The organism is Pseudomonas sp. P9_31, from assembly GCF_034008235.1.
In the GTDB taxonomy this organism is placed as follows: domain Bacteria; phylum Pseudomonadota; class Gammaproteobacteria; order Pseudomonadales; family Pseudomonadaceae; genus Aquipseudomonas.
Map to the genome: position 1 here is coordinate 2,184,063 of NZ_CP125375.1, position 55,369 is coordinate 2,239,431.

At 59.0% G+C, this 55,369-nt stretch carries 53 protein-coding genes, 5 tRNA genes and 2 pseudogenes (1 of these 60 running past the window's edge); 37 read left to right on the top strand and 23 right to left on the bottom strand.

Annotated elements, in window-relative coordinates:
• The 5 genes and pseudogenes from QMK51_RS09775 to QMK51_RS09790 form a co-directional block, all read left to right on the top strand.
• Positions 1-790: the 3' portion of a sensor histidine kinase gene (locus tag QMK51_RS09775; RefSeq protein ID WP_320393893.1), read on the top strand. The gene continues 524 nt to the left of window position 1, outside the view; only the last 790 of its 1,314 coding nucleotides appear in the window; its start codon lies beyond the left edge, outside the window; it ends in the stop codon at positions 788-790.
• A gap of 275 nt (positions 791-1,065) precedes the next feature.
• Positions 1,066-2,382: a Na+/H+ antiporter family protein gene (locus QMK51_RS09780; protein WP_258700694.1), complete on the top strand. Its 1,317-nt coding sequence runs from the start codon at positions 1,066-1,068 to the stop codon at positions 2,380-2,382.
• Between the two features lie 171 nt (positions 2,383-2,553).
• A pseudogene (locus QMK51_RS28945) lies at positions 2,554-3,324 on the top strand (cache domain-containing protein); the annotation flags it as partial.
• A gap of 315 nt (positions 3,325-3,639) precedes the next feature.
• Positions 3,640-4,230: pseudogene (locus QMK51_RS28950) on the top strand (methyl-accepting chemotaxis protein); the annotation flags it as partial.
• Between the two features lie 95 nt (positions 4,231-4,325).
• Positions 4,326-4,484, top strand: a complete 159-nt coding sequence (locus QMK51_RS09790; RefSeq protein ID WP_320393895.1) for a metallothionein — start codon at positions 4,326-4,328, stop codon at positions 4,482-4,484.
• Between the two features lie 132 nt (positions 4,485-4,616).
• On the opposite strand, the gene QMK51_RS09795 is transcribed toward QMK51_RS09790, so the two are convergent.
• From QMK51_RS09795 to QMK51_RS09805, 3 genes are all read right to left on the bottom strand, one after another.
• On the bottom strand, positions 4,617-4,844 hold the full coding sequence (locus QMK51_RS09795) for a DUF6555 family protein (protein WP_258699927.1): 228 nt from the start codon (positions 4,842-4,844) through the stop codon (positions 4,617-4,619).
• Positions 4,845-4,976: 132 nt separating this feature from the next.
• Positions 4,977-6,011 carry a purine nucleoside permease gene (locus tag QMK51_RS09800; protein ID WP_320393896.1) on the bottom strand — a complete coding sequence of 345 codons (1,035 nt, stop codon included), beginning with the start codon at positions 6,009-6,011 and terminating at the stop codon, positions 4,977-4,979.
• A gap of 24 nt (positions 6,012-6,035) precedes the next feature.
• On the bottom strand, positions 6,036-6,992 hold the full coding sequence (locus tag QMK51_RS09805; RefSeq protein WP_320393897.1) for a nucleoside-specific channel-forming protein Tsx: 957 nt from the start codon (positions 6,990-6,992) through the stop codon (positions 6,036-6,038).
• Positions 6,993-7,301: 309 nt separating this feature from the next.
• Between QMK51_RS09805 and selD the strand changes: the two genes are divergently transcribed.
• Positions 7,302-8,336: a selenide, water dikinase SelD gene (gene selD, locus QMK51_RS09810; protein WP_320393898.1), complete on the top strand. Its 1,035-nt coding sequence runs from the start codon at positions 7,302-7,304 to the stop codon at positions 8,334-8,336.
• Positions 8,336-9,439 carry a tRNA 2-selenouridine(34) synthase MnmH gene (gene mnmH, locus QMK51_RS09815; RefSeq protein ID WP_320393899.1) on the top strand — a complete coding sequence of 368 codons (1,104 nt, stop codon included), beginning with the start codon at positions 8,336-8,338 and terminating at the stop codon, positions 9,437-9,439. The genes selD and mnmH overlap by 1 nt, the downstream gene beginning before the upstream one ends.
• A 208-nt stretch (positions 9,440-9,647) precedes the next feature.
• Here mnmH and QMK51_RS09820 read toward each other — a convergent pair whose 3' ends face one another.
• Positions 9,648-10,322, bottom strand: coding sequence for a histidine phosphatase family protein (locus QMK51_RS09820; protein ID WP_320393900.1), 675 nt, complete (start codon positions 10,320-10,322; stop codon positions 9,648-9,650).
• 307 nt (positions 10,323-10,629) lie between these two features.
• Here QMK51_RS09820 and QMK51_RS09825 point away from each other — a divergent pair, with 307 nt between their 5' ends.
• The 3 genes from QMK51_RS09825 (at position 10,630) to hemB (ending at position 13,399) form a co-directional block, all read left to right on the top strand.
• Positions 10,630-11,337 carry a glutathione binding-like protein gene (locus tag QMK51_RS09825; RefSeq protein WP_320393901.1) on the top strand — a complete coding sequence of 236 codons (708 nt, stop codon included), beginning with the start codon at positions 10,630-10,632 and terminating at the stop codon, positions 11,335-11,337.
• Between the two features lie 23 nt (positions 11,338-11,360).
• Positions 11,361-12,203, top strand: a complete 843-nt coding sequence (locus QMK51_RS09830) for a PhzF family phenazine biosynthesis protein (protein WP_320393902.1) — start codon at positions 11,361-11,363, stop codon at positions 12,201-12,203.
• Positions 12,204-12,424: 221 nt separating this feature from the next.
• On the top strand, positions 12,425-13,399 hold the full coding sequence (gene hemB / locus QMK51_RS09835; protein WP_258699935.1) for a porphobilinogen synthase: 975 nt from the start codon (positions 12,425-12,427) through the stop codon (positions 13,397-13,399).
• A 64-nt stretch (positions 13,400-13,463) separates the two neighbouring features.
• On the opposite strand, the gene QMK51_RS09840 is transcribed toward hemB, so the two are convergent.
• Positions 13,464-14,993, bottom strand: coding sequence for an FAD-dependent oxidoreductase (locus QMK51_RS09840; protein ID WP_320393903.1), 1,530 nt, complete (start codon positions 14,991-14,993; stop codon positions 13,464-13,466).
• A 184-nt stretch (positions 14,994-15,177) separates the two neighbouring features.
• Here QMK51_RS09840 and QMK51_RS09845 point away from each other — a divergent pair, with 184 nt between their 5' ends.
• Both QMK51_RS09845 and QMK51_RS09850 read left to right on the top strand, forming a co-directional pair.
• Positions 15,178-16,272: a DUF1615 domain-containing protein gene (locus QMK51_RS09845; protein WP_320393904.1), complete on the top strand. Its 1,095-nt coding sequence runs from the start codon at positions 15,178-15,180 to the stop codon at positions 16,270-16,272.
• Positions 16,273-16,486: 214 nt separating this feature from the next.
• On the top strand, positions 16,487-17,107 hold the full coding sequence (locus tag QMK51_RS09850; protein ID WP_258699938.1) for a glutathione S-transferase: 621 nt from the start codon (positions 16,487-16,489) through the stop codon (positions 17,105-17,107).
• A 22-nt stretch (positions 17,108-17,129) separates the two neighbouring features.
• Here the strand turns inward: QMK51_RS09850 and QMK51_RS09855 are convergent, their stop codons facing one another.
• Positions 17,130-17,570 (bottom strand): CBS domain-containing protein, encoded by a 441-nt coding sequence (locus QMK51_RS09855; protein ID WP_258699939.1) that lies wholly within the window; start codon positions 17,568-17,570, stop codon positions 17,130-17,132.
• A 379-nt stretch (positions 17,571-17,949) separates the two neighbouring features.
• Between QMK51_RS09855 and QMK51_RS09860 the strand changes: the two genes are divergently transcribed.
• Positions 17,950-20,310 carry a DNA polymerase II gene (locus QMK51_RS09860; protein WP_320394496.1) on the top strand — a complete coding sequence of 787 codons (2,361 nt, stop codon included), beginning with the start codon at positions 17,950-17,952 and terminating at the stop codon, positions 20,308-20,310.
• Here the strand turns inward: QMK51_RS09860 and QMK51_RS09865 are convergent.
• The 3 genes from QMK51_RS09865 to QMK51_RS09875 all read right to left on the bottom strand — a co-directional run bounded on the left by QMK51_RS09865 (position 20,275) and on the right by QMK51_RS09875 (position 22,856).
• Positions 20,275-20,745: a DUF1810 domain-containing protein gene (locus QMK51_RS09865; RefSeq protein WP_320393905.1), complete on the bottom strand. Its 471-nt coding sequence runs from the start codon at positions 20,743-20,745 to the stop codon at positions 20,275-20,277. The genes QMK51_RS09860 and QMK51_RS09865 overlap by 36 nt on opposite strands.
• Before the next feature lie 30 nt (positions 20,746-20,775).
• Entirely contained in the window at positions 20,776-21,597 is an 822-nt protein-coding gene (locus QMK51_RS09870) for an aldo/keto reductase (RefSeq protein ID WP_320393906.1), read from the bottom strand.
• A gap of 110 nt (positions 21,598-21,707) precedes the next feature.
• Positions 21,708-22,856: an aldose epimerase family protein gene (locus QMK51_RS09875; protein WP_320393907.1), complete on the bottom strand. Its 1,149-nt coding sequence runs from the start codon at positions 22,854-22,856 to the stop codon at positions 21,708-21,710.
• 249 nt (positions 22,857-23,105) lie between these two features.
• Here QMK51_RS09875 and QMK51_RS09880 point away from each other — a divergent pair, with 249 nt between their 5' ends.
• The gene (locus QMK51_RS09880) at positions 23,106-23,855 is read left to right on the top strand and encodes a hypothetical protein (RefSeq protein WP_320393908.1); all 750 of its coding nucleotides are present in this window, start codon (positions 23,106-23,108) and stop codon (positions 23,853-23,855) included.
• A gap of 250 nt (positions 23,856-24,105) precedes the next feature.
• Positions 24,106-24,891 (top strand): sulfite exporter TauE/SafE family protein, encoded by a 786-nt coding sequence (locus QMK51_RS09885; RefSeq protein WP_320393909.1) that lies wholly within the window; start codon positions 24,106-24,108, stop codon positions 24,889-24,891.
• On the opposite strand, the gene QMK51_RS09890 is transcribed toward QMK51_RS09885, so the two are convergent.
• Positions 24,873-25,268, bottom strand: coding sequence for a VOC family protein (locus QMK51_RS09890; RefSeq protein WP_320393910.1), 396 nt, complete (start codon positions 25,266-25,268; stop codon positions 24,873-24,875). The genes QMK51_RS09885 and QMK51_RS09890 overlap by 19 nt on opposite strands.
• A gap of 163 nt (positions 25,269-25,431) precedes the next feature.
• On the opposite strand from QMK51_RS09890, the gene QMK51_RS09895 reads away from it, so the two are divergent.
• Positions 25,432-25,968, top strand: a complete 537-nt coding sequence (locus tag QMK51_RS09895) for a DUF4174 domain-containing protein (RefSeq protein WP_320393911.1) — start codon at positions 25,432-25,434, stop codon at positions 25,966-25,968.
• 224 nt (positions 25,969-26,192) lie between these two features.
• Here QMK51_RS09895 and ampC read toward each other — a convergent pair whose 3' ends face one another.
• Positions 26,193-27,347 carry a class C beta-lactamase gene (gene ampC / locus QMK51_RS09900; protein ID WP_320393912.1) on the bottom strand — a complete coding sequence of 385 codons (1,155 nt, stop codon included), beginning with the start codon at positions 27,345-27,347 and terminating at the stop codon, positions 26,193-26,195.
• A gap of 160 nt (positions 27,348-27,507) precedes the next feature.
• Between ampC and QMK51_RS09905 the strand changes: the two genes are divergently transcribed.
• Entirely contained in the window at positions 27,508-28,380 is an 873-nt protein-coding gene (locus QMK51_RS09905) for a LysR substrate-binding domain-containing protein (protein ID WP_258699948.1), read from the top strand.
• Positions 28,381-28,502: 122 nt separating this feature from the next.
• Here QMK51_RS09905 and gudD read toward each other — a convergent pair whose 3' ends face one another.
• Together gudD and QMK51_RS09915 are read right to left on the bottom strand one after the other, a co-directional pair.
• Complete coding sequence (gene gudD / locus QMK51_RS09910) at positions 28,503-29,846, bottom strand: glucarate dehydratase (RefSeq protein WP_320393913.1); 1,344 nt, start codon at positions 29,844-29,846, stop codon at positions 28,503-28,505.
• Positions 29,847-29,870: 24 nt separating this feature from the next.
• Positions 29,871-31,217 carry an MFS transporter gene (locus tag QMK51_RS09915; RefSeq protein ID WP_320393914.1) on the bottom strand — a complete coding sequence of 449 codons (1,347 nt, stop codon included), beginning with the start codon at positions 31,215-31,217 and terminating at the stop codon, positions 29,871-29,873.
• Positions 31,218-31,498: 281 nt separating this feature from the next.
• On the opposite strand from QMK51_RS09915, the gene QMK51_RS09920 reads away from it, so the two are divergent.
• Positions 31,499-32,215, top strand: coding sequence for a FadR/GntR family transcriptional regulator (locus QMK51_RS09920; RefSeq protein ID WP_258699951.1), 717 nt, complete (start codon positions 31,499-31,501; stop codon positions 32,213-32,215).
• Between the two features lie 209 nt (positions 32,216-32,424).
• Here the strand turns inward: QMK51_RS09920 and yegQ are convergent, their stop codons facing one another.
• Positions 32,425-33,762, bottom strand: coding sequence for a tRNA 5-hydroxyuridine modification protein YegQ (yegQ, locus tag QMK51_RS09925; protein ID WP_408980575.1), 1,338 nt, complete (start codon positions 33,760-33,762; stop codon positions 32,425-32,427).
• A gap of 164 nt (positions 33,763-33,926) precedes the next feature.
• Between yegQ and QMK51_RS09930 the strand changes: the two genes are divergently transcribed.
• Complete coding sequence (locus QMK51_RS09930) at positions 33,927-34,988, top strand: AI-2E family transporter (protein WP_258699952.1); 1,062 nt, start codon at positions 33,927-33,929, stop codon at positions 34,986-34,988.
• Here QMK51_RS09930 and QMK51_RS09935 read toward each other — a convergent pair.
• The 3 genes from QMK51_RS09935 to QMK51_RS09945 all read right to left on the bottom strand — a co-directional run bounded on the left by QMK51_RS09935 (position 34,985) and on the right by QMK51_RS09945 (position 36,009).
• Positions 34,985-35,167: a hypothetical protein gene (locus QMK51_RS09935; protein WP_258699953.1), complete on the bottom strand. Its 183-nt coding sequence runs from the start codon at positions 35,165-35,167 to the stop codon at positions 34,985-34,987. The genes QMK51_RS09930 and QMK51_RS09935 overlap by 4 nt on opposite strands.
• A gap of 100 nt (positions 35,168-35,267) precedes the next feature.
• Positions 35,268-35,462: a hypothetical protein gene (locus QMK51_RS09940; RefSeq protein WP_320393915.1), complete on the bottom strand. Its 195-nt coding sequence runs from the start codon at positions 35,460-35,462 to the stop codon at positions 35,268-35,270.
• A 193-nt stretch (positions 35,463-35,655) separates the two neighbouring features.
• Positions 35,656-36,009 (bottom strand): hypothetical protein, encoded by a 354-nt coding sequence (locus QMK51_RS09945; RefSeq protein ID WP_320393916.1) that lies wholly within the window; start codon positions 36,007-36,009, stop codon positions 35,656-35,658.
• A gap of 254 nt (positions 36,010-36,263) precedes the next feature.
• On the opposite strand from QMK51_RS09945, the gene QMK51_RS09950 reads away from it, so the two are divergent.
• Positions 36,264-37,082: a shikimate 5-dehydrogenase gene (locus QMK51_RS09950; RefSeq protein ID WP_320393917.1), complete on the top strand. Its 819-nt coding sequence runs from the start codon at positions 36,264-36,266 to the stop codon at positions 37,080-37,082.
• Between the two features lie 157 nt (positions 37,083-37,239).
• On the opposite strand, the gene QMK51_RS09955 is transcribed toward QMK51_RS09950, so the two are convergent.
• Positions 37,240-37,887: a YceH family protein gene (locus tag QMK51_RS09955; protein WP_258699957.1), complete on the bottom strand. Its 648-nt coding sequence runs from the start codon at positions 37,885-37,887 to the stop codon at positions 37,240-37,242.
• Positions 37,888-38,015: 128 nt separating this feature from the next.
• Between QMK51_RS09955 and QMK51_RS09960 the strand changes: the two genes are divergently transcribed.
• Positions 38,016-38,525 (top strand): DUF1993 family protein, encoded by a 510-nt coding sequence (locus QMK51_RS09960; protein WP_007901777.1) that lies wholly within the window; start codon positions 38,016-38,018, stop codon positions 38,523-38,525.
• A 101-nt stretch (positions 38,526-38,626) separates the two neighbouring features.
• Here the strand turns inward: QMK51_RS09960 and sstT are convergent, their stop codons facing one another.
• On the bottom strand, positions 38,627-39,859 hold the full coding sequence (gene sstT / locus QMK51_RS09965) for a serine/threonine transporter SstT (protein WP_320393918.1): 1,233 nt from the start codon (positions 39,857-39,859) through the stop codon (positions 38,627-38,629).
• Positions 39,860-40,190: 331 nt separating this feature from the next.
• On the opposite strand from sstT, the gene QMK51_RS09970 reads away from it, so the two are divergent.
• The gene (locus tag QMK51_RS09970; protein ID WP_258699959.1) at positions 40,191-41,345 is read left to right on the top strand and encodes an MFS transporter; all 1,155 of its coding nucleotides are present in this window, start codon (positions 40,191-40,193) and stop codon (positions 41,343-41,345) included.
• A 4-nt stretch (positions 41,346-41,349) separates the two neighbouring features.
• On the opposite strand, the gene nhaR is transcribed toward QMK51_RS09970, so the two are convergent.
• Positions 41,350-42,249 carry a transcriptional activator NhaR gene (nhaR, locus tag QMK51_RS09975; RefSeq protein WP_320393919.1) on the bottom strand — a complete coding sequence of 300 codons (900 nt, stop codon included), beginning with the start codon at positions 42,247-42,249 and terminating at the stop codon, positions 41,350-41,352.
• A gap of 156 nt (positions 42,250-42,405) precedes the next feature.
• Between nhaR and QMK51_RS09980 the strand changes: the two genes are divergently transcribed.
• Positions 42,406-42,648: a hypothetical protein gene (locus QMK51_RS09980; RefSeq protein ID WP_320393920.1), complete on the top strand. Its 243-nt coding sequence runs from the start codon at positions 42,406-42,408 to the stop codon at positions 42,646-42,648.
• Between the two features lie 28 nt (positions 42,649-42,676).
• Positions 42,677-43,426 carry a TerC family protein gene (locus QMK51_RS09985; protein WP_320393921.1) on the top strand — a complete coding sequence of 250 codons (750 nt, stop codon included), beginning with the start codon at positions 42,677-42,679 and terminating at the stop codon, positions 43,424-43,426.
• 190 nt (positions 43,427-43,616) lie between these two features.
• Here QMK51_RS09985 and QMK51_RS09990 read toward each other — a convergent pair whose 3' ends face one another.
• Positions 43,617-43,787, bottom strand: coding sequence for a hypothetical protein (locus QMK51_RS09990; RefSeq protein ID WP_320393922.1), 171 nt, complete (start codon positions 43,785-43,787; stop codon positions 43,617-43,619).
• A gap of 171 nt (positions 43,788-43,958) precedes the next feature.
• Between QMK51_RS09990 and QMK51_RS09995 the strand changes: the two genes are divergently transcribed.
• The 3 genes from QMK51_RS09995 (at position 43,959) to QMK51_RS10005 (ending at position 45,231) form a co-directional block, all read left to right on the top strand.
• Complete coding sequence (locus QMK51_RS09995; RefSeq protein ID WP_320393923.1) at positions 43,959-44,687, top strand: peptidase C39 family protein; 729 nt, start codon at positions 43,959-43,961, stop codon at positions 44,685-44,687.
• A 93-nt stretch (positions 44,688-44,780) separates the two neighbouring features.
• Complete coding sequence (locus tag QMK51_RS10000) at positions 44,781-44,999, top strand: DUF6021 family protein (protein WP_320393924.1); 219 nt, start codon at positions 44,781-44,783, stop codon at positions 44,997-44,999.
• A 7-nt stretch (positions 45,000-45,006) separates the two neighbouring features.
• Positions 45,007-45,231, top strand: coding sequence for a hypothetical protein (locus tag QMK51_RS10005; protein WP_123496538.1), 225 nt, complete (start codon positions 45,007-45,009; stop codon positions 45,229-45,231).
• A 56-nt stretch (positions 45,232-45,287) separates the two neighbouring features.
• On the opposite strand, the gene pbpG is transcribed toward QMK51_RS10005, so the two are convergent.
• Entirely contained in the window at positions 45,288-46,226 is a 939-nt protein-coding gene (pbpG, locus tag QMK51_RS10010; protein ID WP_320393925.1) for a D-alanyl-D-alanine endopeptidase, read from the bottom strand.
• Between the two features lie 273 nt (positions 46,227-46,499).
• Positions 46,500-47,354: a bifunctional methylenetetrahydrofolate dehydrogenase/methenyltetrahydrofolate cyclohydrolase FolD gene (gene folD, locus QMK51_RS10015; protein WP_320393926.1), complete on the bottom strand. Its 855-nt coding sequence runs from the start codon at positions 47,352-47,354 to the stop codon at positions 46,500-46,502.
• A gap of 276 nt (positions 47,355-47,630) precedes the next feature.
• Between folD and QMK51_RS10020 the strand changes: the two genes are divergently transcribed.
• From QMK51_RS10020 to QMK51_RS10065, 10 genes are all read left to right on the top strand, one after another.
• Positions 47,631-47,707, top strand: a tRNA-Arg gene (locus QMK51_RS10020).
• 32 nt (positions 47,708-47,739) lie between these two features.
• Positions 47,740-47,815 (top strand) — tRNA-His (locus tag QMK51_RS10025).
• A gap of 58 nt (positions 47,816-47,873) precedes the next feature.
• A tRNA-Leu gene (locus QMK51_RS10030) sits at positions 47,874-47,958 on the top strand.
• Between the two features lie 77 nt (positions 47,959-48,035).
• A tRNA-His gene (locus tag QMK51_RS10035) sits at positions 48,036-48,111 on the top strand.
• A 392-nt stretch (positions 48,112-48,503) separates the two neighbouring features.
• Positions 48,504-49,814, top strand: a complete 1,311-nt coding sequence (gene tig, locus QMK51_RS10040; RefSeq protein WP_320393927.1) for a trigger factor — start codon at positions 48,504-48,506, stop codon at positions 49,812-49,814.
• Positions 49,815-49,907: 93 nt separating this feature from the next.
• Positions 49,908-50,543: an ATP-dependent Clp endopeptidase proteolytic subunit ClpP gene (gene clpP, locus QMK51_RS10045; protein WP_007901795.1), complete on the top strand. Its 636-nt coding sequence runs from the start codon at positions 49,908-49,910 to the stop codon at positions 50,541-50,543.
• A gap of 112 nt (positions 50,544-50,655) precedes the next feature.
• On the top strand, positions 50,656-51,939 hold the full coding sequence (clpX, locus tag QMK51_RS10050) for an ATP-dependent Clp protease ATP-binding subunit ClpX (protein ID WP_008048848.1): 1,284 nt from the start codon (positions 50,656-50,658) through the stop codon (positions 51,937-51,939).
• A 411-nt stretch (positions 51,940-52,350) separates the two neighbouring features.
• Positions 52,351-54,747: an endopeptidase La gene (gene lon, locus QMK51_RS10055; RefSeq protein ID WP_258699967.1), complete on the top strand. Its 2,397-nt coding sequence runs from the start codon at positions 52,351-52,353 to the stop codon at positions 54,745-54,747.
• Positions 54,748-54,897: 150 nt separating this feature from the next.
• Entirely contained in the window at positions 54,898-55,170 is a 273-nt protein-coding gene (locus tag QMK51_RS10060) for an HU family DNA-binding protein (RefSeq protein ID WP_002552737.1), read from the top strand.
• 53 nt (positions 55,171-55,223) lie between these two features.
• A tRNA-Asp gene (locus QMK51_RS10065) sits at positions 55,224-55,300 on the top strand.
• Positions 55,301-55,369: the final 69 nt, after the last annotated feature.

Genomic DNA, 55,369 nt, shown 5'->3' on the forward strand with positions numbered 1-55,369 from the left:
CGTGCGCCGCGCCTTGCGCCCGCTGGAAAAGGCCCGCGAACAAATAGCCCAATTGCAGCAGGGTCAGCGTTCGCAACTCGACGAAGCAGTGCCGGTGGAGCTGGAACCGCTGGTGGCGCAGATCAACCATTTGCTGGCCCACACCGAAGACAGCCTCAAGCGTTCGCGCAATGCGTTGGGCAACCTCGGTCATGCCTTGAAAACGCCGTTGGCGGTACTGCTGAGCCTGGCTTCAAGCGAGAAGCTCGATGCGCACCCGCAGCTGCGCAAAGTCATTCAGACGCAACTGGAACAGGTCCGGCAGCGACTCAATCGCGAACTCAACCGCGCCCGCTTGTCCGGTGATGCGCTGCCGGGGGCATTGTTCGATTGCGACGCCGAACTGCCGGGGCTGCTGGCCACGTTGAGCATGATTCACGGTGAACACCTCGACCTGAGCTACCGGGCGCCGGCCGGTTTGCAACTGCCGTGGGATCGCGAAGATTTGCTGGAGTTGCTGGGCAACCTGTTGGACAACGCCTGCAAATGGGCGGATGCCGATGTGCGCTTGAGTGTGGTCGAAACGGCAGAAAGGTTTGAGTTGAGCGTGGAAGACGATGGACCGGGGATTCCCGAAGACCAGCGCGAACAGGTGTTCAGTCGCGGTACCCGGCTCGACGAACAGACCGATGGGCATGGACTGGGGTTGGGCATCGTGCGCGACATCGTCGACACCTGGGGCGGGGTGTTGCAGTTGCAGGAGAGCGAGTGGGGCGGGTTGAAGGTGACGATCGAATTGCCAAAACGCTAACACCACTCTGAAGGACCCTGCAGAACCTGTGGGAGCGGGCTCGCTCCCACAGTGGGTCTTCAGTGGGCGCAGAATTTACGTCACACGCGAAAATGATCCATCAAGCTCTGTTGCTGATTCGCAATCCGTTACATATCGGCAATGGCCGTTCGCTTTGACAAGGGAACGATGCTGCGGCACAGTGCGCGCCCTCTAATAAAACCCTTCCTTTAATCCGCTGGCGGCTCATGCAGACTGCCGGCCGGACTCATTCCGTTTGCCTTGAGGTAACGATGATTAATGCAGTAATTGCCGCGGTTGGCATCATGCTGATACTCAGCCTGTCCCGCGTGCATGTGGTGATCGCGCTGATCGTTGGCGCGCTGGTGGGTGGCTTGACCGGTGGTCTGGGCATCGACGCGACGCTCAAAGCCTTCAACAACGGCCTCGGCGGCGGGGCGACGGTGGCGTTGTCCTACGCCTTGCTTGGCGCGTTCGCGGTGGCCATCGCCAAGTCTGGCCTGGCCCATGCGCTGGCCGACAAAGCCCTGGCCATGGTCGATCGCCAGCACGCCAACGGTGGCGGCAATGTCAAATGGCTGCTGATCGGCTTGCTGTGGGTGGTGGCCATCGCCTCGCAGAACATTTTGCCGATTCATATCGCCTTTATCCCGTTGCTGGTGCCGCCTCTTTTATATGTGCTGACCAAACTGCAACTGGACCGTCGCTTGATCGCCTGCGTCATCACCTTTGGGCTGATCACGCCGTACATGTTCCTGCCCGTGGGCTTCGGCAATATCTTCCTCAATGAAATCCTGCTGGCCAACGTCGCCCGTAGTGGCGTGGACATCAGCGGCATCAACGTCACCCATGCCATGGGCATTCCGGCGCTGGGCATGGTGTTTGGCCTCGGGGCAGCGTTCATCAGTTACCGCAAGAAGCGGGTTTACGACCTGGAAAAGATCGAGCAGGTCGAACAGGTCGCGGTGCAGTACAACCCGTTGAGCCTGATGGTCGCCGGGCTGGCCATTGCCGCCGCGTTCATCATTCAGCTGCTGCTGGACTCGATGATTATCGGGGCGCTGGTGGGTTTCCTGATCTTCTCGGCGTCGGGCATCGTCAAGTGGCGTGAAACCGATGACCTGTTCACCGAAGGCATGAAGATGATGGCGATGATCGGCTTCATCATGATCGCCGCGTCCGGGTTTGCCGAAGTGATGAAAGCCACCGGTCATGTGCAGACACTGGTGGAGTCCTCGGCCTCGTGGATCGACCACAGCAAAGGCATCGGTGCGCTGTTGATGCTGCTGGTGGGCTTGTTGGTGACCATGGGCATCGGCTCGTCGTTTTCCACGGTACCGATTCTGGCGGCGATTTTCGTGCCGTTGTGCGTACAGCTGGGCTTCAGCCCGATCGCCATCGTGTGCATCGTCGGCACTGCCGGCGCATTGGGCGATGCCGGCTCACCGGCGTCGGATTCGACCCTGGGCCCGACCTCCGGTCTGAACATCGACGGCCAGCATCACCACATCTGGGACACCGTGGTCCCGACTTTCCTGCACTACAACCTGCCGCTGCTGGCGTTCGGCTGGGTGGCGGCGATGGTGTTGTAAAGGCAGAAGATCAAAAGATCGCAGCCTTCGGCAGCTCCTACAGGGTGTACGCCATTCAAATGTAGGAGCTGCCGAAGGCTGCGATCTTTTTTTGGGTGTTCAACTTTTGGTTTCGCGTGCCGTTATAGCCTTTAACCACGCCAACAAAATCACAGAGTGAACGTCATGCGCATGAGCCTGAAGGCCAAAGTCCTGTCCCTTGCCGTCCTCCCGGTGCTGCTCTTTGCGCTGGTCATCAGCCTGACCACACTGTTCATTCTGCAAGAGCAAGCCAGCAAGGAAGTCGAGGAAACCCGTCAGCGCCTGCTCGGCGATGCCAAGGCGACCCTGCAAAGCTACGTCGCCGTGGCCATGACCACGATCAAACCGCTCTACGACGCGGCCGCCCCCGGCGATGACGCGGCGCGGGCCCAGGTGATCAAGTTGCTGTCGAGCATCACCTACGGCAAGGACGGCTACTTCTTCGGTTACGACTCCAACATCGTGCGCCTGTTCAAGGCCAACAGCCCTGAAGGCTTGGGCCAGAGCTTCAAGGACAATCGTGACCCGAACGGGGTCTACATCAACCGCGATCTGGTGAAAGTCGCCAAGGACGGTACCCACTACCTGCAATACAGCTCGACGATGCCCGGTAACACCCAAGTGCTGGTACCCAAGCTTGGCTACACCGAATACCTGCCCAAGTGGGACATGGCATTCGGCACCTCGATCAATCTCGACGGCATCGAGGCTCAAGTGGCGGTGGTCGAGGCCAAGGTCCAGGAACGCATGCAAGGCGTGGTGCTGAGCATTGTCGGGATTGCCGTAGTGGTGCTGCTGGTGATCGCCGCTGCCGGGATGCTGCTGGCCAATACCATCCTGCGTCCGCTGAACCTGATGAAGGCCAACCTCGATGACATCGCGGCGGGCGAGGGCGACCTGACCCGGCGCCTGACCATCACCAGCCAGGATGAACTCGGCGAACTGGCTGGCTCGTTCAACCGTTTTGTCGACAAGATCCACGGTTTGGTGCGTCAGATCACCGAAATGACCTCGCAACTGACCGGGTTGGTAAATCAGGTGTCCGATCAGGCTCAGCGCTCGGACCAGGCCATGGAACGTCAGCGACACGAGACCGATCAGGTGGCCACGGCGATCAATGAAATGTCGGCAGCAGCCCAGGAAGTGGCCAAGAGCGCGCAAAACGCGGCCGTCGCGGCCCAGCAGACCGACGAAGAGGGCCAGGCCGCCAAGCGCGTGGTAGCCGGCAGCATCGTGAAGATTCATGCGCTGGTGAACGACATTCGCAGCAGCGGCGTGTCCCTCGACAGCCTGCAGAAAGATGTGTCGTCAATTGTCAGCGTGCTCGGGGTGATCCGCTCGATTGCCGAACAGACCAACCTTCTGGCGCTCAACGCCGCCATTGAAGCGGCCCGCGCCGGTGAGGCCGGGCGTGGTTTTGCGGTAGTCGCCGACGAAGTTCGGGCGCTGGCCAGTCGCACACAGATCAGCACCCAGGAAATCCAGGGCATGATCGACCGCTTGCAGGCCGGCACCCAATCGGCGGTCGAGTCCATGCGCCGCTCCAGCGAGGCCGGCGACGGCACCTCGGCCCAGGCCAACGAGGCCGGGGCCTCTCTGGACGCCATGGCCCAGCTGATCGGCACCATCAACTCGATGAACGCCCAGATTGCCAGCGCCGCCGAAGAGCAAACCGCCGTGGCCGAAGAAATCAACCGCAGCGTGCACCAGATCGCCGTGGCGGTGGACAGCGTCGCCGACGAAACCCAGCTCGGCGCCCAGACCTCGCGCAGCCTGGCTGATCTTGGCCAGCGCCTGGGGCAACTGGTCGGGCAATTCCGCATTTGATGCTGTGAACAGGGCAGGGCTGACTGCAACTCCTACACTGGTAATACGGTGCGCATCCGTCGCACCCGGACGACCATCACCATGGAGTCAGACTCATGAACGACGGTACCTGCGACTGCCCCAAATGCTCATGCAAACTGGGTGAGCACCCCATCGTGCGTCACGGCAAGCACTATTGCTGTGAAGGCTGCGCCAAACATCACGAACACGGCGAAGCATGCTCCACCAAAGGCTGCAAGTGCGCTAAGCACTGACTATTCAGCCAAAAAAGTGGAGCCATTGGGAGTCTGTTAAGGGGCGGAACCTGTGGGAGCGAGCAAGCCCGCTCCCACAGGTATTGCGTTTAGCTGCCCAGCATTAGCTCAATGGCTCCTCCCTTTCAAAGCTCAACTCGCCGGTCGCCAGGTAACGTTCTCGACGCCGAATTTTTCCGCCAGCGGTTTACTGGTCTTTTGCACCTTCTCGCGGCCAAAGCGCGGGATCCGGCCGACTCCGGCGTCGCAACTGGCCCAGTGCCAAGCCTCTGCGTTGTCCATTTTCTCCAGGCGAATAATGAAAGACTTGGGTTTGCCGTGAAGGGTGTACTCAATGACGAAGAGTTTTGCGTTGTTCATAAAGCCTGTTTTCCTCCCTGTTGTAATAGAAGGATCGCGGGGCGCGCGAAAAATTCAGTCGGATTGTCAGTTGCCATAACCCAATCAAAGTGGGAGCAAGCTTGCTCCCACTTTGGGTTTTGTAGCGTCAGATCAGGCTTCAGGCACGCCTTTTTCCCAAACCGACCAGTTCTGCAAAATATCCTGCACCAGCGGATTTCCCGTGCGGTACAGGTTCTCCAGTGCCGGCACAAACCCGCCCTGATCGGCATATTTGAGCAAGTTATCCACCTCGCTCTGGCCCGGTGCCGGTCGGTCGAAGTCGGAACCGGCGCGCACCACCGCCAGACGCCGGACATCCACCAAGCCTTCGCGGCTAGCGCGCAGTAGCGCCTCGTAGGTGGAGTTGTCTTCCTGCTGAGTGGTGCAGTAGTCACCTTCGTTGTTGGTCAGCAGCCGGGTCCAGACTTCCGCCCGCTCACTCAACCGCGTTCCGGAAAACCAGGTATTACCCGCCAGCGTGTCGCACCGGGTCACTACCGGCGGCTGATTGGCCGGGGCCGACGGGTATTTCGAGCGCCACGCCGCCGACTCCTTGCTCTCGCTCAGCTCGACCTTGTGGCTCAGGGCGAAGGCCTTGGCCTGCAACTTCGGATTGAGTTCGAACACTTCAGTCTTGTAGTCCAGCGGCGGCTTTTCGTTCGGGCCTTTGGTGTTGATGCCCAGATAACCGGTCGGCCAGTCTTTCGGCGCGTCCCGGGAATCCAGTTCCCACTGGGTGCCGAACTCCACCAGATAGTGCGCCCACGCGGTGGTGCCGAGGGTGCCGTGCTTCGGGCTGATACCGGCAATCCCGGCGATCAGGAAGTAACTTTTACGCAGGTCGAATTTCGGCGACAGCGCCAGGGCCAGGGTCGAGGCGGCGGCGTTGGTCTGGCCCATGCCGGTGACCATCAGGCATACCTGTTGGGTGTTGCAGCGAATGTTCGGGTACTCGGCGGACAGGCCCGGTACGCGCACTTCTTGCTTGAGTTCCAGGCGATCGATCCAGTTCTGCGCCTCGGGGGCGAACATGGTGATCAGCATTACTTTCGGCTGGATCGGTGCTTCTACCGCCCAGGCAGAGGAAAAGAGCAGGGTGCTTACCGCAAAACCGACAGACAGGGAAAGACGCGTCATTGCCTTCATAAAATCTCCTGATTCAAATAAGCCTTAAAACTGATAGCCAACACCGGCGTAGTAGCCCCAGCCGTTGGAACGGGCGCGGAAGTTTCCGTCGCCGAAATTCAACTCACTGCCGTCCTCCCAGTTGCCGCCGTTGTGGAAGTAACGACCGACCAGGGTGAATCGCAAGTGGGTGAAGGCGTAGAGCAACACGTTGGTGGCCACGGTGGCGTTGGCGGTACGGGCCGGGTTGTCCTTGTGCAGGTCGGAGCCGAAGTCGAAGTTGGTGAAACCGATGTAGGTCAGCGAAGCGCCGTTGCTGAAACTGCTGATGGGCACGATGTATTTGAGCTGGGCGCGGTAGCCATCCCATGAGTACTCGTTGCTGGCGCCGTAGTTTTCCCACTGGTAACGACCATAGAAGTTGGCCGACAGATTGACCCGCGAATGGGTGTCGATGTCGGTGCCCAGGCCGCTGTACAGCGTGTTGGCGCGGTTGGCGCTGTTGCTGCCGTGGTCGTAGATCCAGTCGAACGCCACGTACCATTCCTTGAATGGCCCGACGGCCAGGCTGCGGCCGGCCAGGTAGTCGATGGAGATGCGCGGTTCGTGCTCCATGAATACCGGCGAGCCGTGGTCCCACACGCCTTTGTCATGGCTGTTGCCGATGTCGAAGATCTTCGGAATGTCGATGTAGCCGTACAACTCGAACGGTCCCTTGCGACCGAAGTACTCGTATTCCAGATAGATATCGTCGGCCGGTTGCGGGCCGAAGCTGATGTCTTTGCTGCCGATGACGGTCAGGTCCTGGTTGAACCAGTCCGACAGGTACGCGCCTTTTTTCGGCGGGTTGGCTTCAGGGCTGAGGGCTTCGCCCTGGGCGGATTCTTCGGCGGCGGCCGGTTGGGCCAAAACGTGGCTGCTGAGTAGTCCTGTAACGCTGGCCAGCAGCAAGGAAACAGCAAACGTGCGCGAGCGAGTCCCGCGGTTGGAGGTGCAATGCATTAAAAGTCCCTTTTCGTGCGGATCGAAGGCCCGGTGGTGCGGGTCTGCGCGATTAAGTGGCGAACAGGCCGGTATCGGCGACTCGCAAACGTTTGCACAAGGCATACCAGTTTATTCAATACGCTGAAAAATGGAGGGAATTGGTGGTTTTGCTGTCCTTTCGGTCAAGGGTCTCGGGGAATAGGGCAAAGGAGACCTACCTGAGTGCACCAAAGCGAGTGTCGTTGCACAAAGATCGTACTTACGCGCCCTCCTACAAATGGGGGTTGCTGTAGAATCCTGGGCATTGACCTCACAAGGTGCACCCCCATGAGCGAGCCGATTCGTCTGACCCAGTACAGCCACGGCGCAGGGTGTGGCTGCAAGATTTCACCCCAGGTGCTGGAGGTGATTCTGGCCGGCAGCGGGGCGCAGAATCTGGACCCGAAACTCTGGGTCGGCAACGCCTCGCGCGATGACGCGGCGGTGTATGCCATCGACGAAGAGCGCGGCGTGGTGTCGACCACTGACTTCTTTATGCCGATCGTCGACGACCCGTTCGATTTCGGCCGCATCGCCGCCACCAACGCCATCAGTGACATTTACGCCATGGGCGGCGATCCATTGATGGCGATTGCGATCCTCGGCTGGCCGGTCAATGTGCTGGCACCGGAGATTGCCCGGGAAGTGATTCGTGGTGGGCGTTCGGTCTGCGATGAGGCGGGGATTCCTCTGGCCGGTGGCCATTCCATCGACGCGCCGGAACCGATCTTCGGCCTGGCCGTGACCGGGCTGGTGGAAAAGCGCCACATGAAGCGCAACGACACCGCCACCGCCGGGTGCCTGCTGTACCTCACCAAACCCTTGGGCATCGGCATCCTTACCACGGCCGAGAAGAAGGGCAAGTTGCGCCATGCCGACATCGGCCTGGCCCGCGACTGGATGTGCACCTTGAACAAACCCGGCAGCCGTTTCGGCAAACTCGATTGCGTGACCGCGATGACCGATGTCACCGGTTTCGGCCTGCTCGGGCACCTGGTGGAAATGGCCGACGGCAGCAACGTGACCGCCCGCATCGGCTATGACCGGGTGCCGCGCCTGCCGGGTGTCGAGTATTACCTCGATCAGGGCTGCGTGCCGGGCGGCACGCTGCGCAATTTCGACAGTTACGCCAGCAAGGTCGGTCGCCTCCAGGAGTTGCACAAACGCGTGCTCTGCGACCCGCAGACCAGCGGCGGCCTGCTGATTGCGGTTACCCCTGAAGGCAACGAACACTTCCTCACGGTTGCCGCCGAGCTTGGCCTGAAGCTTGAGCCGATCGGCGAACTGGTTGACCGACAGACCCACACGGTAGAGGTGGTTTGATGTCCAGCGAATTCACCGATTACCGCGACATCTTCCTCAACGGCCGGCCGATGATGGATGTGCGCGCGCCGGTCGAATTCCTCAAGGGCTCATTTCCCGGCGTGATCAACCTGCCGCTGATGAATGACCACGAGCGGCAACGGGTCGGCACTTGCTACAAGCAGCACGGTCAGCAAGCGGCCATTACGCTGGGGCATCAATTGGTGGCCGGCCAGATCAAGGCCGAGCGCATCCAGGCCTGGGCCGATTTTGCCCGGGCGCATCCGGAGGGTTATTTGTATTGTTTTCGCGGCGGGCTGCGTTCGCAGATCGTTCAACAATGGCTCAAGGATGAAGCGGGTATCGACTATCCGCGAGTCGGTGGCGGCTACAAGGCCATGCGCACCTTCTTGCTCGACACGCTCGACCAGGCCGTTGCCCAGTGCGATTTCGTCTTGCTGGGCGGCATGACCGGCACCGGCAAGACCGAGGTGCTCACGCAATTGAGCAACGGGCTGGACCTTGAAGGCCACGCCCATCATCGCGGCTCCAGTTTCGGCAAGCGCGCCACCGGCCAACCCTCCAACATCGACTTTGAAAACCGTTTGGCCGTGGACGTGCTGAAGAAGCGCGCCCGTGGCATCGAACAGTTCGTGCTGGAAGACGAGAGCCGCGCGATTGGCAGTTGCGCCTTACCGTTGCCGCTGTATCAGGGCATGCAGCAGTTTTCGATGGTATGGCTGGAAGACAGTCTGGAAGGGCGGGTCGAGAGGATCCTGCGCGATTACGTAGTGGATTTGTGCGACGAGTTCATCGACGTGCATGGCGATGAAGGGTTTGCGCTGTTTTCCGAGCGGATGCTGGCGAGCCTGAACAATGTCCAGAAACGCCTGGGGGGTGAACGCCATCGGCGGATGCTGACCTTGATGGAAGACGCACTGGCGGAACAGGCAAACAGTGGTGCCGTGGACGGGCACCGGGGCTGGATCGAGGGCTTGCTGCGCGAGTATTACGACCCGATGTATGGGTTTCAGCGGGAGAAGAGGGGCGCGCGGATCGAGTTTGTCGGGGAGCGGGGCGCTGTTCTCGACTATCTGCGAACGCGGGGTAATCAGCGAGGGTGATGTTGTTTTTGCCGGCCTCTTCGCGAGCAAGCCCGCTCCCACGTTCGATCACATTTCTTCTGGAAGAACTCGGTCAACTATGGGAGCGGGCTTGCTCGCGAAGGGGCCCTGACAGGCACCACATTTCTTAAAGCACAGCCACCCCGATCAAACCGCACACCACACCCATCAGCATGGTCATCAACGCCACCGGGGTGCAGCTGACCGCTTACGTCGGACAAGTCTCCCGACCGTTATCCAGCCCTTGCTTGTAACTGTGGCTCTGCAGGCTGGCCTTGCCGTTGTGCCAGGTCAGGGTGAGCACGTACAGCGAGTCGTAGTCGCTGGATGCCCAATCATCGGTGATGTTCTGTTTCTTGCCGACGGCTTCCCCGGCGACCTTGTTGATCAGCTCGGGCAGGTAGCCGTGAGACCAGGCTGTATAGATGATCGAGTTGTGATATTTGTCGCGAAGCAGTTCATCCGCCAGGTCGCTGGTGTCGTTGGCCGAGAAGTTGATGTTCACCGGCAAACCGAGCTTGATCGCGCTGGGGCTGATGGTCATCAGGGGGCGGATGTAACTGTAGGAATTATCGAATTCGCCTTCCTCGACATTGCGCGTCGGGTTGGCGGCAAACACGTAGTTGGCCTTGCCGAATTTTTCCGGCAACACGGTGGCCAGGTCGATGGCGCGGTTCAGCCCCTGACAATTGAGCTGGCCCAGGCCGCCGGCGGGTTTTTCCGCGTGGCGCAAAAACACCAGCGTCTGTGTACCGTCCGCCGGTTGGGCACGGCTTTCACTGGCCTCCAGCGACAAGAACAACGCGCTGGCCGCCAGCAGGGAGGGCAGCAAGACATAGGCGCGATGCTTGAAGCGTTTGGCGAATTTCAATGGATTCATCATCGAAGAGGTCACCTTCAGCGCATTCGGTTAAGGCTGACAAACCTTGACACCGCGAGCTCCCGGCATCGGGTGTTTTCCATGTTATTGACCCGGTCCGTTTCCGACAGGGCAATGCTCAGAGTCCTCTGAAGCGCTTTTGGTTCGATCCGAGCTTCGATCCGAGCGAGGTGCCCAGCACTTTAGCGGCAACCTTGAACGGATTGGGGGAGAGGTTATCGACAGGATGTTGCGGATTTATGGATACGGTACACATCGTATCCCTGTCCCCATTATGATCTTCACTTCGATTTTCTCGTGGGTGCCCCTTATGACCGATTTGTCTGCATTCCCCATCACCCGAAAATGGCCGGCCCGGTACCCGGAGTGGATTCAGCTCTATTCCTTGCCAACGCCCAATGGCGTCAAGGTTTCGATCATGCTCGAAGAGATCGGGCTGCCCTACGAGCCGCATCGCGTGGGCTTCGACACCAACGATCAGCTGTCCCCCGAATTTCTGTCACTGAACCCCAATAACAAGATCCCGGCGATCCTCGACCCCCACGGTCCGGGGGACCAACCGCTGGCGCTGTTCGAGTCCGGGGCGATTCTGATTTACCTCGCCGACAAGAGCGGGCAACTGCTGGCGCAGGAATCGGCGGCGCGTTACGAGACCGTTCAGTGGTTGATGTTTCAGATGGGCGGTATCGGGCCGATGTTCGGCCAGCTCGGTTTCTTCAACAAATTCGCCGGCAAGGACTACGAAGACAAGCGTCCCCGTGATCGCTACGTCGACGAAAGCAAGCGCCTGCTCAGCGTCCTGGATGACCGTCTGCAAGGGCGTGACTGGATCATGGGCGAGCGCTACACCATCGCCGACATCGCGACCTTTCCGTGGGTGCGCAACCTGATCGGCTTCTACGAGGCCGGCGATTTGGTGGGCATCCAGAATTTCCCCAATGTCACCCGCGTGCTGGAGCGTTTTCTGGCAAGGCCGGCGGTGATTCGCGGGCTGGAAATCCCCAAGCAACCTCTTTGAACCCCTCACCACCAAGGCAGGCAATGAGCTCATTCGATTTCAAGCAAGTAGATGTCTTCAGCCGTGTCGCGCTCAAGGGCAACCCGTTGGCGGTGGTGTTCGGCGCCGACGAGCTCAGCGATGAGCGCATGGCGGCGTTCGCAACCTGGACCAACCTCAGCGAAACCACTTTCGTGCTCGAACCCCTGGACCCCCGGGCCGACTATCGGGTGCGTATCTTCACCACCCTGCGAGAGTTGCCGTTCGCCGGTCACCCGACGTTGGGGACCTGTCATGCCTGGCTCGAGGCCGGTGGGGTGCCCAAGGGCGAGGAGATCATTCAGGAGTGCGGTGTCGGCCTGGTGCGGGTACGTCGGCAGGGGGCGGAGCTGGCGTTTCTCGCGCCACCGCTGATCAGGTCCGGCCCGGTGGACGCCGAGCTGGTCGAGCGCGTACGGCGCGCCCTCGGATTGGCGCCGGGCGCGATTGTGCGCACGCAATGGGTCGACAACGGCGCCGGCTGGCTGGCGGTGATGGTCGAGGATCGGCAGCAGGTGCTGGGCTTGCAACCGGATCATTCGCAGATGCTCGGCCTCGCGGTCGGTGTCATCGCACCGTGGCACCCCGAGCGCGATGGCGCTGATGCGCAGTTTGAAGTGCGTGCGTTCATCTCCGGCGACGGCATGCTGGAAGACCCGGCCACTGGCAGCCTGAACGCCGGAATTGCCCAATGGTTGCTCAACGAAGGGCTGGCTCCGGCGTCTTATGTCGTCAGCCAGGGCCTGACCATGGGGCGCGCCGGGCGGATTCAGGTGGAGCAGGTGGGGGATGAGATCTGGATTGGCGGCGCGGCGGTGACCTGTATTACAGGGACGCTGACGATTTAACCTGTGGGAGCGAGCCTGCTCGCGATGACGGACTATCAGTCGACATTCTTGTTGAATGGTATGCCGCCATCGCGAGCAGGCTCGCTCCCACAGGGAATGCGGTGATTGTTACCGAAGCGGTAAGGGTTTTTCTGCTGCGCAAGGTTTGTGCGCTGTGCCGCACTGGGCATAAGCTTCGCCCCCTACGACTTTTGTCTCACCCGCCGTTTTCAGGAGGGCCCATGCCCAGTCAGTTCCCCGAAGCACGTCCACGCCGTCTGCGTCGCAATGCGAGCCTGCGCAGCCTGTTCCAGGAAACCGAGTTCAGCTTGAATGACTTGGTGCTGCCGATTTTCGTCGAGGAAGAGATCGACGAATTCGTGCCGATCAAGAGCATGCCCGGCGTGATGCGCATTCCCGAGTCGAAGCTGGCCGGTGAGATCGAGCGTTACGCCCGGGCCGGGATCAAATCGGTGATGACGTTTGGCGTGTCTCATCATCTGGACGGTAACGGCAGCGATACCTGGCACGACAACGGCCTGGTATCGCGCATGTCGCGCATTGCCAAAGACGCCGTGCCGGAAATGATCGTGATGTCCGACACCTGTTTTTGTGAATACACCGACCATGGCCATTGCGGCGTGCTGCACCACCACGAAGTCGACAACGACCAGACCCTGATCAACCTCGGCAAGCAAGCCGTGGCCGCCGCTCGGGCCGGTGCCGATGTGATCGCGCCGTCGGCAGCCATGGACGGGCAGGTCCAGGCCATCCGCCGGGCGCTCGATGAAGCGGGGTTCAGCCAGACCGCGATCATGGCCTATTCGACCAAATTCGCCTCGGCGCTCTACGGTCCGTTCCGCGAAGCCGGCGGCAGTGCCCTGAAGGGCGACCGCAAAAGCTATCAGATGAACCCGATGAACCGCCGCGAAGCGGTGCGTGAATCGTTGCTGGACGAACAGGAAGGTGCCGACGCGCTGATGGTCAAACCGGCTGGCGCGTACCTGGACATCATCCGCGACATCCGTGAAGCGTCGCGTCTGCCGTTGTCGGCATATCAGGTGAGCGGGGAGTACGCGATGATCAAATTCGCCGCCCAGGCCGGGGCGATCGATGAGGATCGCGTGGTGCGTGAGAGCCTGGGGGCGATCAAGCGGGCGGGAGCGGATTTGATCTTCACTTACTTCGCGATGGACCTGGCCTTGGCCGGGATCTAAAAACCACCCCATAACCCTGTGGGAGCGGGCTTGCTCCCACAGTTGATCTTCGTTGGCCTCGGGTTCAACTGATGAAAGGCCGTATCCCATGATCGCGGAAGTACCGCTCGATCACCTTCGGATCGGCGCTGTAGTCGGCGATCGCCACATAGGTATCCGGCCGCAGCAGGTAAAACCCGTTGCGCGCCAGCCCCACTGTTTCAAACACCGGTCGCCAGTCGAACACCTGCAACGGCAGGCGATGCTCGACGCACCAGGCGATCATCTCGTCGCTGGTGTCGCCGTAAACATGCACCTGCCAGGTCAGGTTTTTCAGCGACTCGAAATTGTCCCCTTCATCGTCGTGGGCCCAGGGCAGGCGATCACCGCCGTGAACATGGCCGGCAACGCCCTCGCTCAACGGCATGCCACGATAGTTGAGGGTGGTCTGTGACACCGTGCGAAACATGAACTCCCGGGCTGCCTCGAACGAGATCATTTTCGGGATCAAAAAGGGGGCCACGCGTATGCGCATCACGTCGGCAATTGGCCCATCGGCGGTGACGAAATTGAACACCCGGTCAGTAGTGGCCACCAGGCGCCGGGCAAAGGCGATGCGTTCGGTTTCATAACTGTCGAGCAGTTTGGTCGTGGCGCTGCCACTTAACACCGCCGCGAGTTTCCAGGCCAGATTGATCGCGTCGCCGATCCCGGTGTTCATGCCCTGGCCACCCGCCGGGCTGTGGACATGGGCGGCATCGCCCAACAGAAACGCGCGCCCGGTGCGAAAGTGATCCGCTACCCGGTGATGCACGCGGTAGGTCGAGAACCAGTTCACCTGATCGATCTGCACCTTTAAATGCTCGATGGCCCGGCTGCTGACGTCTGCAAACTGGAGGGTTTCGGCACGGTCGGCGCGTTCGTCGCGAACCGTGCCGATCAGACGGGCGCGACCTTCGCCGCCTAAGGGGAAAATGGCGAGGAAGTCGGCTTCGTCGAGATCCACATGCAATTCACCGTTGAACGTCGGGCCGCGGGCCTGTACATCCGCCACGTAGAAAATCTGCTGGTAGGTGCCCCCCGGAAAACCGGTGTCCAGGGTTTTTCGCACAATCGAGCGGGCGCCGTCGCAGCCTGCCAGGTAACAGGCCTGACAGGTTTGCTGCTGGCCATCGGGCAAGCGCAGCGTTGCGGTGATGCCGTCGCCGGTTTCCTCGAAATCTAGCAGTTCGGTGTTGCGCTCCACCGTAATGCCGAAGGTCTCCAGGCGTTCGATCAGCAGCTGTTCGTGCTCGTCTTGCGGATAGATTTCCAGGAACGCATAGGGCGTCAAACCCTCGCCGATGGCGCTCAGCGGCAGGTGTGCGACCGGTTCGCCCTTGACCCAGAAATTCGCTGCGCACACTCGATGGCCGTTCTGCACCACGGCGTCGCTGAGGTCGAGCTGGCGATACAACTCCAGCGTTCTGGCCTGTACTGCCAACGCGCGTGAGGTGGTGCCGGGGGCCGAGGTCTTGTCGATAATCCGCACCTCAATCCCCAGTTTGCTCAGCCACAGCGCCAGTACCAGCCCGGTCGGGCCGGCGCCGATGATCAGAACGTCGCTACGGTGCATGAGCCTGTCCTCCTCGGTCTGTGGATCAAGTATGGTTCAACCCGAATGCCCCCGCCGCTCGGCTGCCCAAAGGCCCCCCCCGGTAGCAGCTGCTACGGAACAGGGAGAGGGCGCCACAGTCATAGCCTGCGCCATGCCTTTGATCGTATGGTTAACCCGGCTCAACGGATTTTGATGGAGCACCATGCAAGCCAATCGATTGATCATGAGCATCGCGGCACTGTTGGTCCTGGCCGGTTGCGGTACCCAACGCACGCAGGAACCGCCGGCCCGCAAGCCTGCCGAGGTCAAGGCCGAGATCGTGCGTCTGCTGCCGGCCAAGACGGTCGACCGCCAGGGCTGGGCCACGGATATTTATGCAGCGTTTGCCGCACAAAAGATTTCGCCGACCACGCAAAACCTGTGTTCGGTACTCGCGGTCGCCGAGCAGGAGTCGACGTTTCAGGCTGATCCTCCGGTGCCTGGCCTGGGCAAGATCGCCCGAGACGAGATCGACCGCCGCGCCGCCAAAGCCCATATTCCCAGCCTGCTGGTGAGCGGCGCCTTGCAGGTCAGTTCACCCAATGGCAAAAGTTACAGCGACCGGCTGAATGCCGCGCGCAGTGAAAAAGAACTCAGCGCGATTTTCGATGACTTCATCGGGATGGTGCCCATGGGCCGGACCTTGTTCGGTGGGTTCAACCCAGTGCACACCGGCGGACCGATGCAGGTCAGCATTGACTTTGCCGAACAGCAGGCGCGGGATTATCCCTACCCGGTGGACGGCTCGATTCGCCACGAAGTGTTCACCCGTCGCGGTGGCCTGTATTTCGGTATCGCCCACTTGCTCGGTTATCCGGTGAGCTACAAACAACCGCTCTATCGCTTCGCCGATTTCAACGCCGGTTGGTACGCCAGCCGCAATGCGGCGTTTCAGAACGCGGTCAGTCGTGCGACGGGTATTCCGTTGGCGCTGGATGGCGATCTGGTGCGCTACGGCTCGATCATGCCCGGCACCACGGAACTGGCCGTGCGCACCCTCGGCAAGCAATTGGACATGCGCAACCCGACCATTCGGGATCAGTTGGAGGAGGGAAAAGGTCTCGAATTCGAGGACAGCCAGCTCTATCAGCGCGTCTTCGCCCTGGCTGAACAGGCCGAAGGCCGGCCATTGCCCCGCGCAGTGTTGCCGGGAATCGTGCTGCAAAGCCCGAAAATCACCCGCAAACTCACCACGGCGTGGTTCGCCAAGCGGGTCGATGAGCGTTATCAGCGCTGCATGAAGCGCGCGGGGGGGTAACCGAGCTGCCAGTTTAGGTGCGCAAATTGTGGGCGCGGGATTGCTCGCGAAGGCGGCGGCACAATCAACATTGACGTCGCCTGACACACCGTCTTCGCGAGCAAGCCCGCTCCCACAGGGTTCGCGCCCTGACTGATTGGTATTGGCTGATCAGGTATTCGAGCACAATCTTCGGCAGCTGCTACAAAGAGAGAGTCGCAGAGGAGATTTAGTCATGTACCAGCTCTACGGGCATCAGAATTCGGGTGCGGCCGCCATCGAAGCCGCGCTGGAGCTGTGCGAGGTTCCTTATCGCTTCATCGATGTATCATCGTCCCCGGAGGCGATTCAGGCGTTGGAGAAGCTCAACCCGCTCAAGCAGGTTCCCACTCTGCAACTGCCCGATGGCGGCGTTCTCACCGAGAGTGCGGCCATTCTGATTCATCTGGGCCTCACGTTCCCGGAGTCGAACCTGCTGCCAGACAACCCGCTCAAGCGTGATCAGGTGATTCATGGCCTGGTGTACATCGTGAGCAATTGCTATCCCGCCATCGGCATCATCGATTACCCCGAGCGCTGGCTGGCCGAGGCAGACGAGTCGTCCAGAGAAAACCTCATGGCCGGTGCCCGCCAGCGCCTGCATTGGCATTGGGAGGTGTTTGCCGATCAGTTCGCCGGCAAGTTGTACCTGGGCGAGGGAGCACCAGGCGCGCTGGATATTCTGGCGGCGGTGGTGACGCGCTGGGCGGGCACCCGGGAGCACTTGCGCCTGGCGCGACCGGGTTTTTTCGCCTGGCTCGAACGCTTCGACCGCCACCCTGCATTGGCGCCGGTCTTCTCACGGCATTGGCCATAGGAACACCGCTCCCACAAGGGGATCACTCGCCGCGAATGTACTGTTCCAACTGCCGAATCAGTTCAGCCTGTTCAGCGATGGCTTCCTTGACCAGGTCGCCGATCGACAGCAAGCCCAGCAACTCGCCGTTTTCCACCACTGGCAAGTGCCTCAGGCGTTTGTCGGACATGATGCCCATGCAGGTTTCGACGGTTTGATGGGTGTCCACGGTGATCACCGGCGACACCATGATTTCGCTGACCGGTGTGCCGACCGAGGAGCGCCCCTTGAGCACCAGTTTGCGAGCATAGTCCCGCTCGCTGATGATGCCGACGACCTTTCCATCCTTCAGGACCGGTAACGCCCCGACGTTTTTTGCGGCCATCACCATCAGCGCTTCCAGCACCATTTGATGGGGCGCAATGGTATGGACTTCCTGATTCTGTTGGGCCTTTAACTTGAGCAGTTGGGCGACGGTTTTCATGGCAGTTTCTCAGGTGTAGTCGTTGTTCTTGAAGAATCGTAGAGACGGGCTCACAGAGCAAGGCGCAAAGCGGCAGATAACACGCAAAAAGCGTCATTCAGTAATTTTTCTTTGTAAAAGCCCGATCCATACAGATGTGTGGCGAGGGGTGGCCCTGATGCTGGTCAGTTAAGGTGCACAACTTGTGGGAGCGAGCCTGCTCGCGATGACGGCGGTACGTTCAGCATCAATGTCGGCTGACCTGCCGCTATCGCGAGCAGGCTCGCTCCCACAGGAACTGCGGTGTTCAGTCCTTGACTGGCAGGCATCAGGGCTTGCCCAATGCCAGGTCGATCACGCGTAGAATCACCACTTGAATCAGATTGTTGAGGTTGCAGTGGTGGATTTACAGCAGGGCTTCGTCCTGACCCGGCATTGGCGCGATACCCCGGCGGGCACGGAAGTCGAGTTCTGGCTGGCGACCGATGCCGGTCCCCGGCGTATCCGCCTGCCGCATCAACCGTCGGTCGCATTCATTCCGGCAGCCCTGCGTGAGCGAGCCGAAGTGCTGTTGCGCGGCGAGAAGAACGTCGAGCTGCGACCGCTTGCCCTTCAGGATTTCGAGCACCGCCCGGTGCTTGGCTTGTACTGCCAGCAGCACGGTCAGTTGATGCGTCTGGAAACGGCGCTGCGCAAAGCAGGCATCGATGTATTTGAAGCCGACATCCGTCCGCCGGAACGCTACATGATGGAGCGTTTCATCACTGCCCCCGTTTTGTTCGGCGGCACACCCAGCGCCGATGGCCTGCTGCTCGACGCGCAAATGAAACCCGCGCCCGGTTACCGACCGAATCTCAGGCTGGTCTCGCTGGACATCGAAACCACCGCCCAGGGTGAGTTGTATTCCATCGCCCTGGAAGGCTGCGGCGAGCGTCAGGTGTACATGCTCGGGCCGCCCAATGGTGATGATGCCGAGGTGGATTTCCAGCTCGAATACTGCGACTCGCGAACCCTGCTGCTAAAAAAACTCAATGAATGGTTCGCCCGGCACGACCCCGACGCCATCATCGGCTGGAACGTCGTGCAGTTCGATCTGCGCGTACTGCACGAACATGCTCGCCGCCTGGCGGTGCCGCTGAAGCTGGGGCGTAGCGGCGAAGAAATGCAGTGGCGCGAGCACGGCAGCCGTAATCATTATTTCGCTTCGGCCGCTGGCCGGTTGATCATCGACGGCATCGAGTCGCTGCGTTCGGCGACCTGGAGCTTCCCGTCGTTCAGCCTGGAAAACGTCGCGCAAACCCTGTTGGGCGAGGGCAAGTCGATCGACAACCCGTACCAGCGCATGGACGAAATCAACCGCATGTTCGCCGAGGACAAGCCAGCCCTGGCCAAGTACAACCTCAAGGACTGCGAACTGGTGACGCGGATCTTCGCCAAGACCGAGTTGCTGACCTTCCTGCTGGAGCGGGCCAGCGTCACCGGTTTGCCGGCGGACCGCAGCGGCGGCTCGGTGGCGGCGTTCACTCACCTGTATATGCCGTTGATGCACCGTCAGGGCTTCGTCGCGCCGAACCTCGGCGGCAAACCACCGCAGGCCAGCCCCGGCGGTTTTGTCATGGACTCGCAACCAGGGCTGTATGAATCGGTGCTGGTGCTCGACTACAAAAGCCTCTATCCGTCGATCATCCGCACCTTCCTGATCGACCCGGTGGGCTTGATCGAAGGCCTCAAACATCCTGACGACAGCGAGTCGGTGCCGGGTTTTCGCGGTGCGCGTTTCTCAAGAACCCGACATTGCCTGCCGGCCATCGTCGCCCGGGTCGCCGAAGGCCGCGAAACCGCCAAGCGCGAACACAACGCGCCGTTGTCCCAGGCCCTGAAGATCATCATGAACGCGTTCTATGGTGTGCTGGGTTCCAGCGGTTGCCGTTTCTTCGATACACGGCTGGCCTCGTCCATCACCTTGCGCGGACACGAGATCATGTTGCGCACCCGCCAGTTGATCGAAGCCCAGGGGCACGCGGTGATCTATGGCGACACCGACTCGACCTTCGTCTGGCTGCGCCGCCCCCACGGTCAGGCAGAAGCCGCGCAGATCGGCCACGCGCTGGTTGACCATGTCAACCAATGGTGGCGCGAGCATGTGAAACAGGAGTACGGGCTGGAAAGTGCCCTGGAGTTGCAGTTCGAAACCCACTACAAGCGCTTTCTGATGCCGACCATTCGCGGCGCCGAGGAGGGCAGCAAGAAGCGTTATGCCGGGTTGGTCACCCGCGCCGATGGCACCAATGAAATGGTCTACAAAGGCCTGGAAACGGTGCGCACCGACTGGTCGCCGCTGGCTCGGCAATTCCAGCAGGAGCTGTACCTGCGCATCTTCAATCGCAAGCCCTATCAGGATTACGTACGTGACTATGTGCGCAAGACGTTGGCCGGTGAGTTCGACGAGCGCCTGATCTACCGCAAACGCCTGCGTCGGCCCCTCGATGACTATCAACGCAACGTGCCGCCCCATGTGCGGGCCGCGCGCATCGCCGACGATTACAACGACCGGCAGGGGCGGCCGCGGCAATATCAGAACGGCGGCTGGATCAGCTACGTGATCACGGTCGCCGGCCCCGAGCCGCTGGAAGTCCGCAGCGCGCCCATCGATTACGACCATTACGTCACCCGGCAGCTGCAACCGGTGGCGGACGCGATCCTGCCGTTTGTGGATGACGATTTCTCAACGCTGATTGGGGGGCAACTGGGCCTGTTTTGAGTCCAGCAGCGACAGCGTCCAGTCATCCGGTATGCCGTGAAAGTATTGATCCAGTGCCTGATGGAACAGGCTGCCTTTTGGCGACACTTGGGCGAACAGCGTCATCGATGAGTGAAACTTGAGGTCGTCGGGATGCCCGAAAATCTTGCCAATCGAGCTTTGAGGGATGTCCAGGACCAATTGCGTGCAGGCATGCAAGCGTGGGCCCAGTAACGGATGCTCCAGGTACGCTGCGGCTTCCTTGCTGGAGCGAATGGCAAAGTAACGGGACATCTCGCTGTCGCCCAACCCGGAAAACTGCGGAAAGATAAACCACATCCAGTGCCGGCGCTTCTGGCCGGCGCGCAGCTCCTCCTGTACCCACTCGAACACAGGGTCCTGCGCCTGAACGAAGCGTGGCAAATTGAAAGTGTCGAGCTGATCGGTACTTCTCATGCCGATGCCCTCTTACAGAACCGCGATGGCTCAGACCATGGCCAACCGCTGCTTGCGTTGTGGCGCGCGAAACGCTTGGTCCAGCGCCTCCAGATCCCCCGCTTCAAGGCGCAATTGCGCTGCTTGCGCGTTGAGCTGCACATGCTCGGGACGGACCGCTTTAGGGATGGCGATCACGTCGTTCTGACGCAGAATCCATGCCAGCGCTACCTGCGCAGGTGTCGCCTCATGACGGGCGGCCACCTGCTTGAGCGTCGAATTGGCCAGCATGGCCCCGCCCTGGCCGATCGGACAATAGGCCATCACCGGCATCCTTTGATGCTGACACCAGGGCAGCAGATCGAATTCGATGCCGCGCTCTTCCAGGTTATACAGCACCTGATTGGTGGCGCAGGCCGGTGAGGCCAGTTCATCCAGGTCGTTCAGGTCGAAGTTGGACACGCCCCAACGGCCGATCTTGCCGTCTTCGCGCAGGCGTTCGAAGGCTTCGACGGTTTCCTCCAGGGGATACTCGCCGCGCCAGTGCAACAGGTAGAGATCGATGTAATCGGTATTGAGCCTCCGCAGGCTGCGCTCGCAAGCCTGGGGGATGCCTCTGCGGCTGGCGTTGTGGGGGTAGACCTTGCTGACTAGAAAAACCTGATCGCGCAGGCCGGCAATGGCTTCACCCACCACCTCTTCGGCGCCCCCTTCAGCGTACATCTCAGCGGTGTCGATCAGGGTCATGCCCAGCTCGATGCCCAGGCGCAGCGCTGCAACTTCCTTCGTGTGCCGGGAGCGCTCCTCTCCCATGTGCCAGGTTCCTTGGCCGATGACCGGTACAGGGCTGCCGGCCAACTCAAGAGTACGCATGAATCCTCCTTGTCGAAGTCCGATCGATACTACAGTTGGCAGTAAAATAGCAGGGTGGTTCCGTCTGGTAAGATCAAAAGATCGCAGCCTTAGGCAGCGATCTTTTGATCTTACCGGGCGGAAAACCTGAACACGGTGGTCTGGGCATAGGTCTCGCCCGGATCCAGCCGCGTGGACGGGAAGCCCGGCTGGTTCGGCGAGTCCGGATAGTGCTGGGTTTCCAGAGTAAAGGCACCCCAATGCGGGTAAATCTTGCCAGCCTTGCCCTTGACCGTGCCATCGAGGAAGTTGCTGGTGTAGAACTGCACGCCGGGTTCAGTGGTGTAGAGCTGCAACCGACGGCCAGATTGCGGATCGCTGACATCGGCGGCGAGTTTGCCCACATCGCCCTTGGCGTCCAGCACCCAGTTGAAGTCAAAACCACCTTGTTTCGGTTCAGCGAATTTCAATTGCGGGTGATCGACCTTGATGTGTTGACCGATGGCCGTCGGTTGGGTGAAGTCCATGGGCGTGCCGGCGACCGGGGCCAGTTCACCGGTGGGGATCAGTTTGCCGGTGACCGGTGTGTAATGGGCGGCGTGCAAGGTCGCCAGTTGCTTCAACACATCGCCGTTACCCGCGCCGGCCAGGTTGAAATAGCTGTGGTTGGTCAGGTTCAGCACTGTGGGCTTATCGGTGCTGGCCTTGTAGTCGATGCGCAGCTCATTGTTCTCGGTGAGGCTGTAGGTGACCTCGGTTTTCAGGTTGCCGGGAAAGCCCATTTCACCGTCCGCCGACAGATACGTCAGCGTCACGCCCACCGAATCCTTGCCCTTGTTCGGTTCGGCTTTCCACACATGCTTGTCAAAACCTTGAGCTCCGCCGTGCAGCGAATTGCTGCCGTCGTTGAGTGGCACCTGAAAACGTTTGCCGTCCAGCTCGAAGGCGCCGTTGGCCAGGCGATTGCCAAAGCGGCCGATGGTCGCGCCGAAAAACGCCGTGCCACTTTGATAACCCTGCACGTCGTCGAAACCGAGCACCACATCGTCGAGCTTGCCGTTTTTATCCGGCACTTTCAGCGACTGGAGAATCCCGCCGTAAGTAATGACCGTGGCCTGCAGGCCGTGGCTGTTGCGCAAAATGTATTGCTCGACGGGCGTGCCGTCATTGGTTTTGCCGAAGGTTTTTTGTTCGCTGGACAAACCAGTGGCGTGAGCGGAGAGGGTGGCGATCATCAGGGACAGTCCGAGGCCGGAGAGCAGGTGTCGGGATTGAAGCATGGTTGACCTTCCTTTTTGTTGTTTTTAAGAAGTAGTCATACTAATGATCGTGTTTTAGCGCGATCAAGGAAGGATTTATAGTCTATTCCTCGAGTATTTCAATTATAAAGTATGACTAATACGGGGTCGCCTTTACGGTAGCCAGCGCTCACGGACCACCGGCACTGCACTTTTTCAGCTTTCACGGTTCTACCCTTGGCCAGCCTGCGGCGATCCCCACCGCTGGCCCATGCCCAAGTTCAAGAACCCATGGCTCGAGTTTTACCCCGCGTTACCCTGCGAATTCGCCGTCATTGCTTGCTGCTGATGAGCCTGTCGATACTCTTCGCCAGTGGCTGCAGCCATCAACCGGGCAACGATGTCGTCAGCCAGTTTCGCAATGGCAAACCCCAGGAATTCCTCCAGACCAGCGTCGACCGCATGGCGACCCTGACGATGCGTGACAACCTCGAAAGCCTCTACCTGCTGATGAACAAGCTCTACCTGCGCAACCCGGAGGAGCTGAAGAAATCCGGCTTCCTCGATATAGGCACCGCGGAAAAACAAGTGCGCATGGCCATCGAACAGCAAGAGCCGCTACCCACCCTCGGCGGCAAAAAAGACCTCGCTGCACTGAGCTTCGCCATGAGTCCGGAGTTTCTCGGCGACCGGGTCGGCGCATTCATCTATGCCATCGGCAGCATGCTGGTGACGGCCCATGGCAATCGGCTGGAGTTCTACATGACGGATGCGCTCAACCCGACCTTCGTCAGCAATGCCGCGCGCAACATCGAAAAAGCCACCTGGATCTTGAGCCAGCGGCAAAACAGGCAAGGCGAGCCTTTGCTGTTCTCCAACGAAATTTCGGAGGAGGGCAGCAACCTGAGTTTTGCCGTGGAGTTCGGCAAAATCGTCGCGCGACTGGACCTGCTGACCCAGATGCTCGACGAACGCTACCGGAGGATCGGCCTGAACTACGCCCAGAGTCTGCTGTTCCTGAATTTTTTGCCGGTGCAATAAAACGAGTGCTGAACCCAATCCCCCTGTGGGAGCGAGCCTGCTCGCGAAGACGGACTCACAGCCAACATCATTGTTGGATGTTGGACCGTTTTCGCGAGCAGGCTCGCTCCCACAAGGGATATGGTCAGGAAAAAACCGTGTTCCGGCTCAATGAATTGGCATAACGATAGACCGCATCGATATAAGTGGTTATAAGAAAAATCGCTATGCTGCTGACCGGTTTGTTTCCTGCGATTTTCTGGGCGTATTAATGGAATTCGGTAATTTCGGGTTGGTCGTTGCAGGTCTGGTGGTCGGCTTTATTGTCGGGATGACCGGGGTCGGGGGCGGTTCGTTGATGACGCCTATCCTGTTGTGGTTCGGCGTCAATCCGGCCACGGCGGTGGGCACGGACTTGCTGTACGCGGCCATTACCAAATCCAGCGGTGTGCTGGTTCATCGCAAGAACAAGAACATCGACTGGGCGATTACCGGTTGGCTGACCCTCGGCAGTGTGCCGGCGGTAGCCCTGACGCTGTGGTTCCTGAGCACTTTGCAGACCTCGCCCGACGCGATGAACGCCATCATCAAACAAGCGCTGGGCTTCGTATTGTTCGCTACGGCACTGGCGATTTTCTTCAAGAAACGCTTGCTCGATTTCGCTCACAAACGGGCGGGTGGCCAATATAACCCCAGCGGTTCCCGGTTGAATGCACTGACCGTGATCACCGGTCTGGTGCTAGGCACCATGGTGGCCCTGACCTCCATCGGCGCCGGCGCCCTGGGCACCGTCGCGCTGTTCATCTTGTATCCGCTGCTGCCCACTCGTCGCCTGGTCGGCACCGAAATCGCCCACGCGGTGCCCCTGACCCTGGTCGCCGGCCTTGGCCACGCAAGCATGGGCAACATGGATTGGCACGTCCTGGGCTTCTTGCTGGTCGGTTCGTTGCCAGGGATTTACCTGGGCAGCCATTTGACCGGGCGCATCTCCGACGAACTGCTGCGTCCGTGCCTGGCGACGATGCTGGTGCTGATCGGCTATAAACTGGCGTTCTGATCCGATACCGCTTCCCGAGTAAAAATCTCCAGCAGATGCCCGTCCGGGTCATCGAAATACACCCGCCGGCCACCGGCGTAATCATTGATTTCGTTCGGCCGCTGCTTGCCCGGATCGGCCCACCAGGGCTGTTTGAGCGCTTGCAGACGAGCGAAGGCCGCATCGAAGTCGTCGTCGCCAATCAAGAACGCATAGTGCTGGGACGCGATGGGCGGGGCGTTGTTGTAGAAATCCAGCGACACCCCGTTATCGAACTTGACCACCAGCATCGGCCCGAACGGCTCGGGATCAGGCAGGCCGAGGAGGTCGGTCAGGTAGTGCGCCGAGGCCTGTTTGTCACGGCACCAGACGATGGTGTGGTTCAGCTGAGCGCTCATGGAGAAACCCTCACGGAGAATCAGATATGAGATTAGCTCAGGCTGTTGCGCAATGACCGCCCTGACCTAAGCTTGGGCAAGGCGAACACAATCGCGGTGCATCGCCCGGAGCGATCGCCGCGATGCGCAATCATTAGAGCGTGGATATCAAAAGGAGATGCGCATGCTCATCAGGTCTTTGACCCTGGCTACTCTGCTGGCTTTCGTCGGTCCTTCATTCGCCGCCGATGACGATTCCCCGCTGGTTAAAGACGTGGGCAGGGCCCGTCCGCTGATTGTCATCGCGCCCAGTTCAGTCGACCCCACCTGGCTCAACCTGAAAAAGTCGCTGGACGACTCCGCCAACCGCAAGGGTTTCACCGATCGAAACATGGTGCTGTACACCGTGATCAATACGATGGGCCAACGGGACGGCAAAGACCTCGACCCGCAATCCACGATGGCGTTGATCCGCTCGCTCAAATTGGGTGCCGGTGCGAAGAGCAAAATCATCCTGATCGGCAGGGATGGCGAAAAGAAGCTTGAGCAATCGGATACGGTCGAGTTGAAAGAGATTTTCAACACCGTCGACCAGCTGCCGACCGCCGAGAAGGAAGCGACAGTACCGGTGCCAGCGCCAGTGGCTGAAGTTGCACCGGCCAAAGGTGCCAAAGGCAAACCGGCGAAGCCCGCCAAACCGCCTGAAATGCCGGATGATTGAATTTTCTGTTGAACCTTTGTGGTGAGGGGGGGCTTGCGCCAATGCCAGTCAGTCAAGCCCGCTCCCACAGGTTCTGTCTCGGTGATTTGATGGATGTGATCTGGCGACGTTTGCAGGCGCAGGTTTCAATTCAGTAACGAAAATGGGCGACCTCAGAGGTCGCCCATTTTGTTTGCCACCGCTGAACCCTGTGGCGAGGGGGCAGCCTCAATGAGTGGTTGAGATCATTCAGCCAGCGCACTCAATATTTCGTGGGCGATTCTGACTCGCTCCGGGTTCGGGTAGTTTTTGTTGGCCAGGATCACGATGCCGATGTCTTTGGCCGGGATAAAGGCGACGTAGGCGCCGAAGCCGCGGGTTGAACCGGTTTTGTTGATCAGCACAGTGTCGCGTTGAGGTTGCGGCGGGGTCAGCCACTGGACTTCATGAGCCTCAAATGCCATCTGCGACGAGTTGCCGGCCAGTAATGTGTTGAGCGTCACCGGGTAGTTGTAGAACTCCCAACCCAACCCTTGAGTCATCTCGCCAACCTTGTAATAGCCGGTGTGAGTGGTGGCGATGGCCTGCTGCAAGGGTTTTTCCAGCGAAGCGGGATTCATGTTCGCCTCAACATAGCGAAGCAGATCCGCGGCGCTGGTTTTCACGCCATACGCTTCGGAATCCAGCGCACCCGGCTCGACCCGCGCAGGCCTGTCCTCCTTGGTGTAACCCTGAGCGTAAAGTGCCATCTGATCCTGCGGAACCTTGAGGTAGCTGTGCTTGAGGCCCAGTTTCGGCAGCAAGGTTTTTTCCATCAACTCATCGAACGGCGCACCCATGCTGCGGGCCGCCAGGTAGCCGAACAACCCCAGGCTGGGGTTTGAATACTGGCGATGAGTGCCGGCGGCGTAGGTCGGTTTCCACTGTTTGAAGTAGCCGAGCATTTTGTCCTGATGGTCTGCCTCACTGGGGAATTGCAGCGGCAGGCCGCCGGCGCTGTAGGTGCCAAGTTGCAGCACACTGATACTGTCGAACGCGCTGCCGCGCAAGGCCGGCAAAACCTGACTGGCGTTGTCTGACAGGGCCAGTTTTCCGGTCGCCTGTGCATAGGCGGCGAGGGTGGCGGTGAAGGTTTTGCTCACCGAACCGATTTCGAACAAAGTGTCTTTGGTGACGGCTTTGCCGTTTTCTTTTGAGGCCACACCGTAGTTAAAGTAATGCGGTTGGCCATTGACGGTAATTGCGACTGCGATGCCGGGGATTTGCTGTTGCTGCATAACCGGTTCGACGGCAGCCTTCACGATGGCTTCGATGCGCTCGTCAGCAAAGCTGTGACTGACTCCGAGGAGAAGTGCGAAAGCACTGTAGGACACGAGCTTGTTCTGATTTTTCTTAGGCATGATTGAGTCACTTTCCATGATTGTTCGTAGTGTTAACCGCTACACTCCGAGCGGTTTTTCAAGCCGGTCCGCTGCTGGGCGAGCCAAATCTAGGCAGTTTGGTGAGCGCCGACAAACGACGATATCTCGGATGAGCCATTAGAAAATTTTGGGAGTGGGCATGATTCGACCTCATCTGCCGCTGAATGCGCTACGTGCTTTCGAGGCTTCGGCGCGCCATTTGAGTTTCACGCGAGCGGCGGTGGAGTTGTGCGTCACGCAGGCGGCGGTGAGTCATCAGGTCAAAAGCCTTGAAGCCCAGCTTAACGTGACCTTGTTCAAACGCCTGCCCCGCGGCCTGATGCTGACCAGCGAAGGTGAAACCCTGTTGCCGGTTTTGCGCGAATCCTTCGACCGGATCGCCGAAACCCTGGAGCGTTTCGAGGGCGGGCATTTTCGCGAGGTGCTGACGGTGGGCGCTGTGGGGACTTTCGCGGTTGGTTGGCTGTTGCCGCGATTGGCGGACTTTCAGAAGAAACATCCGTTCATAGATTTGCGCCTGTCGACCAACAACAACCGGGTGGACGTGGCCGCCGAAGGCCTGGATTACGCCATTCGCTTTGGCGCGGGGGCGTGGCACGGGATTGAAGCGGTGCGGTTGATCGAGGCGCCGCTGTCGGTGCTCTGCGTTCCAGAGATCGCCCGGCAATTGCACACGCCTGCGGACCTGTTGCAACAAACACTGTTGCGCTCCTACCGCACGGACGAATGGCCGGAGTGGTTTCAGGCGACCGGTTTTTCGGCCCATGCCGTGCTGCCCCGGAGTATCGTCTTCGACTCGTCGCTGGCGATGATGGAGGCTGCGCTGCAAGGTGCGGGCGTTGCCTTGGCGCCGCCGCTGATGTTTGCCCGGCAACTGGCGGCGGGTGCAATCGAGCAACCGTTCGCCATCGGTATCACCACCGGCAGCTACTGGCTGACCCGCTTGCAGTCGCGCGCCGAAACCTCCGCGATGGCCGTGTTCAAGGACTGGTTGCTGCAAGCTTCGATTTAATACAAAACCCTGTGGGAGCGGGCTTGCTAGCGAAGGGGCCATCACATTCAACATTAATGTTGACTGGCACACCGCCTTCGCGAGCAAGCCCGCTCCCACAGGGATTGCAGTGTTCTCGAGGCCTAGCGCACCAGGCACGGCCGCTTGTTATCGAATGTCCACCCCGGAATCAGAAACTGCATCGCCACGCTATCATCCCGCGCGCCCAGTCCCATGCCTTTGTACAACTCATGGGCCTTGGCCAGTTGATCCACATCCAACTCAACCCCTAGGCCAGGTTTTTTCGGCACCTGCACGCAGCCGTCGACGATGTGCAGCGGCGCTTTGGTCAGACGCTGGCCGTCCTGCCAGATCCAGTGGGTGTCGATAGCCGTGATCTCACCCGGAGCAGCCGCCGCGACGTGGGTGAACATGGCCAGGGAAATATCGAAGTGGTTGTTGGAATGCGAACCCCAGGTCAGGCCCCATTCATGGCACATCTGCGCCACCCGCACCGAGCCCTGCATCGTCCAGAAGTGCGGGTCGGCCAAAGGAATGTCCACCGACTGCAACTGGATCGCGTGGCCCATTTCCCGCCAGTCGGTGGCGATCATGTTGGTCGCGGTTTTCAGGCCCGTGGCGCGACGGAACTCGGCCATGACTTCACGGCCCGAGTAACCGTTTTCCGCACCGCAGGGGTCTTCGGCGTAAGCCAGAACGCGATGTTGATCCCGACACAGGCGGATGGCTTCCTTGAGCGACCAGGCGCCATTCGGGTCAAGGGTGATGCGCGCATCGGGAAAACGCTCGGCGAGGGCAGTGACCGCTTCGATTTCCTCGTCGCCGCTCAACACACCGCCCTTGAGTTTGAAGTCCTTGAAGCCATAACGGGCGTGGGCGGCTTCGGCCAGGCGCACTATGGCATCGGCACTCATGGCTTTTTCGTGGCGCACACGGAACCAGTCATTGTCGGCGTCCGGTTCACTGCGGTAGGCCAGATCGGTTTCGTTGCGATCACCGACATAAAACAGATAACCGAGCATCTTCACTTCGTCGCGCTGCTGGCCTTCGCCAAGCAGCGCGGCGACCGGCACGTCCAGGTGCTGGCCGAGCAGATCGAGCAGGGCGGCTTCCAGCCCGGTGACTGCGTGAATGGTGATGCGCAGGTCGAAGGTTTGCAGGCCGCGACCGCCGGCATCGCGATCGGCAAACGTCTGACGTACTTGATTGAGGATCTTCTGGTAGGTGCCGATCGGGCTGCCGACCACCAGTGCGTGCGCATCTTCCAGCGTTTGACGAATGCGTTCGCCACCTGGCACTTCGCCGACACCGGTGTGGCCGGCGTTGTCCTTGAGGATCACGATATTGCGAGTGAAAAACGGGCCGTGGGCGCCGCTCAGGTTGAGCAACATGCCATCGTGGCCGGCCACCGGAACTACCTGCATGCTGGTGATGATCGGGGCTTTTGCGGCTTCTTGTGGGTTCATTTTCTTGTCCTTCAAAACCAATGTTCAGGCGTGATTAGGTGCTGGTTTGCCCAGGGCAACCACGGGTGCGGGTTTCGGTTTATTGCGCGCGGCGAAGACGATGATCGCGGCGATGATCGAGGTGGCGGCCAAGCCGTAGAGCCCGCCCTGGATCGAACCGGTGTGTTCTTCCAGCAAGCCGAAGGTGGTCGGCGCAACGAAGCCGCCGAGGTTGCCCACCGAGTTGATCAGCGCAATCACGCCGGCGGCGATCCGCGCATCCAGGTACGCCTGAGGAATCGGCCAGAACAGCGACGAGGCTGATTTGAAACCCAATGCAGCAAAGCAGATCGCAACGAAGGCGAAAATCGGCCCGCCAATGGTGGACATGAACATCCCCGCAGCAGCGATCAGCAAGGCAGCGGCGACCCAGGCTTGCTGGTGCTTCCATTTGCCCGACAGCGAGGCGAAGGCGTACATGCCGACGATCGACAGCAGCCACGGAATCGAGTTGAACAGGCCGACCTGGATGTCGCTCAGGTCGCCCATCTTCTTGATGATGCTCGGCAGCCAGAAGGTCGCGGCATAGATGGTCAACTGGATGAAGAAGTAGATCAGGCAGAACAGGATGATCTGGCGATCCTTGAGCAGCGTGCCCAGCGACGGTTTGATCGGCGTCGCGGCTTCGCGGGCCAGTTGTTCGTCGTCGATGGCTTTGACCAGCGCGTCCTGCTCAGGAAGGGTCAGCCATTTGGCGTCGTGGGGTTTGGAGTCCAGCCAGAACCAGACGAACACGCACAGCCCGACCGAGAACATGCCCTCGATGAAATACATCCACTGCCAGCCGTGCATGCCCAAGCCGTTGATTTGCAGCAACAGACCGGACAGCGGGCCGGAGATCAGCGATGCGATGGCCGAACCGCTGAGGAAGATCGCAATCGCCTTGCCGCGTTCCACGCCGGGCAACCAGCGGGTGAAGTAATAAATCACCCCGGGGAAGAACCCGGCTTCGGCGACGCCCAGTAGAAAACGCAGGATGTAGAAGTGGGTTTCGTTCTGAATGAACGCCATGCAAGCGGCCACTAGGCCCCAGGTCAGCATGATGCGGGTCAGCCAGATTCGCGCACCAATTTTTTGCAGGAGGATGTTGGAGGGGACTTCGAACAGCGCGTAACCGATAAAAAACAGACCGGCACCGAGGCCGTAGGCGGCAGCGCCAATCCCCAGGTCATGTTCCATGTGGGCGCGGACGAAGCCGATGTTCACGCGGTCGATGTAGTTGACGATGAACATGATCACGAACAGCGGCAGGACGTGGCGTTTCACTTTTGAGATGGCGGACTTCAGGACCGAATCGGCGCCATCGTTCATTCCGGATATGGATGTATTCACTTCGTTTTCTCCCACTCGTTATTGTTATGCGGGGTGTGGCTGGGTGATGTGATGTTGATAGACATCATACAACTACATTTTTTTATCCGGCAAGCGCCACGGTCCAATAAAATGGCTATTAATTTAAAGGTTGTTATGTTTCTGTTGATTCGGTGTGGGCCCGTGAGAGTGCTTTTTGGTCGATATCTTGAGTGTTGTCATACAAGTTAGGTGTTATTTTCTGAAGATTCCATTCGACCCCAGTGCTACGATCCCGTTAGCTCTGCTTTCGGATGATCGCCATGCAAGAAAACCTTGACGCGCCTGCTCGCAAGCGCACTCACAACCTGGCCCACGACCTGGTGGCCAAGCTGACCCAGAGTATTTTGCTCGGCCAAATGCTGCCGGGGGACAAGCTGCCGTCAGAGAACACGATTGTTCAGGAGCATGGGGTCAGTCGCACGGTGGTGCGTGAAGCGATCTCGAAGTTGCAGGCTTCGGGGCTGGTGGAAACCCGTCATGGCATCGGCACCTTTGTCCTTGAGCGTGTGCCGGAGCAGGGGCTGCGGCTGAATGTCGATACTGCGCTCGGCGTGCGCAGCATTCTGGAGTTGCGCATGGGCCTGGAAACCCAGGCCGCCGCGCTGGCAGCGGTTCGTCGTACCGATCAACAGTTGGCGCAGATGCGTGAAGCGCTGGACGACTATCAAAGCTTGCTGGCCAACAACGACAGTTGTGTCGAGGCCGACAAACGCTTCCACCTGCTGATCGCCGAAGCCACCGGCAACGTGTGCTTCACCGAGATCATGCAGCACCTGGGCAGCGCCATGATCCCTCGCACCCGCGTCAATGCCGCCGAGCGCGGGTCGGCGGATTTGAGCAAGCTAGGGCAGCTCGCCAACCTCGAACATGAGGCTATTCTCAACGCCATCAAACGCCAGGACCCGGATGCGGCGCGGGCGGCGATGTGGTTGCACCTGACCAACAGCCGGGATCGCTTTTCGGCGGGCGGAGCCTGATTCTGGCTGCTCGGTGTTGTGTCAGTGGCAGCCGGTCATCGTTCTTCGCGAGCAAGCCTCGCTCCCACACGGATTGTGTGAACGCTGGAGATCCCTGTGGGAGCGGGCTTGCCCGCGATGAGGCCAGAACATTCAACATTGATGTCGACTGTCAGACAGCTATCGCGGGCAAGCCCGCTCCCACAGGTTGGGTGTTGGCCGTTCACAACTTAACTCACGCCGACATCCCGCATCAGTAATCCATAACGCAAATCCACCGTATCCGGAATCGGCAGGTACACCGTGTGCCCATCCCCTGGCGCCAGTTCAATCGCCTCGCCTTTGACGTTCTGCAACTGATGCAGATCGAAGTGGAAGTTGCCCTTGGGCGTCATCAGTTCCATGTGATTACCCAGGCCAAAACGATTCTTCACCCGCACCTCGGCCAGCCGGTCACGGCGTTCGCCGGTCAGTTCGCCCACGAACTGTTGGCGCTCTGAAACCGAGCTGCCGTTCTGGTAGTTCTGATATTCGTCATGCACATGTCGCCGCAAAAAACCTTCGGTATAGCCACGCTGGGCCAGGGACTCCAGATCGCTCATCAAGCTGCGATCAAACACCCGGCCAGCCACCGCATCATCGATCGCGCGGCGGTAAACCTGGGTGGTGCGCGCGCAATAGAAGTGCGATTTGGTCCGGCCTTCGATTTTCAGCGAATGCACGCCCATTTGCGTCAGGCGCTCGACGTGCTGGACGGCGCGCAGGTCCTTGGCGTTCATGATGTACGTGCCATGTTCGTCCTCGAAGGCCGGCATCGATTCGCCGGGGCGATTGGCCTCTTGCAACAAGAACACTTGGTCGGTCGGTGCGCCGATGCCCAGGGTCGGTTCGGGCTGGAACGGCTGAACGATTTCGCCGAGCTGATTTTCGCTGGCCGGTGTCGCCGAGTATTTCCAGCGACAAGCGTTGGTGCAGCTGCCCTGATTCGCATCGCGTTTGTTCAGGTAGCCCGACAACAGGCAGCGCCCGGAATAGGCCATGCACAACGCACCGTGCACGAACACTTCCAGTTCCATCGCCGGGACGTGCTGGCGGATTTCGGCGATTTCTTCCAGCGACAGTTCACGGGACACGATGATCCGGCTCAAGCCCTGCTGCTGCCAGAACTCGACACTGGCCCAGTTCACCGTGTTGGCTTGCACCGACAGGTGGATCGGCATCTGCGGGAAGTGTCGGCGCACCAGCATGATCAGGCCGGGGTCGGACATGATCAGCGCGTCCGGCGCCATGGCGATCACCGGTTCCAGATCCTTCAAGAACGTTTTGAGCTTGGCGTTGTGCGGGGCGATGTTCACCACCACGTAGAAGCGCTTGCCCTGAGCCTGGGCCTCGGTGATGCCGAGCGCGAGGTTGGCGTGATCGAATTCGTTATTGCGCACCCGCAGGCTGTAGCGCGGCTGACCGGCGTACACCGCGTCGGCGCCGTAGGCGAAGGCATAGCGCATGTTTTTCAGGGTACCGGCAGGGGCGAGCAGTTCCGGGGGCGTGAGCGTCATGGTGCGGGGCATGGCAGTGTCGATCGCAAAAGCCGGCAAGGGTAAGCGGCCTGCGCACGGGGTTCATTGATCTGGATCTATGCTTGATGAAAAACCGGATGGCACTCGCGCGAATCGTGGCGGACTAAATATAAGGACGCGAATTTGCGCCCCCTGCGCACTGACATGGATCGGACATGAACGAAACGACACTACAAGACAAGTCGCTGATGGTCTTGCTGGCGCTGGTGACCGTCGCGTTTCTCTGGATTTTGCTGCCGTTCTACGGCGCGGTGTTCTGGGCGGTCATCCTCGGCATCGTCTTTGCGCCCATGCAACGTCGGTTGCAACTGAAATTCGGCTGGCAACGCAACCTGACGGCGCTGTGCACGCTGAGTATCTGTCTGGTGATCGCGATCCTGCCGGTGACCATTGTCAGTGCCTTTCTGGTTCAAGAAGGCACGGCGATATACAAAAACATCGAAAGCGGCGAATTGGACATCGCCGGTCATGTGGTGCAGTTCAAACACAGCCTGCCACCGTACTTCCAGCACCTGCTCGATCGTTTCGGCATGGGCGAGTTGAGTGGTCTGCGGGAGAAAATCATCAAGAGTGCGATGCAGGGCGGCCAGTTTTTCGCGACTCAGGCTTACAGTTTTGGCCAGGGCACCTTCGAATTCGTGGTGAGCTTTTTCATCATGCTCTATCTGTTGTTCTTCTTTCTGCGCGACGGGGCCGAACTGGCGCGCAAAATACGCGCCGCCATACCGCTGGAGGACAACCAGAAACGCCGTTTGCAGCTCAAGTTCAATCACGTGGTGCGGGCGACGATAAAAGGCAATCTGCTGGTGGCGATCACGCAGGGCGCATTGGGCGGTTTGATTTTCTGGTTTCTGGATATCCCGAGCGTGTTGCTTTGGGCGGTGCTGATGGCGTTTCTGTCGCTGTTGCCGGCGGTGGGTGCGGGGATCGTCTGGGCACCGGTGGCTGCGTACTTCCTGCTCACCGGCGCGATCTGGCAGGGCACGGTGCTCGCGTTGTTCGGGGTGTTCGTGATCGGGTTGGTGGACAATGTGCTGCGTCCGATCCTGGTGGGTAAGGATACGAAGATGCCGGACTATTTGATTCTCATCTCAACCCTCGGCGGCCTGGCGATTTTCGGGCTCAATGGCTTCGTCATCGGGCCTTTGATCGCAGCGTTGTTCATGTCGAGTTGGGCAATCTTCATCGAAACCAAGCCGCATGTTCAGCTGCCTTAAGCGCTGAGCTGGCCTGAGTCGATACGTTGCGACAGGGCCTGGGCGGCGGGTAGCGAGGAGAGCGGACCGCTGATCGGTTCGCCGTCCTGCACCAGGTACCAACAGGCGAGCAACCCCAGCGCTCTGAGCGGTGCGGGAACGGCGCTGCCGATAACGGACATGATTTGAACCTGAGCCATAAGTACCTCCATCAATCTATGGAGCTACCTTACGGATCGGACGCTTGAACGGACAATCAACGCTTTCGATAGTCGTCATTGACGCCAATGAGTCCTGCGGTCAATCCACCACTTGATCGAGCATATGCATCACTTCCTGCTCATTGAGCAGGCCTTTTCGCACCAGGTTTTCCGCCAGCAGCGAGAGAAACTTGGCGCTGCGATGACCTTCCAGGTGCTTGAGTTCGGTCAGTGCGTTGTACACCTTGCTGGAAGTGCACAAGCCGACAATGCGGTGCGGGTTTTGTGTGGGCATGAGGTCGTCCTTGTTTTTATCAACCTGTTGTTTACGGACAGATCCAAGCTTGCGGGCCTGTCATGACATAAATATGACCAACTTTAGCTGCCGGCACTGTCCCGACAGCGACCTTGGCGAGATTTATCCAGACTTCGCCCGATCTGCGGCCACAAAAAAGGCCCCGCTGTTGAGGCGGGGCCTGATGAGTCTGTTACCAGCGGTCGCCACGGTAGTAACCATGGGGAGGGCCGTAGTAGCCGCGTGGCGGTCCGTAGTAAACCGGCGCCGGACGGTAGTAGATCGGTTGTTGCACGTACACCGGAGCGGGTTGGTAGTAGACCGGCGGCGGTTGCTGCACATACACCGGCTGTGGCTGAACGTAAACCGGTTGCTGCTCCACATACACTGGCCGGTCGCGGCCGATAATTGCTGAGCCGATGATTGCCGAGCCGACGATCGCACCAAACACAGCCGGGCCTTCCCAGCCACGCCCATGTGCTTCTGCCTGCCCTGCGATAGCGAGAGCACCGATCAGCAAAGCTACTGTGGGGATTTTACGGATCATGATAATTCCTCGGTTCTTCGACCCGGCGCTTGCGTCTGCAATAGACACAAGTTGTTGCGGGGATACTTCTAAGACAGCGTTTTTTTGAAAATCAGCACAGCCGTTGGGTAAATTTTGTGTAAGGTCTGTACCGCTTTCTTTACCGTGCTGTGTGGGGGGCGTTCCCCTTGGTACAGACAGACCTTTATGATCGATCACAATCCGATGGAGTGGTTAATCCCGTCCATCTGAAAGTGCTATTGAAGGAGATTAGGATGCAGATGAACCCCAACAAAGACACCCAGCTGTGCATGTCGCTCTCAGGGCGCCCCGGCAATTTCGGCCTGCGGTTTCACAATCATCTGTATGAGCAACTGGGCCTGAATTTTTACTACAAAGCCTTCAGCAGCCAGGACCTGACGGGCGCTGTCAGTGGCATCCGCGCTCTGGGCATTCGGGGTTGTGGCGTGTCGATGCCGTTCAAGGAAGCCTGTATTGCGCTGGTCGATGAGCTGGACGCATCGGCTGAGGCCATTCAATCGATCAACACTATCGTCAACACCCACGGCCACCTCAAGGCTTACAACACCGATTACATTGCCATCGCCCAGTTGCTCGAAACCCATCAGGTACCCAAAGACTCGACTTTTGCCCTGCGCGGCAGCGGCGGCATGGCCAAGGCCGTGGCCAGTGCCCTGCGCGATGGCGGCTACAAAAACGGTCTGATCGTGGCCCGCAACGAGCACGCCGGGCGTGCTTTGGCCGAATCGTTGGGTTACTCATGGCAGGCGGAGCTGGGGGGCCAGCGCCCGCAGATGCTGATCAACGTCACGCCGATCGGCATGACCGGCGGGCCGGAAGCCGATCAACTGGCGTTCGACCCTGAAGCCATCGCTGCCGCCGAAATTGTCTTCGATGTGGTAGCGATTCCCTCGGAAACACCGCTGATCGTGCGCGCACGCGCCGAAGGCAAACGAGTGATCACCGGGCTGGAAGTGATTGCCATCCAGGCGCTGGAACAGTTCGTGTTGTACACCGGCGTGCGGCCGACCGATGAGCAGTTCCAGAAAGCCGTGGCGTTTGCCCGGAGCTGAATTCCGATTATTGGTTGGACCTGTGGCGAGGGAGCTTGCTCCCGTTCGGCTGCGAAGCAGTCGCAAAACCGGCAAACCCGGCTAACGGGGCCGCTTCGCGACCCAACGGGAGCAAGCTCCCTCGCCACAGGGAGCTCGGCACAGCGGGAGCACGGGTCTATTCGAGGCGTGCCAGTCGCTCTTCCAGCGCCGCAATTCGCGCTTCAAGCTCTTCGATTCGCTCAACCGACACGCCGCCACTGGCGCCACGCTCCACCGGATTCTGTCGGGCCGCCAGGATGGCTTCGATATCCGCCGGATCGCCCAGCGCATGCATGTAACGGTCTTCGCGCTGGCCGGCCTGGCGCGGGATCAGCAGCGCCAGACCTCTGGCAATCAGGCGTTCGAGCTGATGCACCACCTGCTCGGCATCTTCGAAGTCATGCATGCGGCCACTGCGGGTCAGCAGCTCGTTGACTGTCTGCGGACCGCGCAAGAACAGCAGCCCGGTCAGAATCACCTGCGCCGGCACCAGTTCCAGTGCCTTATCGACCCGATGTTCCCAGCGGTCGGCACGGCTGCCCATCACCAGTCGGGTGAAGCCGCGACCTTCAAGGGCCCGCAGGCTCTGGCCGACCTGGCCCTGGCTGAGGTTCATCACCGGTTCGCGGCTGGTTTTCTGGTTGCAGGCAATCATCAGGGCATTGAGGGTCAGCGGGTAGGTTTCCGCACTGGTGGCCTGTTTCTCGATCAACGAGCCCAGAATGCGGATTTCCGTGCTGTTGAGCCGTGGTTCGTCGAAGGTCGTTTCTTGCTCAGTGCTCATCGCGCTATTCCCTAGGCAGTCGAGCCGCCTAGCCTAATCCTTGCTGAATAAAAGACAAGTCGCAGGGCGCGCCAGCATGGCTATAATCGCCCCACGCTTTTTTACTCCTGTCACTACATGAGATTGCCATGACCATTTCTCTCTATGCCGCTTCCGTTCCGGTTTTCCAGCAAATGCTCAACGCCCTGAGCAACAACCTGAGCAAGGCTGAAGCCCACGCCACCGCGAAAAACATCGACCCGAACGCGTTTCTGCAAGCCCGCCTGTACCCGGACATGTTCCCGCTGGTGCGTCAGGTGCAGATCGCCGTTGATTTCGCCAAAGGCGTTTCGGCGCGCCTGGCTGAAGTCGAACTGCCGAAATACGATGACACCGAAACCACCTTCGCCGAACTGCAAGCGTTGATCGCCAAGGTCCTGGCCTTCATCGGCGAGATCAAGCCTGAGCAGATCGATGGCAAGGAAGGCATCGAAATCGTTACCCGTCCAGGCACGCCTAAAGAGAAGCGCTTCACTGGCCAGGCTTACCTGCTGAGCTATGGTCTGCCGCAGTTCTTCTTCCATGTCACCACCGCTTACGCACTGCTGCGTCACAACGGTGTGGAAGTAGGCAAGCGCGATTACATGGGCGCGTTCTAAACCGCTCAGGTACGAAAAAGCCCGCCAAGGTTTACGCCTTGGCGGGCTTTTTCGTTTTGCCTTCTGTAGGCGCCGGCAAGCCTGGCGCCTACACGTGTGTTTTACGCCAAACGCTGCGCTTTCAGCTCTTCACCCTGGCACGCAGCCGCGGTGAATAGCACGTCGGTGGAGGAGTTCAGCGCGGTTTCAGCCGAGTCCTGCAACACGCCGATGATGAAGCCGACTGCCACCACTTGCATGGCGATTTCGCTGGGGATGCCGAACAGGCTGCACGCCAGCGGAATCAGCAACAACGAACCACCGGCCACGCCCGAAGCGCCACAGGCACAGATCGCCGCGACAATGCTGAGCAGAATGGCCGTCGGAATATCCACGGCGATGCCCAGGGTGTGCACGGCGGCCAGGGTCAGCACGGTGATGGTGATCGCCGCGCCGGCCATGTTGATGGTGGCGCCGAGCGGGATCGATACCGAATAGGTGTCTTCGTGCAGGCCCAGACGCTTGCTCAACTCCAGATTGACCGGAATGTTCGCCGCCGAACTGCGGGTGAAGAAGGCGGTGATGCCGCTCTCGCGCAGGCAGGTGAGTACCAGCGGATACGGGTTGCGACGCAGCTTCCAGAACACGATAGCCGGGTTCATCACCAGCGCCACGAACAGCATGCAGCCCAGCAGCACCGCCAGCAGGTGCATATAACCGATCAACGCGCCGAAACCGGAGGTGGCGAGGGTCGAAGCCACCAGGCCGAAGATCCCCAGCGGCGCAAAACGAATCACCAGGCGCACAATCACGGTCACGCCATTGGACAGGTCGCCCAGCACTTCGCGCGTCGTCTCGCCAGCATGGCGGATCGCAATGCCCATGCCGATCGCCCACGCCAGAATGCCGATGAAGTTGGCGTTCATCAGTGCGCTGACCGGGTTATCGACCACGCTGAGCAGCAGGCTTTGCAGCACTTCGCTGATGCCGCCCGGTGCGGTCACCGCAACATCCTGGGTAGCCAGCACCAGACTCGACGGAAACAGCGAGCTGGCAATCACCGCCACCGCGGCCGCCGCGAAGGTGCCCAGCAGGTACAGAAACAGAATCGGCCGGATATGGGTTTCCTGGCCGTGCTTGTGGTTGGCAATCGACGCCATGACCAGCACGAACACCAGAATCGGCGCGACAGCCTTGAGCGCCGAGACGAACACTTTACCAATGAAAGCGGTGGACTTGGCCAGCTCGGGCGCGAACAACGCCAAGGCAATCCCGGCGATCAGGCCGATGATGATTTGCGTGACCAGGCTGCTGCGTTGCAGTCGTTGCAAGAGAGAAGGGGATGAAGCGGTCATAACGGCATCTCTGATTTTATTAGGGTGCAGGGTTCTGCTCATGCAGCAAAAAGCCGGGCAGGCCACATGGCAGGAACCGAAGGGGTCGCCGCATCAATGCCAATGAATGGCCGATGAGCAAAGTGTAAGTACCGCAGGCCGCGGACTTTATCACAGCGTAGCCGCGATCCTTCAGACCTGTGACGATCTGCCACCCGATTGTTCAACGAGATTTGCAGGTTCGTGCAACTTCGCCCGGAAACACTCTGTTAAGCTTCGCCATCCTCATTTTCATGTTCTGCCAGTGGGCCTCTGGGTTGTCGCTGGTGTCGTCGTTTTCCTGGAGTTCTGCATGCTGTTGCCCATTCTTCTGTTGTCCGCCGCCGGTTTCACGGTGCTGACCACGGAATTCATCATCGTCGGCCTGTTGCCGGCAATCGCCCGTGATCTGGACGTCAGCATTCCTCAAGCGGGTTTGCTGGTGACCCTGTTTGCGTTCACCGTGGCCGCGTTCGGGCCGTTCCTGACGGCGTACTTCGCAAGGTTTGAACGACGCAAACTGTTCATCAGTGTGTTGATCATGTTCGGCCTGGCCAACACGCTGGCGGCATTTGCGCCGAATATTTGGGTGATGGCCATCGCCCGGTTGATTCCGGCGCTGGGGCTGCCGGTGTTCTGGGCGTTGGCCAGTGAAACCGCGGTGGACATCGTCGGGCCGGACTACGCCGGGCGGGCCATCGCCAAGGTCGGTTTCGGCATCGTCTGCGCCACGGTGTTTGGCATTCCTGTCGGCACGCTGATTTCCGACGCGTTCGGCTGGCGCAGTGCTTTCGGCATTCTGGCGGTGATCGCGTTTGCCAAGGCGCTGCTGCTGTTTATCTACCTGCCGAAAACCAGCCTGCACCAGCACCAAGTGAGTTTCCGTTCACAGTTCAAGATCCTGCGCAGCCCGCTGATGCTGGGGCATGTACTGCTGTCGATCCTGGTGTTCAGCGGCATGTTCACCGCTTACACCTACCTGGCGGACATCCTTGAGCGCCTCGCCGGTTTCAATGGCACGGTGGTCGGCTGGTGCCTGATGGGCTTCGGTGCGGTCGGGCTGATCGGCAACTCGCTGGGCGGCCGCGCGGTGGATCGTCACCCGCTGATTGCTTCTGTGACGTTTTGCGCGTTCATGATTGCCGGCATGGTAACGCTGGTGCCGAACATTCATTCGCCGCTGGGGCTGGCGGCGGCGATGGGGATTTGGGGCGTGACCCAGGCGGCGTTGTTCCTGGTCAGTCATGTGCGTTTGATGAAGGCTGCGCCTGAAGCGCCGGCCTTTGCTGCGTCGCTGAACATTGCCGGGGCCAACCTCGGGATCGGACTGGGCGCGATGGTCGGTGGTCGGGTGATCGACAGTGTCGGCCTGGGCGGACTGGGTTTCGCAGCCGCCGGTTTTATCCTTGTCTCGATCCTGTTGGCGATGGCGCTGATGACCTTCAAACCTCGGGAAATCTGCGCCTGAGGCGTCACATCTCGGTGAACAGCTCGCGTCGGGCACCTTCGGTAATGGCGACAATGCCGGGGTGCTTGACCTTGCGTTCAACTGAAATGGCATAGAACGATTCGCTCACCGCGTCGGTCTGGCCGATCAACTCCACGCTGCATTGGCGTTTCACTTCGTCGGCAATCACGCTCGGGCCGATGAATATCCCGCTGCCGGATTGGCCGAAGGCCTGCATTAAAGCGCTGTCGTCGAACTCGCCGACGATTCGAGGCTGAATCTGCTGTTCGGCAAACCAGCGTTGCAAGCGACTGCGTACCACGGTTTCCGGCCCGGGGATCAGCAGCGGGGCGCCGTGCAGGCTGCGGGGGAAGTCCTGGCCATAACGCGCTGCCAGTTCAGCGGTGGCGAAGAAGCTGATGCCGCATTCACCGAGTTTCTGGCTGTAGCCCCTGATGTCCAGATGCGAGGGCATCGGGCTGTCGGAAATCACCAGATCCAGGCGCTGAATCGCCAGGTCGGCAAGCAAACGTTCCAGTTTGTCTTCGCGACAGGTGATGCGCAGCGGTTCGCTCAACTCCATGGTCGGTGCAATCAATCGATAAACGATCGATTTGGGCACCACATCGGCGACGCCCACCCGAAACAGAATCTGTTGCTCATTAGGCTGCGCCCGCAGCATCAGCTCCAATTCGCCACCGAGTTGAAACATCTGCTCGGCGTAGGGCAGGGTCTGACGCCCGGCTTCAGTGAGTTCCAGCTGCCGGCCGACCCGGCGAAACAACTCGATGCCGTAGGTTTGCTCGAGCAGGGAAATCTGCCCGCTGATGGTCTGTGGTGTCAGGTTCAACTGCTCGCAGGCGCGCACGATACTGCCGGTCTTGGCCACCACCCAGAAATAATGCAGCTGTCGGTAATTCAGCATTCATGTTCCCCGTAGCGTATGTTTTGCTATGGATTCGTAAAAACCGAAGTATAACCGCTTAAAATACGAATTTTCCTGAAGTATTTTCCTCTTTAGACTGCCTCGCTATCGACGGGGCGCCATTTGGGCTCTGTCTGTTCTATCGAGGAAAGCATCATGAAGCTTAAAACCCCTGCGCTGCTGATCACCTCTTTATTGGTGTTGGCCGGCTGCGACCAGGCCGAGAAGAGCGCCCAGCAACTGATGGGCAAGGCTGCCGAAACCGCCAAACAGGCGATTGACGATACCCACAAAGCCGCCGAGCAAGCGTTGAGCGATGCCGCCGGTGGCCTGATCAGCAAGAAAGAACAACCGGCCAAAGAGTCGGACAAAACCGAATCTTCGTCCCAGGAAATCTAAACCGTCTACAACCAGTCAGGACTGACCCATGGAATACCTTTTAGAACTTGCTGCAAGCCCCACCGCCTGGGTCGCCCTGGCCACGCTGGTGGTGATGGAAATCGTGCTCGGCATCGATAACCTGATCTTCATCTCGATCCTCACCAACAAGCTGCCCGAACAGCATCGCCAGAAGGCGCGGCGCATCGGTATCGGCATGGCGTTGATCCTGCGCCTGGCGCTGTTGAGCACCATCGCGTTCATCGTTCAGTTGACGGCACCTGTGATCGAGATTCTTGGCCATGCGTTCTCCTGGAAGGACATGATCCTGATCGCCGGCGGCCTGTTCCTGTTGTGGAAGGCGACCACCGAGATCCATCACAGCATGGACCCGTCGCCGGAAGATCCGACGTCGGCCACCTCGACCGTGACCCTGGGCTTTGCCGCCGCGATCGGTCAGATCCTGATGCTGGACATGGTGTTCTCCATCGACAGCATCATTACTGCTGTCGGTATGACCGAGCATTTGCCGATCATGATCATCGCGGTGGTAGTGTCGGTACTGGTGATGTTGTTGGCGGCTGATCCTCTGGCCAAGTTCATCAACGACAACCCGACGGTGGTGATGCTGGCGCTGGGTTTCCTGATCATGATCGGCATGACGCTGATCGCCGAAGGTTTCGGCGCCCACGTACCAAAAGGCTACGTCTACGCGGCCATGGCATTCTCGGCGACGATCGAAGGCTTGAACATGCTGTCTCGGCGGGCCAGGCAGAAGCGCGTAGCCGCTGAAGCTTAACCTTCATTAAACGAAACGGCCGCCTGAACTCGAAAGAGTCCAGGCGGCCAGTTTAAGGCGCGGAACCTGTGGGAGCGGGCTTGCTCGCGAAAGCGGTGTGTCAGGAGACATTGATACTGACTGATACGACGCCTTCGCGAGCAAGCCCGCTCCCACATGGATTCGTTTTTGTATGACTGAAAAGCGCCAGTCAGTGCGCAGTGGCGGGGTGTCCAGCCGGCTTGTCGGTTTTCGTTGCAGGCGCCGATTGAACCGGGCGGTGATGGTGCCGGCGGGTAATACGCAAAACGCCCCACAGCATGGCGGCAGCCACCGCCATCCAGCCGGAAATCAACATTACAATGGTCATTGTCAGGCTCATCAGTGCCTCCTCTTTGCCCTGCAGCGGGCGCACACTCTTCCTTGGTAAATGACAGTCTAGCCGCTGCTGTGTTTCAGGCTACTGAACAAAGGTCGCCTGTCATCAACCCGTTCGCTCTATCGAATGCAATCAACTGCCGGTTAAGGCTATACCGCTGTCGCGCGGCATCCTATGATCGGCGGCCAAGCCGGGAGTTCGATTGCCTGGCGTCTGAACAAGAGAGTGATGATGGTGCGGGTATTTTCTCGAATTCGATCTTTGGCGCTGATCGTTGGCTGCGTTACCGGCCTGGCTGGCTGTGCGGGGAGCGTAGCGCCCGAGATCAAGCGTCTGCCGGAACGTGTCGAACTCAGCGGTACGTTCTATCGCGGGCAAAGTTATCAAAGCGGGCCTCAGGTGCTGGCCAGCCTGTTGTCCCAACAGGACATCGTGATCACCCCGGGGTTGCTCGAAAAGCCCCTGCATTTACCGGGCGCCGAAGACCGGTTGCAGCAGAACATGCAAAACCTCGCCCGCGAGTACGGGATGGTGGTTTATCCCCTCGACAGCCATTTGCCGGCGCTGTTGGCCCAGGTAGCGGCCGGTTACCCGGTGATGGTGCGCTTCACCGAAGGTTCGGCGTTCTGGGCGGGGCCCCGATACGCCATTCTCGCTGGTTACAACCGTCAGAAGCAGACCGTGTTGCTGCGCGCCGGGATGGATCGTCGGTTGCTGATGGGGTTCGGTTCCTTTGAGTCGGCGTTCGAGAATGCCGGTGGCTGGGCTGTATTGATCCAGAAGCCGGAGCAGATTCCGGCCAATGTCGATCAGCCGCGCTGGCTGAAAGCGGCGAGCGATCTTGCCCAGTCAGGCCAAGAGCAGGCGGCTGCCCGGGCGAAGAAGGCGCTGACCGCGAAGTAAGTTTGCGCTCGTCATCGGCATGGCACCGCCGCGCTATGCTGGAGTCTCATGTAGAGGGCCCGGATTTTTCCGGGACCATGATCAGGAGGCGCCATGGCACATTCCAATACTCCCACCGGCCCGCACTCGTCTGAGCATTCGTCCGATAATGAGTTGGGGTTCGACCCCGATTCTCCGGATGTAGCCGATCCACAGGTCGACCCCATCGGGCCTGCCAAGGCGCCCAGGGATGTAAAACCGGGTGAGGAGGGCAAGAAGGCTCCTGCGAAGCCTTACGACCCACTCGGTAATCTGAAACCCAAGTCTCAGTGAGGTGTATATGTCTACCGACTCGAGCTTTGACGACAAACGTCCAGATCCTCCAGACAGTGTTCCAACAACCCCTGAATCGGACCTGGACCCCGTGATGGACCCGGACAGCCCTTTAAGGGACCCCTTGGCCAGACCGACAGTGGTGCCGACAAAGCATCCGCAGGGTTGGAAAGACCCGAGTGCCGGGGATGGCATTCCGGATGACGATCAGATGCCGCTGCCCAATGATTAATCCTGGACAAAAAAAGCCCCGAATATTCGGGGCTTTCGTTTAGAGGCGTTTCGATTTTATTTCGAAGCTTCAATCACGCCGCTCTGGCGATGCTTGAGGTTCTTGTCGGACTTGTACTGCAGGGCTACGGACGGCACGTTGGCGCTCTTGCCGGTTTCGACCCAGTCGCGAATACGGCTGGCATCGGCAAAGTGCGTGTACTTGCCGAAGGCATCGAGAATCACCAGCGCAACCGGACGATTACCCATGCTGGTCACCAGCACCAGGCAGTGGCCTGCTTCATTGGTGAAACCGGTCTTGGTCAGTTTGATGTCCCAATTCGGCTTGTTGACCAGGTGGTCGGTATTGTGGAAACCCAGGCTGTAGTTGGGTTTACGGAACGAAACGGTTTTTTCCTTGGTGGTGCTCAGCTCAGTCAATAACGGGTACTTGTGCGCGGCGATCAGCAGTTTGCTCAGGTCGCGGGCGGTGGACACGTTGCGAGGGGAGAGGCCCGTCGGTTCGACGAAGTGGGTGCTGGTCATGCCCAGCGCCTTGGCTTTGGCGTTCATGGCGGCAATGAACGCGACATAACCGCCCGGATAGTGATGCGCCAGCGTCGCGGCGGCACGGTTCTCCGAGGACATCAGGGCAATCAACAGCATCTCGCGGCGCGACAATTCGCTTTTGAGTTTGACCCGGGAGAACACGCCTTTCATTTCCGGTGTGTCGCTGATGTTGACGGGAATGTATTCGTCCATGTTCTGCCGCGCTTCCACGACCACCAGGCCGGTCATCAGTTTGCTGACGGACGCGATGGGTACGACGACATCAGGATTGCTGGCATAGATGACTTTGTTGGTCTGCAGATCCATCAGCAAAGCGCTGCCGGACGCGATCTTCAGTTGTGAATTGTCTCGTGGCGCCGCGGTGGTGTCAGCGGCGTTGACCGTTGGCGCGATGAAAGTCCCTGTAACTGCAAAAACTAGGCTCAGGATGGAAAGACGGATTTTCACGCTGGCAGACTCATAAAGGGTGGATATGCCGTTTTGTAACGGGCTGTTTCTTAAAAACGACGCATTTTAGGAGTATGTGCCAGGAAAGCCATAGGCGCCTGTAATACAGGGGGTAAAAGTGAAGAATATTTAATGCTGTCCCCATTTTGTACCCCCTCCGGCTTTCCTGCTTCCCGATTGCTGAGCCGTCGATGGTCGAGCTTTTTCTGCGGGCAAAAAGAACCCCGCGATGGGCGGGGTTCTTTATAGGTGGCGCTGTGTGCAAGCGAGAACTCAGCTATGCAGTGTTTCCGCGGCGTACAGCGTGTTTTCCAGCAGGCAGGCGCGGGTCATCGGGCCGACGCCGCCCGGTACCGGAGTGATCCAGCCGGCGCGTGGCAGGGCTGTTTCGTAGGTCACGTCACCCACCAGTTTGCCGTCTTCCTGGCGGTTGATGCCGACATCGATCACGATCGCACCTTCCTTGATCCACTCACCCTTGACCAGTCCCGGCTTGCCGGCGGCAACCACGACCAGATCGGCGCGGCCGACATGGCCCGCCAGGTCCTTGGTGAAGCGGTGGGTGACGGTCACGGTGCAGCCGGCCAGCAGCAGTTCCATCGCCATCGGACGACCAACGATGTTGGACGCTCCGACAATGACCGCGTCCATCCCGTAAAGATCGACACCGGTGCTTTCCAGCAACGTCATGATGCCTTTAGGCGTGCACGGACGCAGCAGCGGAATGCGCTGGGCCAGACGGCCGACGTTATAAGGGTGGAAACCGTCGACGTCCTTGTCGGGACGAATGCGTTCCAGCAATTTGGAGGCGTCCAGGTGTTCTGGTAAAGGCAGTTGAAGCAGAACGCCGTCAATCGCCGGGTCGTCGTTCAGGCGATCGATCAGATCGGTCAGTGCTTCTTGAGTGGTTTCGGCAGGCAGGTCGTAGGCTTGGGAAAGGAAGCCGACCTCTTCACAGTCTTTACGCTTGTGCGAGACATAAACCTGAGAGGCAGGATCGCTACCGACCAGGATCACCGCGAGGCCGGGCGTGCGCAGGCCTTGCTGGCGACGCTCGGCGACTCGTTTGGCGATCTGCTGGCGCAGGCTGGCGGCGATCGATTTGCCGTCGATTAGTTGTGCAGTCATTGCGCGTGATTAACCATCGAGAGGGGAAAAAAAAGAGAGCGCATTCTCGCATGTCATGAGGTGAGGGCAAAGGCGCTTGGTCAGCAAATTCCCCTAACTCCTTTAATTAAATGAATTTTTTTTAAAAAGGATTTGACGGCCTTCGGGTCGCTCTATACTATTCGTCGCACTTGTCGGGTACAGCCTAGCACTGGTTGAGAAGGTTGAGCAGAATCGAAGTTCTGCAGGACTGATAAAGCACTTAGTTTGTAGTCCTTCAAGGTTACAGCTAACAAGGCGCCCGTAGCTCAGCTGGATAGAGCATCCGCCTTCTAAGCGGATGGTCGCAGGTTCGAGTCCTGCCGGGTGCGCCATTAGGCAGCTTTGGCACAAGTAGCGCGATATGGTGGGCGTAGCTCAGTTGGTAGAGCACGGGATTGTGACTCCCGTTGTCGTGGGTTCGATCCCCATCGTCCACCCCATATTTCGAAAGGCGCCAGATTTAACAGTCTGGCGCCTTTGCTTTAACAGCTTCAATCCGCGGATGTGGTGGAATTGGTAGACACACTGGATTTAGGTTCCAGCGCCGCGAGGCGTAAGAGTTCGAGTCTCTTCATCCGCACCAAATAAAGCTTCACTCATGCCGGTTGGCTTGATTGGGCTCAACAAAGAAGTTGTTTGGCTTCTTTGTCACGCAATATGGTGGGCGTAGCTCAGTTGGTAGAGCACGGGATTGTGACTCCCGTTGTCGTGGGTTCGATCCCCATCGTCCACCCCATATTTCGAAAGGCGCCAGATTTAACAGTCTGGCGCCTTTTTTGTTTCAATGGTTTGAATGTTCAGCGGCTGCAGGTTGTGGGTCGCAGGGGTAGGTCGCTTCGTCGTATTTATGTTTCTCGATGATGCTCGATTCGCCCGCCGATCCCTTCGCGGGGTTGGCTGTCAGGGATGGATTGCCGATTCCTTCTATATATAGGAGGGTTGGTGCAGGGCCCTGGCTGTATTTGCTAACAGGGCGAGGCGCAACCGTTTGTCCCCGCCTATAAATTGCCTGCTGCTTTTTTACCCGTTTTCAGTAGGGTGACTTCTTGAGTTTGACCCACTAGAATGCATGCCCTTGATTCTGGGGTCGGAAACGGCCGGCTAACGTCTGTGCAACGAGGAATATCCATGCAAGTTTCTGTTGAAAATACTTCTGCTCTTGAGCGCCGCATGAGCATCACCGTGCCGGCTGAGCGCATCGAGACTCAGGTCAACAAGCGTCTGCAGCAGACTGCCCAAAAGGCCAAGATTGCTGGCTTCCGTCCAGGCAAAGTGCCAATGAGCGAAATCAAGCGCCGTTTCGGTGCCGAAGCTCGCCAGGAAGCGGTAGGCGACGTGATCCAGTCTTCCTTCTACGAAGCTGTCGTCGAGCAGAAGCTGAACCCGGCTGGTTCGCCTTCGATCGAACCTAAATCCCTGGAAGCGGGCAAGGACCTGGAATACGTAGCTGTATTCGAAGTGTTCCCTGAGTTCACCGTTGCCGGTTTCGAAGGCATCACTGTCGAGCGCCTGAGCGCTGAAGTGGCTGACGCCGATCTGGACAAAATGCTGGAAGTCCTGCGTAAGCAGAACACCCGTTTCGAAGTGGCCGATCGCGCTGCTCAAAACGAAGACCAGCTGAACATCGATTTCGTTGGCAAGGTCGACGGTGAAGTGTTCGCTGGCGGTTCCGCCAAAGGTACTCAGCTGGTGCTGGGTTCCGGTCGCATGATCCCTGGTTTCGAAGACGGTCTGGTTGGCGCTAAGGCCGGCGAAGAGCGCGTTCTGAACCTGACCTTCCCAGAGGACTATCAGAACCTCGACCTGGCAGGCAAAGCCGCTGAGTTCACCGTGACCGTGAACACCGTTTCCGAGCCTAAACTGCCAGAGTTGACCGAAGAGTTCTTCGCTCAATTCGGCATCAAGGAAACCGGTCTGGAAGGCTTCCGCACCGAAGTTCGCAAGAACATGGAGCGTGAACTGCGTCAGGCGATCAAATCCAAGGTCAAGAATCAGGTGATGGACGGTCTGCTGGCCACCAACCCGATCGAAGTGCCAAAGGCTCTGCTGTCCAACGAAGTCGACCGTCTGCGCGTGCAGGCTGTTCAGCAGTTCGGCGGCAACATCAAGCCTGACCAACTGCCGGCCGAGCTGTTCGAAGAGCAAGCCAAGCGCCGCGTTGTGCTGGGTCTGATCGTGGCTGAAGTGGTCAAGCAATTCGACCTCAAGCCTGACGAAGCCCGCGTTCGCGAGATGATTCAGGAAATGGCTTCGGCTTATCAAGAGCCTGAGCAGGTTGTGTCCTGGTACTACAAGAACGACCAGCAACTGAACGAAGTTCGTTCGGTTGTGCTGGAAGAACAAGTTGTGGATACTGTTCTGCAGAAAGCTAGCGTGACCGACAAATCGGTCTCTTACGAAGAAGCAGTCAAGCCGGTAGAAGCTCCACAAGCCGACTGATTGTTTTTGCGGTAAGAAGCACACACCATAAGCCAGCCTTCGTGCTGGCTTATGCGTATTCAAGACATAACTATTTGGGAGTGACTGCAGAGCATGTTCCGTAATTCGTATATTCAGCAGAACTCTGATATCCAGGCCGCAGGCGGCCTGGTCCCGATGGTTGTCGAGCAATCTGCTCGTGGCGAGCGCGCCTATGACATCTACTCGCGCCTTCTCAAGGAGCGAGTGATCTTTCTGGTTGGTCCGGTAGAGGACTACATGGCCAACCTGATCTGTGCGCAACTGCTGTTCCTTGAAGCGGAAAACCCGGACAAGGACATCCATCTCTATATCAACTCGCCGGGCGGTTCGGTGACGGCGGGCATGTCGATCTACGACACCATGCAGTTCATCAAGCCAAACGTGTCGACCACCTGTATCGGTCAAGCGTGCAGCATGGGTGCGTTTCTACTGACGGCCGGAGCCCAAGGCAAGCGTTACTGCCTGCCGAACTCACGTGTGATGATTCACCAGCCACTGGGCGGTTTCCAGGGCCAGGCCTCGGATATCGAAATCCATGCCAAGGAAATCCTCTTCATTCGTGAGCGTCTCAACACGCTGATGGCCAAGCATAGCGGGCGCACTCTTGAAGAAATCGAGCGCGATACCAACCGCGATAATTTCATGAGTGCAGAGGCAGCGCGTGAATACGGGTTGATCGATGAAGTGATCAACCAGCGCCCCGCTTAAAATAAGCAGCTCAAAATAAGGTTGGTCGGCGGGTCCGATCACCAGCGGGCTTGAAAAAGCCCGCAATAGCCTTCATCTTGTGTTGCAAGCCTATCGGATTTGGATCGAACGAATGACTGACACCCGCAACGGCGAGGACAACGGCAAGCTGCTCTATTGCTCCTTCTGTGGCAAAAGCCAGCATGAAGTACGCAAATTGATTGCCGGCCCCTCGGTCTTTATCTGCGACGAATGCGTCGACCTGTGCAATGACATCATCCGTGAGGAGGTGCAGGAAGCCCAGGCCGAAAGCAGCGCGCATAAATTGCCTTCGCCTAAAGAAATCAGCGGCATCCTTGATCAGTACGTGATTGGTCAGGAACGTGCCAAAAAGGTTCTGGCCGTAGCGGTGTACAACCACTACAAGCGTCTGAACCAGCGCGACAAAAAGAATGACGACGTCGAACTCGGCAAAAGCAACATCTTGCTGATCGGCCCGACAGGCTCGGGTAAAACCCTGCTTGCCGAAACTCTGGCCCGCTTGTTGAACGTTCCGTTCACCATCGCCGACGCAACCACCCTCACCGAGGCGGGTTATGTGGGTGAAGATGTCGAGAACATCATTCAGAAGCTGCTGCAGAAGTGCGATTACGATGTGGAAAAGGCCCAGATGGGCATTGTCTACATCGATGAGATCGACAAGATCTCGCGCAAGTCTGACAACCCGTCGATCACCCGGGACGTTTCCGGTGAAGGCGTGCAGCAGGCCCTGCTCAAGTTGATCGAAGGCACGGTCGCTTCCGTTCCGCCTCAAGGTGGTCGCAAGCATCCGCAGCAGGAATTCCTTCAGGTCGACACCCGTAACATCCTGTTCATCTGCGGTGGTGCGTTCTCCGGTCTGGAGAAGGTTATTCAAAACCGTTCCACCAAGGGCGGCATCGGTTTCAACGCGGAAGTTCGTAGCAAGGAAGAAGGCAAGAAAGTCGGTGAATCCCTGCGTGAAGTCGAACCTGACGATCTGGTCAAGTTTGGTCTGATCCCGGAATTCGTCGGTCGTCTGCCGGTACTTGCCACGCTGGACGAGCTTGATGAAGCTGCATTGATGCAGATTCTCACCGAGCCGAAAAATGCTCTGACCAAGCAGTATGCCAAGTTGTTCGAGATGGAAGGCGTGGACCTGGAATTCCGGACCGACGCGCTGAAATCGGTCGCCAAACGCGCTCTGGAACGCAAAACCGGTGCTCGTGGACTGCGCTCGATTCTCGAAGGTGTGCTGCTCGACACTATGTATGAAATTCCCTCGCAGTCCGAGGTGAGTAAAGTAGTGATCGATGAAAGCGTTATAGAAGGCAAGTCCAAGCCACTGTATATCTACGAAAACAGTGAGCCGACTGCCAAGGCAGCGCCAGACGCTTAAGCGTCACGCTGCTGGAATAAAGAAGGGGCCTTCGGGCTAATGCTGCTCAGTTAAGGAGCGGAATCTGTGGGAGCGGGCTTGCTCGCGAAAGCGGTGTGTCAGGCGACATCAATGTTGACTGTACTACCGTCTTCGCGAGTTAGCCCGCTCCCACATGGATTGCGCTTAACTGACTGGCATTAGGCCTGCGGGCCCCTTTGCTATTGTGGGAGCTGGCTTGTCGCATCGCTGCGAAGGCGGCATGACAGCCGACCTTTTTGGATGCATCCGGACCCATGCAGGCGCTGCCGTAAGCGGCGATCTTTAAAGTGGCTCTTTTATCCGCTTGTTTTTTTTGAAAGCAGCCCCCATCTTGGTTTCAAGCTTACTTCCATCTGTTTACGGCCTTATGGCCGCCGTAGAGGCGAAATCATGAAGACGACCATCGAATTGCCTCTCCTGCCATTGCGTGATGTCGTGGTTTATCCGCACATGGTTATCCCGCTGTTCGTGGGGCGCGAGAAATCCATCGAAGCCCTCGAGGCTGCGATGACGGGCGACAAGCAGATCCTTCTGCTGGCTCAGCGAAATCCTGCTGATGACGATCCCGGTGAAGAAGCACTTTATCGCGTAGGCACCATTGCTACCGTTCTGCAGCTGCTCAAGCTGCCTGACGGCACGGTCAAGGTTCTTGTAGAAGGCGAGCAGCGGGGCGCCGTGGAGCGCTTCAGCGAAGTCGACGGCCACTGCCGAGCCGAAGTCTCGCTGATCGACGAAGTCGACGCGCCTGAGCGCGAGTCGGAAGTGTTTGTCCGCAGCCTGCTGGCTCAGTTCGAACAATATGTACAGCTGGGCAAGAAAGTCCCCGCTGAAGTCCTGTCGTCGCTCAACAGCATCGACGAGCCAGGCCGCCTGGTCGACACCATGGCCGCGCACATGGCCCTGAAGATCGAGCAGAAGCAGGAAATCCTCGAAATCATCGATTTGTCGGCCCGGGTCGAGCACGTTCTGGCGTTGCTGGATGCCGAAATCGATCTGCTGCAAGTCGAAAAACGCATTCGCGGTCGCGTCAAAAAGCAAATGGAGCGCAGCCAGCGCGAGTACTACCTGAATGAGCAGATGAAGGCCATTCAGAAAGAGCTGGGCGACAGCGACGAAGGCCACAACGAAATCGAAGAGCTGAAAAAGCGTATCGATGCCGCCGGCCTGCCGAAAGACGCGTTGGCCAAGGCTCAGGCCGAACTGAACAAACTCAAGCAAATGTCGCCAATGTCTGCGGAAGCGACCGTGGTGCGTTCGTACATCGACTGGCTGGTTCAAGTGCCATGGAAAGCCCAGAGCAAAGTGCGCCTGGACCTTGCCCGTGCCGAAGACATTCTCGATGCAGACCACTACGGTCTGGAAGAAGTCAAAGAGCGGATCCTCGAATACCTCGCCGTGCAGAAGCGTGTGAAGAAGATTCGTGGTCCGGTGCTGTGCCTGGTCGGTCCTCCAGGGGTGGGTAAAACCTCTCTGGCAGAGTCGATCGCCCACGCCACCAACCGCAAATTCGTCCGCATGGCCCTCGGTGGTGTGCGCGATGAGGCGGAAATTCGTGGCCATCGCCGGACGTATATCGGTTCGATGCCAGGAAGATTGATTCAAAAGATGACGAAGGTGGGGGTCCGCAACCCGTTGTTCCTGCTCGATGAAATCGACAAGATGGGCAGCGACATGCGTGGCGATCCGGCGTCGGCGTTGCTGGAAGTGCTCGATCCCGAGCAGAACCACAACTTCAACGATCACTATCTGGAAGTCGACTACGACCTGTCCGATGTGATGTTCCTGTGCACCTCCAACTCCATGAACATTCCACCGGCGCTGCTGGACCGGATGGAAGTGATTCGTCTGCCGGGTTACACCGAAGACGAGAAGATCAACATCGCCGTCAAATACCTTTCGCCGAAGCAGATTACGGCCAACGGCCTGAAGAAAGGCGAGCTGGAATTTGACGCCGAAGCGATTCGCGACATCATTCGCTACTACACCCGCGAAGCCGGTGTACGTGGGCTGGAGCGCCAGATTGCCAAGGTTTGCCGCAAGGCGGTCAAAGAGCATGCGATGGAGAAACGCTTCTCGGTGAAGGTCACTGCTGACATGCTGGAGCACTTTCTGGGCGTGCGCAAATTCCGCTACGGTCTGGCTGAGCAGCAGGATCAGATCGGTCAGGTTACTGGCCTGGCATGGACCCAGGTGGGCGGCGAATTGCTGACCATCGAAGCCGCAGTCGTGCCGGGTAAAGGCCAGCTGATCAAGACCGGTTCTCTGGGTGACGTGATGGTCGAATCGATCACCGCGGCCCTGACCGTCGTCCGCAGCCGTGCGAAGAGCCTGGGGATTCCCCTGGACTTCCACGAGAAGCGCGACACGCACATCCACATGCCTGAAGGGGCGACCCCGAAGGACGGCCCTAGCGCCGGTGTAGGCATGTGCACGGCCCTGGTGTCGGCATTGACTGGCATTCCTGTACGAGCGGACGTCGCCATGACCGGCGAAATCACCTTGCGTGGTCAGGTGCTGGCGATCGGCGGCTTGAAGGAAAAACTGCTGGCTGCTCACCGTGGCGGAATCAAGACGGTGATCATTCCTGAAGAGAACGTACGCGATCTGAAGGAAATTCCTGACAATATCAAGCAAGATCTACAGATTAAACCAGTTAAATGGATTGACGAGGTCCTGCAAATTGCGCTGCAATACGCGCCGGAGCCCTTGCCAGATGTGGTTCCGGAGATCGTTGCAAAGGATGAAAAGCGCGAGTCTGACTCTAAGGAAAGAATTAGCACGCATTAGTACGCATTTGCCTGGGAGGCTTCCTTGACAGTTTTTTAGAGCCCTTGATATAAAGCGGCTCTTAAGTGTCTGTAGGCCATTCAGCACTCGTTTTTTTGCTTTCACCAAAAAACTTAGAATCAAACTCAAATAGATATAAGGGGACTTAGAGTGAACAAGTCGGAACTGATTGATGCTATCGCTGCATCCGCTGATATCCCGAAAGCTGCTGCTGGCCGTGCGCTGGACGCTGTAATCGAATCCGTCACTGGCGCTCTCAAGGCTGGCGACTCTGTTGTTCTGGTTGGTTTCGGCACCTTCTCCGTGACCGATCGTCCAGCTCGCATCGGTCGTAACCCGCAGACCGGTAAGACGCTGGAAATCGCAGCCGCCAAAAAACCAGGTTTCAAAGCCGGTAAAGCACTGAAAGAAGCTGTCAACTAAGTTCGATTCAGGTTTTTGCCTATCCGGGTCGGGGTCATTCCTGACTTGGCAGCGGAGCGGTAGTTCAGTCGGTTAGAATACCGGCCTGTCACGCCGGGGGTCGCGGGTTCGAGTCCCGTCCGCTCCGCCAGTTACGAGAAGGCGCATCCTCGGATGCGCCTTTCTTCTATCCGGATTCTACCCACGCTCCACGGTTGCC

What these genes read in the sequence shown, in the direction of transcription:
- QMK51_RS09790 (WP_320393895.1), top strand. Translation starts at nt 4,326, where the DNA reads ATGAACGACGGTACCTGCGACTGCCCCAAATGCTCATGCAAACTGGGT.
- QMK51_RS09795 (WP_258699927.1), bottom strand. Translation starts at nt 4,844, where the DNA reads ATGAACAACGCAAAACTCTTCGTCATTGAGTACACCCTTCACGGCAAA.
- QMK51_RS09800 (WP_320393896.1), bottom strand. Translation starts at nt 6,011, where the DNA reads ATGAAGGCAATGACGCGTCTTTCCCTGTCTGTCGGTTTTGCGGTAAGC.
- QMK51_RS09805 (WP_320393897.1), bottom strand. Translation starts at nt 6,992, where the DNA reads ATGCATTGCACCTCCAACCGCGGGACTCGCTCGCGCACGTTTGCTGTT.
- selD (WP_320393898.1), top strand. Translation starts at nt 7,302, where the DNA reads ATGAGCGAGCCGATTCGTCTGACCCAGTACAGCCACGGCGCAGGGTGT.
- mnmH (WP_320393899.1), top strand. Translation starts at nt 8,336, where the DNA reads ATGTCCAGCGAATTCACCGATTACCGCGACATCTTCCTCAACGGCCGG.
- QMK51_RS09820 (WP_320393900.1), bottom strand. Translation starts at nt 10,322, where the DNA reads ATGATGAATCCATTGAAATTCGCCAAACGCTTCAAGCATCGCGCCTAT.
- QMK51_RS09825 (WP_320393901.1), top strand. Translation starts at nt 10,630, where the DNA reads ATGACCGATTTGTCTGCATTCCCCATCACCCGAAAATGGCCGGCCCGG.
- QMK51_RS09830 (WP_320393902.1), top strand. Translation starts at nt 11,361, where the DNA reads ATGAGCTCATTCGATTTCAAGCAAGTAGATGTCTTCAGCCGTGTCGCG.
- hemB (WP_258699935.1), top strand. Translation starts at nt 12,425, where the DNA reads ATGCCCAGTCAGTTCCCCGAAGCACGTCCACGCCGTCTGCGTCGCAAT.
- QMK51_RS09840 (WP_320393903.1), bottom strand. Translation starts at nt 14,993, where the DNA reads ATGCACCGTAGCGACGTTCTGATCATCGGCGCCGGCCCGACCGGGCTG.
- QMK51_RS09845 (WP_320393904.1), top strand. Translation starts at nt 15,178, where the DNA reads ATGCAAGCCAATCGATTGATCATGAGCATCGCGGCACTGTTGGTCCTG.
- QMK51_RS09850 (WP_258699938.1), top strand. Translation starts at nt 16,487, where the DNA reads ATGTACCAGCTCTACGGGCATCAGAATTCGGGTGCGGCCGCCATCGAA.
- QMK51_RS09855 (WP_258699939.1), bottom strand. Translation starts at nt 17,570, where the DNA reads ATGAAAACCGTCGCCCAACTGCTCAAGTTAAAGGCCCAACAGAATCAG.
- QMK51_RS09865 (WP_320393905.1), bottom strand. Translation starts at nt 20,745, where the DNA reads ATGAGAAGTACCGATCAGCTCGACACTTTCAATTTGCCACGCTTCGTT.
- QMK51_RS09870 (WP_320393906.1), bottom strand. Translation starts at nt 21,597, where the DNA reads ATGCGTACTCTTGAGTTGGCCGGCAGCCCTGTACCGGTCATCGGCCAA.
- QMK51_RS09875 (WP_320393907.1), bottom strand. Translation starts at nt 22,856, where the DNA reads ATGCTTCAATCCCGACACCTGCTCTCCGGCCTCGGACTGTCCCTGATG.
- QMK51_RS09880 (WP_320393908.1), top strand. Translation starts at nt 23,106, where the DNA reads ATGGCTCGAGTTTTACCCCGCGTTACCCTGCGAATTCGCCGTCATTGC.
- QMK51_RS09885 (WP_320393909.1), top strand. Translation starts at nt 24,106, where the DNA reads ATGGAATTCGGTAATTTCGGGTTGGTCGTTGCAGGTCTGGTGGTCGGC.
- QMK51_RS09890 (WP_320393910.1), bottom strand. Translation starts at nt 25,268, where the DNA reads ATGAGCGCTCAGCTGAACCACACCATCGTCTGGTGCCGTGACAAACAG.
- QMK51_RS09895 (WP_320393911.1), top strand. Translation starts at nt 25,432, where the DNA reads ATGCTCATCAGGTCTTTGACCCTGGCTACTCTGCTGGCTTTCGTCGGT.
- ampC (WP_320393912.1), bottom strand. Translation starts at nt 27,347, where the DNA reads ATGCCTAAGAAAAATCAGAACAAGCTCGTGTCCTACAGTGCTTTCGCA.
- QMK51_RS09905 (WP_258699948.1), top strand. Translation starts at nt 27,508, where the DNA reads ATGATTCGACCTCATCTGCCGCTGAATGCGCTACGTGCTTTCGAGGCT.
- gudD (WP_320393913.1), bottom strand. Translation starts at nt 29,846, where the DNA reads ATGAACCCACAAGAAGCCGCAAAAGCCCCGATCATCACCAGCATGCAG.
- QMK51_RS09920 (WP_258699951.1), top strand. Translation starts at nt 31,499, where the DNA reads ATGCAAGAAAACCTTGACGCGCCTGCTCGCAAGCGCACTCACAACCTG.
- yegQ (WP_408980575.1), bottom strand. Translation starts at nt 33,762, where the DNA reads ATGCCCCGCACCATGACGCTCACGCCCCCGGAACTGCTCGCCCCTGCC.
- QMK51_RS09930 (WP_258699952.1), top strand. Translation starts at nt 33,927, where the DNA reads ATGAACGAAACGACACTACAAGACAAGTCGCTGATGGTCTTGCTGGCG.
- QMK51_RS09935 (WP_258699953.1), bottom strand. Translation starts at nt 35,167, where the DNA reads ATGGCTCAGGTTCAAATCATGTCCGTTATCGGCAGCGCCGTTCCCGCA.
- QMK51_RS09940 (WP_320393915.1), bottom strand. Translation starts at nt 35,462, where the DNA reads ATGCCCACACAAAACCCGCACCGCATTGTCGGCTTGTGCACTTCCAGC.
- QMK51_RS09945 (WP_320393916.1), bottom strand. Translation starts at nt 36,009, where the DNA reads ATGATCCGTAAAATCCCCACAGTAGCTTTGCTGATCGGTGCTCTCGCT.
- QMK51_RS09950 (WP_320393917.1), top strand. Translation starts at nt 36,264, where the DNA reads ATGCAGATGAACCCCAACAAAGACACCCAGCTGTGCATGTCGCTCTCA.
- QMK51_RS09955 (WP_258699957.1), bottom strand. Translation starts at nt 37,887, where the DNA reads ATGAGCACTGAGCAAGAAACGACCTTCGACGAACCACGGCTCAACAGC.
- QMK51_RS09960 (WP_007901777.1), top strand. Translation starts at nt 38,016, where the DNA reads ATGACCATTTCTCTCTATGCCGCTTCCGTTCCGGTTTTCCAGCAAATG.
- sstT (WP_320393918.1), bottom strand. Translation starts at nt 39,859, where the DNA reads ATGACCGCTTCATCCCCTTCTCTCTTGCAACGACTGCAACGCAGCAGC.
- QMK51_RS09970 (WP_258699959.1), top strand. Translation starts at nt 40,191, where the DNA reads ATGCTGTTGCCCATTCTTCTGTTGTCCGCCGCCGGTTTCACGGTGCTG.
- nhaR (WP_320393919.1), bottom strand. Translation starts at nt 42,249, where the DNA reads ATGCTGAATTACCGACAGCTGCATTATTTCTGGGTGGTGGCCAAGACC.
- QMK51_RS09980 (WP_320393920.1), top strand. Translation starts at nt 42,406, where the DNA reads ATGAAGCTTAAAACCCCTGCGCTGCTGATCACCTCTTTATTGGTGTTG.
- QMK51_RS09985 (WP_320393921.1), top strand. Translation starts at nt 42,677, where the DNA reads ATGGAATACCTTTTAGAACTTGCTGCAAGCCCCACCGCCTGGGTCGCC.
- QMK51_RS09990 (WP_320393922.1), bottom strand. Translation starts at nt 43,787, where the DNA reads ATGAGCCTGACAATGACCATTGTAATGTTGATTTCCGGCTGGATGGCG.
- QMK51_RS09995 (WP_320393923.1), top strand. Translation starts at nt 43,959, where the DNA reads ATGATCGGCGGCCAAGCCGGGAGTTCGATTGCCTGGCGTCTGAACAAG.
- QMK51_RS10000 (WP_320393924.1), top strand. Translation starts at nt 44,781, where the DNA reads ATGGCACATTCCAATACTCCCACCGGCCCGCACTCGTCTGAGCATTCG.
- QMK51_RS10005 (WP_123496538.1), top strand. Translation starts at nt 45,007, where the DNA reads ATGTCTACCGACTCGAGCTTTGACGACAAACGTCCAGATCCTCCAGAC.
- folD (WP_320393926.1), bottom strand. Translation starts at nt 47,354, where the DNA reads ATGACTGCACAACTAATCGACGGCAAATCGATCGCCGCCAGCCTGCGC.
- tig (WP_320393927.1), top strand. Translation starts at nt 48,504, where the DNA reads ATGCAAGTTTCTGTTGAAAATACTTCTGCTCTTGAGCGCCGCATGAGC.
- clpP (WP_007901795.1), top strand. Translation starts at nt 49,908, where the DNA reads ATGTTCCGTAATTCGTATATTCAGCAGAACTCTGATATCCAGGCCGCA.
- clpX (WP_008048848.1), top strand. Translation starts at nt 50,656, where the DNA reads ATGACTGACACCCGCAACGGCGAGGACAACGGCAAGCTGCTCTATTGC.
- lon (WP_258699967.1), top strand. Translation starts at nt 52,351, where the DNA reads ATGAAGACGACCATCGAATTGCCTCTCCTGCCATTGCGTGATGTCGTG.